Origin of the sequence: Pseudomonas sp. PD9R (assembly GCF_019200975.1) — a bacterium.
Lineage (GTDB): Bacteria > Pseudomonadota > Gammaproteobacteria > Pseudomonadales > Pseudomonadaceae > Aquipseudomonas.
In genome coordinates this window covers 1-55655 of sequence record NZ_JAHTMR010000006.1, presented here as the reverse complement: position 1 = coordinate 55655, position 55655 = coordinate 1, and the positions used below count along the sequence as shown (strand labels likewise).

General features: G+C 56.1%; 64 protein-coding genes, 4 tRNA genes, 1 rRNA gene and 1 pseudogene (1 of these 70 running past the window's edge). 14 read left to right on the top strand and 56 right to left on the bottom strand.

The genetic code is table 11. The annotated features are described in order from the left end of the window. A protein-coding gene (locus tag KUF73_RS14035; RefSeq protein WP_218438593.1) for a mechanosensitive ion channel family protein crosses the window boundary here: on the bottom strand, positions 1–2 show a 2-nt sliver of it. 2128 nt of this gene lie to the left of the window's left edge; a 2-nt sliver of its 2130-nt coding sequence is all that appears in the window; the start codon is cut by the window's left edge — 2 of its three bases fall inside, at positions 1–2; the stop codon falls past the left edge of the window. Positions 3–194: 192 nt separating this feature from the next. Here KUF73_RS14035 and KUF73_RS14030 point away from each other — a divergent pair, with 192 nt between their 5' ends. The 5 genes and pseudogenes from KUF73_RS14030 to KUF73_RS14010 all read left to right on the top strand — a co-directional run bounded on the left by KUF73_RS14030 (position 195) and on the right by KUF73_RS14010 (position 5571). Beyond that, positions 195–1397 (top strand): MFS transporter, encoded by a 1203-nt coding sequence (locus tag KUF73_RS14030; RefSeq protein WP_218438592.1) that lies wholly within the window; start codon positions 195–197, stop codon positions 1395–1397. 187 nt (positions 1398–1584) lie between these two features. After that, on the top strand, positions 1585–2511 hold the full coding sequence (locus KUF73_RS14025; RefSeq protein ID WP_218438591.1) for a DUF72 domain-containing protein: 927 nt from the start codon (positions 1585–1587) through the stop codon (positions 2509–2511). Beyond that, entirely contained in the window at positions 2508–3305 is a 798-nt protein-coding gene (locus tag KUF73_RS14020; RefSeq protein WP_218438590.1) for an endonuclease/exonuclease/phosphatase family protein, read from the top strand. Before KUF73_RS14025 ends, KUF73_RS14020 begins: the two co-directional genes overlap by 4 nt. Continuing rightward, positions 3302–4595 (top strand): annotated as a pseudogene (gene clsB / locus KUF73_RS14015) (cardiolipin synthase ClsB). Before KUF73_RS14020 ends, clsB begins: the two are co-directional and overlap by 4 nt. Then, a complete protein-coding gene (locus KUF73_RS14010; RefSeq protein WP_218438588.1) occupies positions 4582–5571 on the top strand; it encodes a lysylphosphatidylglycerol synthase domain-containing protein in 990 nt (329 codons plus the stop codon). The pseudogene clsB and the gene KUF73_RS14010 overlap by 14 nt, the downstream one beginning before the upstream one ends. 77 nt (positions 5572–5648) lie before the next feature. Here the strand turns inward: KUF73_RS14010 and KUF73_RS14005 are convergent, their stop codons facing one another. The 3 genes from KUF73_RS14005 to KUF73_RS13995 form a co-directional block, all read right to left on the bottom strand. After that, on the bottom strand, positions 5649–6407 hold the full coding sequence (locus tag KUF73_RS14005; RefSeq protein WP_218438587.1) for a S9 family peptidase: 759 nt from the start codon (positions 6405–6407) through the stop codon (positions 5649–5651). Next, positions 6397–7506, bottom strand: a complete 1110-nt coding sequence (locus KUF73_RS14000) for a DUF3182 family protein (RefSeq protein ID WP_218438586.1) — start codon at positions 7504–7506, stop codon at positions 6397–6399. Before KUF73_RS14000 ends, KUF73_RS14005 begins: the two co-directional genes overlap by 11 nt. A gap of 298 nt (positions 7507–7804) precedes the next feature. Continuing rightward, positions 7805–8797, bottom strand: coding sequence for a GlxA family transcriptional regulator (locus KUF73_RS13995; protein ID WP_218438585.1), 993 nt, complete (start codon positions 8795–8797; stop codon positions 7805–7807). 101 nt (positions 8798–8898) lie between these two features. On the opposite strand from KUF73_RS13995, the gene KUF73_RS13990 reads away from it, so the two are divergent. The 8 genes from KUF73_RS13990 (at position 8899) to KUF73_RS13955 (ending at position 14846) form a co-directional block, all read left to right on the top strand. Next, positions 8899–9453 (top strand): cysteine hydrolase family protein, encoded by a 555-nt coding sequence (locus tag KUF73_RS13990; protein ID WP_218438584.1) that lies wholly within the window; start codon positions 8899–8901, stop codon positions 9451–9453. A gap of 284 nt (positions 9454–9737) precedes the next feature. Then, positions 9738–10319 (top strand): YjfI family protein, encoded by a 582-nt coding sequence (locus KUF73_RS13985; RefSeq protein ID WP_218438583.1) that lies wholly within the window; start codon positions 9738–9740, stop codon positions 10317–10319. A gap of 37 nt (positions 10320–10356) precedes the next feature. After that, positions 10357–11055: a PspA/IM30 family protein gene (locus tag KUF73_RS13980; protein ID WP_218438582.1), complete on the top strand. Its 699-nt coding sequence runs from the start codon at positions 10357–10359 to the stop codon at positions 11053–11055. Positions 11056–11207: 152 nt separating this feature from the next. Next, positions 11208–11771 carry a rhomboid family intramembrane serine protease gene (locus KUF73_RS13975; RefSeq protein ID WP_218438581.1) on the top strand — a complete coding sequence of 188 codons (564 nt, stop codon included), beginning with the start codon at positions 11208–11210 and terminating at the stop codon, positions 11769–11771. Positions 11772–11822: 51 nt separating this feature from the next. Next, positions 11823–12506, top strand: a complete 684-nt coding sequence (locus tag KUF73_RS13970) for a DUF2491 family protein (RefSeq protein WP_218438580.1) — start codon at positions 11823–11825, stop codon at positions 12504–12506. A gap of 14 nt (positions 12507–12520) precedes the next feature. Further along, positions 12521–12949 (top strand): DUF350 domain-containing protein, encoded by a 429-nt coding sequence (locus KUF73_RS13965; protein WP_218438579.1) that lies wholly within the window; start codon positions 12521–12523, stop codon positions 12947–12949. A 16-nt stretch (positions 12950–12965) separates the two neighbouring features. Continuing rightward, positions 12966–13676, top strand: coding sequence for a DUF1190 domain-containing protein (locus KUF73_RS13960; RefSeq protein WP_218438578.1), 711 nt, complete (start codon positions 12966–12968; stop codon positions 13674–13676). 12 nt (positions 13677–13688) lie between these two features. Further along, the gene (locus tag KUF73_RS13955) at positions 13689–14846 is read left to right on the top strand and encodes a glutathionylspermidine synthase family protein (RefSeq protein WP_218438577.1); all 1158 of its coding nucleotides are present in this window, start codon (positions 13689–13691) and stop codon (positions 14844–14846) included. 75 nt (positions 14847–14921) lie between these two features. Here the strand turns inward: KUF73_RS13955 and KUF73_RS13950 are convergent, their stop codons facing one another. Both KUF73_RS13950 and KUF73_RS13945 read right to left on the bottom strand, forming a co-directional pair. Further along, positions 14922–15443: a single-stranded DNA-binding protein gene (locus KUF73_RS13950; protein WP_218438576.1), complete on the bottom strand. Its 522-nt coding sequence runs from the start codon at positions 15441–15443 to the stop codon at positions 14922–14924. A 9-nt stretch (positions 15444–15452) separates the two neighbouring features. Continuing rightward, positions 15453–16850, bottom strand: a complete 1398-nt coding sequence (locus KUF73_RS13945; RefSeq protein ID WP_218438575.1) for an MFS transporter — start codon at positions 16848–16850, stop codon at positions 15453–15455. A 191-nt stretch (positions 16851–17041) separates the two neighbouring features. Between KUF73_RS13945 and uvrA the strand changes: the two genes are divergently transcribed. Further along, positions 17042–19876 carry an excinuclease ABC subunit UvrA gene (gene uvrA, locus KUF73_RS13940; protein WP_218438574.1) on the top strand — a complete coding sequence of 945 codons (2835 nt, stop codon included), beginning with the start codon at positions 17042–17044 and terminating at the stop codon, positions 19874–19876. Positions 19877–19938: 62 nt separating this feature from the next. Here uvrA and bfr read toward each other — a convergent pair whose 3' ends face one another. The 50 genes from bfr to rrf all read right to left on the bottom strand — a co-directional run bounded on the left by bfr (position 19939) and on the right by rrf (position 55556). Continuing rightward, positions 19939–20403, bottom strand: coding sequence for a bacterioferritin (bfr, locus tag KUF73_RS13935; RefSeq protein WP_218438573.1), 465 nt, complete (start codon positions 20401–20403; stop codon positions 19939–19941). A 149-nt stretch (positions 20404–20552) separates the two neighbouring features. After that, positions 20553–22007, bottom strand: coding sequence for a catalase (locus KUF73_RS13930; RefSeq protein WP_218438572.1), 1455 nt, complete (start codon positions 22005–22007; stop codon positions 20553–20555). A 191-nt stretch (positions 22008–22198) separates the two neighbouring features. Then, positions 22199–22585, bottom strand: coding sequence for a 50S ribosomal protein L17 (gene rplQ / locus KUF73_RS13925; protein ID WP_007918448.1), 387 nt, complete (start codon positions 22583–22585; stop codon positions 22199–22201). Positions 22586–22627: 42 nt separating this feature from the next. After that, positions 22628–23629 carry a DNA-directed RNA polymerase subunit alpha gene (rpoA, locus tag KUF73_RS13920; RefSeq protein WP_007924176.1) on the bottom strand — a complete coding sequence of 334 codons (1002 nt, stop codon included), beginning with the start codon at positions 23627–23629 and terminating at the stop codon, positions 22628–22630. Between the two features lie 22 nt (positions 23630–23651). Continuing rightward, complete coding sequence (gene rpsD / locus KUF73_RS13915) at positions 23652–24272, bottom strand: 30S ribosomal protein S4 (RefSeq protein ID WP_003176404.1); 621 nt, start codon at positions 24270–24272, stop codon at positions 23652–23654. 18 nt (positions 24273–24290) lie between these two features. After that, complete coding sequence (gene rpsK, locus KUF73_RS13910) at positions 24291–24680, bottom strand: 30S ribosomal protein S11 (protein ID WP_002555466.1); 390 nt, start codon at positions 24678–24680, stop codon at positions 24291–24293. A 30-nt stretch (positions 24681–24710) separates the two neighbouring features. After that, entirely contained in the window at positions 24711–25067 is a 357-nt protein-coding gene (rpsM, locus tag KUF73_RS13905; protein WP_009045849.1) for a 30S ribosomal protein S13, read from the bottom strand. Between the two features lie 130 nt (positions 25068–25197). Continuing rightward, the gene (gene rpmJ, locus KUF73_RS13900) at positions 25198–25314 is read right to left on the bottom strand and encodes a 50S ribosomal protein L36 (RefSeq protein ID WP_002555468.1); all 117 of its coding nucleotides are present in this window, start codon (positions 25312–25314) and stop codon (positions 25198–25200) included. A gap of 27 nt (positions 25315–25341) precedes the next feature. Further along, positions 25342–26670 (bottom strand): preprotein translocase subunit SecY, encoded by a 1329-nt coding sequence (gene secY, locus KUF73_RS13895; protein ID WP_003228718.1) that lies wholly within the window; start codon positions 26668–26670, stop codon positions 25342–25344. After that, entirely contained in the window at positions 26671–27108 is a 438-nt protein-coding gene (gene rplO, locus KUF73_RS13890; RefSeq protein ID WP_003228720.1) for a 50S ribosomal protein L15, read from the bottom strand. It abuts the gene before it with no gap. Between the two features lie 3 nt (positions 27109–27111). Further along, on the bottom strand, positions 27112–27288 hold the full coding sequence (rpmD, locus tag KUF73_RS13885) for a 50S ribosomal protein L30 (RefSeq protein ID WP_003186033.1): 177 nt from the start codon (positions 27286–27288) through the stop codon (positions 27112–27114). Between the two features lie 2 nt (positions 27289–27290). Then, positions 27291–27791, bottom strand: a complete 501-nt coding sequence (rpsE, locus tag KUF73_RS13880; RefSeq protein ID WP_007943782.1) for a 30S ribosomal protein S5 — start codon at positions 27789–27791, stop codon at positions 27291–27293. Between the two features lie 3 nt (positions 27792–27794). Continuing rightward, positions 27795–28145 carry a 50S ribosomal protein L18 gene (rplR, locus tag KUF73_RS13875; protein WP_003186037.1) on the bottom strand — a complete coding sequence of 117 codons (351 nt, stop codon included), beginning with the start codon at positions 28143–28145 and terminating at the stop codon, positions 27795–27797. A gap of 10 nt (positions 28146–28155) precedes the next feature. Then, the gene (rplF, locus tag KUF73_RS13870) at positions 28156–28689 is read right to left on the bottom strand and encodes a 50S ribosomal protein L6 (RefSeq protein ID WP_003176412.1); all 534 of its coding nucleotides are present in this window, start codon (positions 28687–28689) and stop codon (positions 28156–28158) included. A 12-nt stretch (positions 28690–28701) separates the two neighbouring features. Next, positions 28702–29094 carry a 30S ribosomal protein S8 gene (gene rpsH / locus KUF73_RS13865; RefSeq protein WP_017848802.1) on the bottom strand — a complete coding sequence of 131 codons (393 nt, stop codon included), beginning with the start codon at positions 29092–29094 and terminating at the stop codon, positions 28702–28704. Positions 29095–29303: 209 nt separating this feature from the next. Then, positions 29304–29609 (bottom strand): 30S ribosomal protein S14, encoded by a 306-nt coding sequence (gene rpsN, locus KUF73_RS13860; protein WP_003176414.1) that lies wholly within the window; start codon positions 29607–29609, stop codon positions 29304–29306. 13 nt (positions 29610–29622) lie between these two features. Further along, positions 29623–30162: a 50S ribosomal protein L5 gene (gene rplE / locus KUF73_RS13855; RefSeq protein ID WP_003176415.1), complete on the bottom strand. Its 540-nt coding sequence runs from the start codon at positions 30160–30162 to the stop codon at positions 29623–29625. Positions 30163–30182: 20 nt separating this feature from the next. After that, the gene (gene rplX / locus KUF73_RS13850) at positions 30183–30497 is read right to left on the bottom strand and encodes a 50S ribosomal protein L24 (protein ID WP_003176416.1); all 315 of its coding nucleotides are present in this window, start codon (positions 30495–30497) and stop codon (positions 30183–30185) included. 11 nt (positions 30498–30508) lie between these two features. Beyond that, positions 30509–30877, bottom strand: coding sequence for a 50S ribosomal protein L14 (rplN, locus tag KUF73_RS13845; RefSeq protein WP_002555479.1), 369 nt, complete (start codon positions 30875–30877; stop codon positions 30509–30511). Positions 30878–30900: 23 nt separating this feature from the next. Beyond that, positions 30901–31167: a 30S ribosomal protein S17 gene (gene rpsQ, locus KUF73_RS13840; RefSeq protein WP_003176419.1), complete on the bottom strand. Its 267-nt coding sequence runs from the start codon at positions 31165–31167 to the stop codon at positions 30901–30903. Between the two features lie 2 nt (positions 31168–31169). Continuing rightward, entirely contained in the window at positions 31170–31361 is a 192-nt protein-coding gene (gene rpmC / locus KUF73_RS13835) for a 50S ribosomal protein L29 (protein ID WP_008030901.1), read from the bottom strand. After that, positions 31361–31774, bottom strand: coding sequence for a 50S ribosomal protein L16 (rplP, locus tag KUF73_RS13830; protein ID WP_007896757.1), 414 nt, complete (start codon positions 31772–31774; stop codon positions 31361–31363). Before rplP ends, rpmC begins: the two co-directional genes overlap by 1 nt. A gap of 12 nt (positions 31775–31786) precedes the next feature. Further along, the gene (gene rpsC / locus KUF73_RS13825) at positions 31787–32473 is read right to left on the bottom strand and encodes a 30S ribosomal protein S3 (protein WP_003176422.1); all 687 of its coding nucleotides are present in this window, start codon (positions 32471–32473) and stop codon (positions 31787–31789) included. 13 nt (positions 32474–32486) lie between these two features. Next, a complete protein-coding gene (rplV, locus tag KUF73_RS13820; RefSeq protein WP_003103908.1) occupies positions 32487–32819 on the bottom strand; it encodes a 50S ribosomal protein L22 in 333 nt (110 codons plus the stop codon). 11 nt (positions 32820–32830) lie between these two features. Continuing rightward, positions 32831–33106, bottom strand: coding sequence for a 30S ribosomal protein S19 (rpsS, locus tag KUF73_RS13815; RefSeq protein WP_002555486.1), 276 nt, complete (start codon positions 33104–33106; stop codon positions 32831–32833). 16 nt (positions 33107–33122) lie between these two features. Next, positions 33123–33947, bottom strand: coding sequence for a 50S ribosomal protein L2 (rplB, locus tag KUF73_RS13810; protein WP_161756628.1), 825 nt, complete (start codon positions 33945–33947; stop codon positions 33123–33125). Between the two features lie 14 nt (positions 33948–33961). Then, positions 33962–34261 (bottom strand): 50S ribosomal protein L23, encoded by a 300-nt coding sequence (rplW, locus tag KUF73_RS13805; RefSeq protein ID WP_002555488.1) that lies wholly within the window; start codon positions 34259–34261, stop codon positions 33962–33964. After that, positions 34258–34860 carry a 50S ribosomal protein L4 gene (rplD, locus tag KUF73_RS13800; RefSeq protein ID WP_003228735.1) on the bottom strand — a complete coding sequence of 201 codons (603 nt, stop codon included), beginning with the start codon at positions 34858–34860 and terminating at the stop codon, positions 34258–34260. The genes rplW and rplD overlap by 4 nt, the downstream gene beginning before the upstream one ends. Before the next feature lie 12 nt (positions 34861–34872). Continuing rightward, positions 34873–35508, bottom strand: coding sequence for a 50S ribosomal protein L3 (gene rplC, locus KUF73_RS13795; protein ID WP_003186059.1), 636 nt, complete (start codon positions 35506–35508; stop codon positions 34873–34875). A gap of 80 nt (positions 35509–35588) precedes the next feature. Continuing rightward, positions 35589–35900 (bottom strand): 30S ribosomal protein S10, encoded by a 312-nt coding sequence (rpsJ, locus tag KUF73_RS13790; protein ID WP_003186070.1) that lies wholly within the window; start codon positions 35898–35900, stop codon positions 35589–35591. 157 nt (positions 35901–36057) lie between these two features. Then, positions 36058–37251, bottom strand: coding sequence for an elongation factor Tu (gene tuf, locus KUF73_RS13785; RefSeq protein WP_218438571.1), 1194 nt, complete (start codon positions 37249–37251; stop codon positions 36058–36060). Positions 37252–37281: 30 nt separating this feature from the next. Next, positions 37282–39387 carry an elongation factor G gene (fusA, locus tag KUF73_RS13780; RefSeq protein ID WP_218438570.1) on the bottom strand — a complete coding sequence of 702 codons (2106 nt, stop codon included), beginning with the start codon at positions 39385–39387 and terminating at the stop codon, positions 37282–37284. Between the two features lie 30 nt (positions 39388–39417). After that, entirely contained in the window at positions 39418–39888 is a 471-nt protein-coding gene (gene rpsG / locus KUF73_RS13775) for a 30S ribosomal protein S7 (protein ID WP_002555493.1), read from the bottom strand. Between the two features lie 119 nt (positions 39889–40007). Beyond that, positions 40008–40379, bottom strand: coding sequence for a 30S ribosomal protein S12 (gene rpsL, locus KUF73_RS13770; RefSeq protein WP_002555494.1), 372 nt, complete (start codon positions 40377–40379; stop codon positions 40008–40010). A 216-nt stretch (positions 40380–40595) separates the two neighbouring features. After that, positions 40596–44795, bottom strand: coding sequence for a DNA-directed RNA polymerase subunit beta' (gene rpoC / locus KUF73_RS13765; protein WP_218438569.1), 4200 nt, complete (start codon positions 44793–44795; stop codon positions 40596–40598). A 64-nt stretch (positions 44796–44859) separates the two neighbouring features. Then, entirely contained in the window at positions 44860–48933 is a 4074-nt protein-coding gene (gene rpoB, locus KUF73_RS13760) for a DNA-directed RNA polymerase subunit beta (protein ID WP_218438568.1), read from the bottom strand. Positions 48934–49153: 220 nt separating this feature from the next. Continuing rightward, the gene (rplL, locus tag KUF73_RS13755) at positions 49154–49519 is read right to left on the bottom strand and encodes a 50S ribosomal protein L7/L12 (RefSeq protein WP_218438567.1); all 366 of its coding nucleotides are present in this window, start codon (positions 49517–49519) and stop codon (positions 49154–49156) included. A gap of 74 nt (positions 49520–49593) precedes the next feature. Further along, complete coding sequence (rplJ, locus tag KUF73_RS13750; RefSeq protein WP_218438566.1) at positions 49594–50094, bottom strand: 50S ribosomal protein L10; 501 nt, start codon at positions 50092–50094, stop codon at positions 49594–49596. A 198-nt stretch (positions 50095–50292) separates the two neighbouring features. Continuing rightward, positions 50293–50988 carry a 50S ribosomal protein L1 gene (rplA, locus tag KUF73_RS13745; protein ID WP_003186095.1) on the bottom strand — a complete coding sequence of 232 codons (696 nt, stop codon included), beginning with the start codon at positions 50986–50988 and terminating at the stop codon, positions 50293–50295. After that, entirely contained in the window at positions 50988–51419 is a 432-nt protein-coding gene (gene rplK, locus KUF73_RS13740; RefSeq protein WP_003176435.1) for a 50S ribosomal protein L11, read from the bottom strand. Before rplK ends, rplA begins: the two co-directional genes overlap by 1 nt. A gap of 117 nt (positions 51420–51536) precedes the next feature. Further along, on the bottom strand, positions 51537–52070 hold the full coding sequence (gene nusG, locus KUF73_RS13735) for a transcription termination/antitermination protein NusG (protein ID WP_007896622.1): 534 nt from the start codon (positions 52068–52070) through the stop codon (positions 51537–51539). A 9-nt stretch (positions 52071–52079) separates the two neighbouring features. Then, positions 52080–52448, bottom strand: coding sequence for a preprotein translocase subunit SecE (secE, locus tag KUF73_RS13730; protein ID WP_007896620.1), 369 nt, complete (start codon positions 52446–52448; stop codon positions 52080–52082). 45 nt (positions 52449–52493) lie between these two features. Further along, a tRNA-Trp gene (locus tag KUF73_RS13725) sits at positions 52494–52569 on the bottom strand. Positions 52570–52733: 164 nt separating this feature from the next. After that, a tRNA-Thr gene (locus tag KUF73_RS13720) sits at positions 52734–52809 on the bottom strand. Positions 52810–52835: 26 nt separating this feature from the next. After that, positions 52836–52909 (bottom strand) — tRNA-Gly (locus tag KUF73_RS13715). 23 nt (positions 52910–52932) lie between these two features. Continuing rightward, positions 52933–53017 (bottom strand) — tRNA-Tyr (locus tag KUF73_RS13710). 142 nt (positions 53018–53159) lie between these two features. Then, entirely contained in the window at positions 53160–53600 is a 441-nt protein-coding gene (locus KUF73_RS13705) for a hypothetical protein (RefSeq protein ID WP_218438565.1), read from the bottom strand. 7 nt (positions 53601–53607) lie between these two features. Further along, entirely contained in the window at positions 53608–54357 is a 750-nt protein-coding gene (locus tag KUF73_RS13700) for a pantothenate kinase (RefSeq protein WP_218438564.1), read from the bottom strand. Further along, a complete protein-coding gene (gene birA, locus KUF73_RS13695) occupies positions 54347–55306 on the bottom strand; it encodes a bifunctional biotin--[acetyl-CoA-carboxylase] ligase/biotin operon repressor BirA (RefSeq protein ID WP_218438563.1) in 960 nt (319 codons plus the stop codon). The genes KUF73_RS13700 and birA overlap by 11 nt, the downstream gene beginning before the upstream one ends. A 134-nt stretch (positions 55307–55440) precedes the next feature. Beyond that, positions 55441–55556: ribosomal RNA gene (rrf, locus tag KUF73_RS13690) — 5S ribosomal RNA — on the bottom strand. Positions 55557–55655: the final 99 nt, after the last annotated feature.

Sequence of the window (55655 nt, the reverse complement as noted above, 5' to 3'; positions counted from 1 at the left end):
AAAGTACCCGCTCCTTTGAATAAGACTGTAAGGAACTGATCGAGAAATGCCGGGCAAGTTCGCTGTTGACCACAGAAGCCCGTCGAACGATCTTTGCGCTCAAAACAAATATCAAATGCTCATCCCTGTATTTTTCCGCACAACCCAAACCCCGACACTGCGCTCCATCAAATCAATTCACCGGAGTTGCAGCCATGCCCATTGCCTTACTCGCGCTGACCCTCAGCGCCTTTGCCATCGGGACGACCGAGTTCGTCATCGTTGGCTTGTTACCCACCATCGGCGCCGACCTCGGTGTCAGTCTGCCGTCCGCCGGCCTTCTGGTCAGTTTGTATGCGCTGGGTGTGGCCGTTGGCGCCCCGGTGCTGACTGCCCTGACCGGAAAAGTACCGCGCAAATTACTGCTGCTGTCGCTGATGGTGCTGTTCACTCTCGGCAACCTGCTGGCCTGGAAAGCGCCGAGCTACGAGTCGCTGATCATTGCACGGATCGTCACCGGCTTGGCGCACGGGGTATTTTTCTCGATTGGTTCGACCATCGCCACCAGTCTAGTGCCCAAGGAAAAAGCCGCCAGCGCGATCGCCATCATGTTCACCGGCCTGACCGTAGCGCTGGTTACCGGCGTACCGCTGGGGACTTTCATCGGTCAGCATTTCGGCTGGCGTGAAACCTTCCTCGCCGTGTCGGCACTGGGTGTAATCGCCTTTATCGGCAGCCTGCTCTATGTGCCGAAAAACATCGCCCACAGCAAACCCGCTTCGCTGTTGCAGCAATTGCAGGTGCTCAAACAACCTCGCCTGTTGCTGGTGTACGCCATGACAGCGGTCGGTTACGGCGGTTCGTTCATCGCCTTCACCTTCCTGGCGCCAATCCTTCAGGACATTTCCGGTTTCAGCGCCAGCACCGTCAGCCTGGTGCTGCTGGTGTACGGCATCTCGGTCGCCGTCGGCAACATTTGGGGCGGCAAACTGGCGGACAAACGCGGCCCGATCAGCGCCCTGAAAATCATCTTTGCCTTGCTCGCCGCTGTGCTGTTTGTACTGACCTTTACCGCTGGAAATCCATGGCTGGCGCTGGCAACCGTGCTGGTCTGGGGTGCCGTGGCGTTCGGTAATGTGCCGGGGTTGCAGGTGTATGTGGTGCGTCAGGCCGAGCATTACACCCCGAATGCCGTGGACGTGGCTTCCGGTCTGAACATCGCCGCGTTCAACCTCGGCATCGCCGGTGGCGCGTGGGGTGGCGGCTTGATCGTTGCGCACATGGGCTTGATCCATACCGCGTGGATCGGTGGCCTGGTGGTGTTGGTGGCGCTGGCGTTGACTGCGTGGAGCGGTCGCCTTGACCGGTTAGGCCCGGTGTATGCCGAGAGCTCAACCCGAACCGTCGCCAGCCACTAACCCTCCTGTAGGAGCTGTCGAGTGAAACGAGGCTGCGATCTTTTGATCTTGCTTTTTAAAGACAAGATCAAAAGATCGCAGCCTTCGGCAGCTCCTACATGGCGAATACCATCCGTAGTCCCGCCGAAACTTTCGTCGCCACCCGACAGTCATCAAAAGATCAGGGGCACTCAGACGGGAGGGCGACATGGCGGCGATTCATATCGGTATTTCAGGTTGGCGCTATACGCCGTGGCGGGGGGACTTCTACCCAAAGGGTTTGCCCCAGAAACGCGAGTTGCAGTTCGCGTCACGGGCCGTCAACAGCATCGAAATCAATGGATCGTTTTACGCCCTGCAGCGGCCTGAGCGTTATGCCCAGTGGTACAGCGAAACTCCGCCGCACTTTATATTCAGCGTCAAAGCCCCACGGTTCATCACCCACATCAAGCGTCTGCGCGATATCCATAAACCTCTGGCAAATTTCTTTGCTTCCGGAGTTCTGGAGCTGAAGGAAAAACTCGGTCCGATCCTCTGGCAGTTTCCACCCAACTTCAAATTCGATGCCAGCCTGTTCGAAACCTTCCTCGAACAATTGCCTCGCAATACCGAACAGGCTGCCGCCCTCGCCCGCCAGCACGACTCGCACGTGAACGGCCACACCAGCCTCAAGGCGCAGAAGAAACAGGCCTTGCGCCATGCCGTGGAAATTCGCCACGACAGCTTTGTTGATCCCGCCTTTGTCCGCCTGCTCAAACGCTACAACACCGCTCTGGTCATCGCCGACACCGCCGGCAAATGGCCGTACCGCGAAGACATCACCAGCGACTTCGTTTACCTGCGCCTGCACGGCGACGAAGAACTCTACGCCAGCGGCTACACCGCCCAGGCATTGAAGCGCTGGGGCGAGCGGATCGAGGCCTGGCATGGCGGGCACCAACCGACGGATCCACACCTGATCGCACCTCGGCAAAAACCCAGGGCGCGCAAGTCCCGCGAAGTCTTCTGCTATTTCGACAACGACGTTAAAGTCCGTGCGCCCTTCGATGCGCGTCGTCTGCTCGAACGCTTCGACCTGGACAAAGACCTGGCCACTGCCCCCGGCGAACCGGCGGCCGAAGGAGTGCTGTCATGAGCATTCCCGAGCCGGTCGGCGTCACCGATGAACAGACGCCAATCATCAATGCGGTGCACCGTTTTACGGTACTGACGGTCAACACCCACAAGGGTTTCACCGCGTTGAACCGGCGTTTCATCCTGCCGGAGTTGCGCGAGGCGGTGCGCAGTGTGTCCGCCGATGTGGTGTTTTTACAGGAGGTTCATGGCACCCACGAACAGCATCCGCAGCGCTACAGCAATTGGCCCGCGATTCCACAATACGAATTTCTCGCCGACACCCTGTGGCCGCAGTTCGCCTACGGACGCAACGCGGTTTATCCGGCGGGAGATCACGGAAATGCGCTGCTGTCGAAATTCCAGATCGTGCGCCACGACAACCTCGACGTGTCCATCAGCGGCCACGAGAATCGCGGCGTCCTGCATTGCGTGTTGCGACTGCCCGGCGAAGGTCCGGAGGTCCATGCGATATGCGTTCATCTGGGCTTGCGCGAAACCCACCGCAGCGAACAACTGAAGCTGCTGGCCCGACGCCTGGAAGAATTGCCAGACGATGCGCCGGTGATTGTCGCGGGCGATTTCAACGACTGGCGCCAGCGCGCCGATGCCTTGCTCAAACCCTGTGGTCTGCGTGAAGTGTTCGCCGAACATCATGGCAAACCGGCACGCAGTTTCCCCGCGAGACTGCCGGCCCTGCGCCTGGACCGTATCTATGTGCGCAACCTCAAGGCCAGCCAGCCGCAAGTGCTGACAACCCGCCCCTGGTCGCACCTTTCGGATCACGTACCGCTGTCGGTGGAGATTGAGCTATGAGCGCCTCGCTGATGGATGAAACCACCGTGGAACCGATTGCCGCGCCACCGATGAACGAGCCCGCAGCGGTCGACGTCGAGTATCGCTGGCAAGGCAACAACCGCGTGGAATTGCTGGAGAACGGTGAAGCCTATTTCCCTCGGGTGTTCGAGGCCATGCGTCAGGCCAAAGACGAAATTCTCCTGGAAACCTTCATTGTGTTTGAGGACAAGGTCGGCGAAGAACTGAAGGCCGTGCTGATCGACGCGGCACAGCGCGGCGTGCGCGTCACCGCCAGTTTCGACGGGTTTGGTTGCGGAGAACTCAGCACCGGTTATCTCAGCGCCCTCAGCGCCGCCGGTGTGCATTTGCAGATGTTCGACCCGGCGCCCAAGCACTTGGGTATCCGCACCAACTGGTTTCGCCGACTGCACCGCAAGATCGTGGTGGTGGACGGGACGATTGCGTTCCTTGGCGGGATCAACTTTTCCGCCGACCACCTGGCCGACTACGGCCCCGAAGCCAAACAGGATTACTCGGTTGAAGTACAAGGCCCGGCGGTGGCCGATATTCATCACTTTGCCCTGCTGCAATGCGGTCGCCCGAACCGAGCCAAATATTGGTGGCAACGACGCCGGCAGCGACGCTCGGAAATGGCCTTCAGCGATCACGATGGTCAGGTGCGGTTGGTCTATCGCGACAACGGTGAGCACACCACCGATATCGAAGAGGTTTACCGGCAAGTCCTGCGCAGCGCAAAACGGCGCGTGGTAATCGCCAATGCCTACTTCTTTCCCGGTTATCGACTGCTGCGTGAGATTCGCAACGCCGCCCGCCGAGGCGTGGAAGTGAGGCTGATTTTGCAAGGTCAGCCCGACATGCTGGTGGCTAAACTGGCGGCGCGCATGACCTACGATTACCTGCTCAAGTCGGGCGTGCAGATTCACGAATATTGCCAGCGCCCATTGCACGGCAAGGTTGCGCTGGTGGACGAAGACTGGAGCACCGTCGGCTCCAGCAATCTCGACCCGTTGAGCCTGTCGATGAACCTGGAGGCCAACGTGCTGATCCGCGACCGCGCCTTCAATCGCCAACTGTTTGATCGCCTCGAAGATCTCAGCAACAACCACTGCAAGGCGATGTCTGCCGACAAGGCGCCGCGCGGTCGGGTCTGGCACATGACCGTAGGCTTTCTGGTGTTTCACTTCCTGCGGCATTTTCCGGCGTGGGCCGGTTGGTTGCCAGCCCACAAGCCACGCCTGAAAGCCGTCCCCCCATCCGACCGGGAGCGATCACCATGAGCCGCGCTGACACTCACTCCGCGTCCCATGCCGAGCACCCGCCCAAGTCACGCCTGGGCCGCTGGAAACGACCGCTGACGATGCTGTTTTTTCTGGCGCTGATCGCGCTGTTGACGATGTTCGCCGAGCGCATCGAATGGAACGAAGTGTTCGATACCCTGGCCGATTTCAAAGTGCGCACCTTGATCATCGCCTCCGCGCTGACCCTGGTGAGTTTTCTGGTGTACGCCTGCTTCGACCTGATCGGCCGCACCTACATTCGCCAGGACCTGACATGGAAGCAGATCCTGCCGGTGGGCATCATCAGCTACGCCTTCAACCTCAACCTGAGCGCCTGGGTCGGCGGCATTGCCATGCGTTATCGGTTGTATTCGCGACTCGGCGTGAGCAAAGCCAACATCGCGAAAATCCTCGGCCTGAGCCTGGCGACCAACTGGTTTGGCTACATGGTTATCGCCGGGGCGATATTCAGCAGTGGCCTGGTGCGCATGCCGCCCGGCTGGAAGCTGAGCAGCGACGCGCTACAGGGCATCGGCGTGTTGCTGCTGTTGGTGAGTGCGGGGTATCTGGCGGCTTGCCGGTTCTCCAAGCGCCGGGAGTGGGCGATTCGCGGGGTTGAAATCAACCTGCCGTCGCTGCGCATGGCGGTCCTGCAGCTGGCCCTCGGCGCGCTGAACTGGTCGCTGATGGCAGCGGTGATATTCACGCTGTTGCCGAGCAAACTGGACTATCCGCTGGTGCTTGGCGTTTTGCTGATCAGCGCCATCGCCGGGGTCATCACCCATATTCCGGCGGGGCTTGGGGTGCTGGAAGCAGTGTTCGTGGCGCTGCTGCAACATGAGGTGTCGCGAGGCAGCCTGGTGGCAGGCTTGCTGGCGTATCGGGCGATTTATTTTCTGTTGCCGTTGTTGATCACGCTGGTGATGTATCTGCTGGTGGAGGCCAAAGCGAAGGCGTTACGGATCTCGAAAAAGCCCAAGGATTAGAAGCAAAAATCAAAAGTTCGCAGCCTTCGGCAGCTCCTACAGGATCGGTGTGGGAGTTGCCGAAGGCTGCGATCTTTTTACGATGATTGAATAATGCTCAACCGCTCGCCCACCACCATTTCCGTGATCCAGTCCACGAGGATCGAGGTGTACGCCTGCTGTGAAACCGGATCACTCAAGGCATGGTCAGCACCGTCGATAATGCGGTGTGTCAACGAGTGAGTCTGCTGACACGCCGCGCGATAACTCATGATGGTCGCGTGGGGCACATAGTCATCGGTTTCGGACTGAACCAGCAGTACATCCCCGGTAAATTGCGAACAGGCATGCAGCGCCCGATTACTGTCGGCTCGTACCAAGGTGCTGCGGTAATCGCGCAGGTCGAGTTTGTCCAGATCACGCTTGGGCGTGTGCCATTTATCATCGCGATACAGCGCCGGCACTCGCAGCGCCAGCCAGCGCACGGGACGCAAAGACGTGAGGATCGAGGCCAGGTAACCGCCGTAACTGGTGCCGACCACGGCAATCGCCGACGTGTCGAGCGCCGGATGGGAGAGCAATCGGTCATAGGCTGCCAACAGGTCGCGCAGGTTGTCCTCACGGGTCACCCGCGACAGCGCAATGCCGGTGCCGCCAGTGTGCCCGCGCAGGTCGAAGGTCAGGCAAACACAACCCAACCCGGCAATCCCTTTGGCCCGCTCCAGGTCCCGCTCCTGACTACCGCCCCAACCGTGCACGAACAACACGCCGGGGACCTTTGATTTAGGACTCAGAAAAGTCCCGCTCATTTGTTCATCGTCGATGTCGATTTGAATGCTTTCGCTTCTAGCCGTCATAGGATTTGACCGTTACGTACTTGAGTAGAAAATCGCTGTTTTGCGCCGGCCCGCGGTACACCTCGATAGCGTCCACCGGCAGCGGTTGATCGATGTAGGTTTCTACCGAAGACACGCGAATCGCGCGCATCCCCGGATCATTGATGAAGCTCTGCAACGCAGCCACTTCGGCACTGCTGGCGCCGCCCATGCGCCAGGATTGTTCGAGCACGCCGCTGCGTTGCTGGCCGTCACTGCCCACGCCTTGGGCGATGTCGTAATTGCGTCGTGACGCGTAAAAACCGGGATAGGCTTCATCGGCGGCACTGTCGAACACCTGCGCCTGCTGGATCGCCAGTCGCACATCGTCGGGTAGATCCAGCGCCAGCAGATCGTCATAGCCACCTTGCACCACCAGCAGGTTTGAGCCGCCATACACTTGCTCGCCGTGAGCATCCTCGGTCAAGTATTGATCACCGCAGTAACTCAGCACCGTGTCGCCGATGAAACTCTGACCGACGCTGTGGGTGATCACTTGATCGAGATCCTGCTCCAGCACCACGCCTTCAGTGAACAGGTTTTGTGCCTCGGGCCGAGCGAGGATTTCATCGAACTGGTCGAGGCTTTTGATTACTTCCTGGCCACGTCCGGCGCAAGCATGAATCGGTTTGAGGCGGATCGGACCGCTATAGAGCAAATGCTCCGCCGCAGGTCGCGCATCGTCGAGGGAAAACACACTCAAGCCATCGAGCACCACATTGCGCACCCGCTCGGAAAACAGCGGCGCCCAGCCTTGCGGGGCATGCGCAAGGTGATTGCGTAAACCATGGCTGATGGCTTTGGTGCAGATGAAGTCATGCTCGACGTAACCGCCCCACAAATCTTCCGGACCTTTCACACCCAACTGTCGGGCGGCAGCAGCACCCACCAGCGTCTGGGTCGGCAATAGATAAAGATCGCGACCGCGATGCTGCTGCGGATCATAACTGCCGCCATATTTGAACCCGAGAATGTGCGCCAGCCAACGGGCCAGCGCGCGATTGGTTTCGATTTCATGCTGCGGCGCATCGGCGTTCACCGAATGGGCGACCACCAGTTTTTTGCGGCTTGTTGGGGTCATGCGTCCCCCTTCAATCGGCGCTAGATGAATGTAGCTCTAAGGGTGCAGAGATCAGGCCAACGGTGGATGTCGAAGAACGCTTTTCATATCAGTGAGTTGCAAAAACGGTGATGGCACAATCCCGTTTTATTCTGCACGACGGCTTTCAGGATTCCGGCAATTTGCACGATTCACGGTCCACTGCTGAACCTGTGGGAGTGAGCCTGCTCGCGATAGCGAACTATCAGGCAGCACTGATTTTGAATGTGACGGCCCCATCGCGAGCAGGCTCGCTCCCACAGGATCTGAGGTGTTGGGACTAGCGGGTCGCAGCACTCGGCATCACCCCAAACCGCGTCCGGTAATCACTCGGTGCCAACCCGGTAATCTTCTTGAACGTTGAACGAAACGCCCCTGGGTCCTGATAGCCCACCGTCCAGGCAATGTGATCAATGGTGCCGTTGGTAAATTCGAGCATTTCCCGGGCCTTGCCGACTCGCAGGTGCTGGCAGTATTCGGTCGGTTTGAGCCCGGTCGCCGCGCGGAATCGGCGCAGGAACGTGCGTTCTTCCAGCCCTGCCCGCTCGGCCATCACCGTCAGCGAAACGTCGGTAGCGCCGGTGCTTTGCAGCCAGTGCTGCACCTTGAGAATCGAGGCATCGCCATGGCTGAGAATCGGCGCGAAATTGCTGCCACACTCGCTGGCGCTGTCACTGTGTTCCACCACCAGAAAACGCGCGGTGCCGGTAGCAATGCTCGGCCCCAGCAGGCGGTCTACCAACCGTAGCCCCAGTTCAGCCCAGGCCATCAATCCGGCGGTGGTAATCAGGTCGCCGTCATCGACGATCGGCGTATCAGCCTTGAGCTTGATCGTCGGGTAACGCTCGGCGAAGGTCTTGGCGGACGTCCAATGGGTGGTAGCGCTACGACCATCGAGCAGGCCGGTTTCGGCCAACAAAATGGAACCCACACAAACACCGCCGAGGGTCGCACCGTTGGCGTGTTGCTGGCGCATCCAGCGAATCAACGCCTGCGGTGCCTGGCCTTCGGAAAACCCGGCAATCGACGGCGGAATCAATACCGCGACCAATGCGCCGTCCACGCCAGGATAGCTGTCGAACACCCGCGTCGGCGCTTGCTCGCCGTCAACCAGCCAATGGCTGACCCGCAGTAACGGCAACTGTGCAGCCTGATGTTCGGCGGCGATCCGGTTGGCGACCCCGAACAGGTCCGTCAATCCATGCACCGCCGCCATCTGCGCGCCGGGATAGATCAACACGCCCAGTTCGGCGATTGCCCGTTGTGCGTCCATTGTCAGTTTTCCCCCTTCTATTGTCGGTGCGGCCAATCCTCGAATGGCCTGCCACAGCCAATACTTGATTCCACACCAACAAGCACTTCGAGGAAACAGTCATGGCCAAGCAAGCACTCATCGTAGTCGATATCCAGAACGACTACTTCCCCCAAGGCAAGTGGCCGCTGGTCGGCACCGACGCCGCTGCGGACAACGCGGTACGCCTGCTCAAAGCCTTCCGCGACGCCGGTGATTCGGTGGTGCACATCCGCCACGAGTTTACTTCCGAGGAAGCACCTTTCTTCACCCCAGGCTCCGACGGCGCGAAGCTGCACCCTAAAGTCCTCAATCGCGCCGACGAGCCGGTGGTGCTCAAGCACTTCGTCAACGCCTTCCGCGAAACCGAGCTGAAATCGATCCTCGATGAGCAAGACATCAAAGAACTGGTGGTCGTCGGCAGCATGAGCCACATGTGCGTCGACGGTATCACCCGCGCAGGCAACGACCTCGGCTACAGCGTCACGGTGATCCACGATGCCTGTGCCTCCCGCGACCTGGACTTCAACGGCCTCACCGTGCCAGCGGCCCATGTTCACGCTGCCTTCATGTCGGCCCTGGGTTTTGCCTATGCCAGCGTGGTGTCCACCGACGAATTCCTGGCCGCCAGCCATTAAACAATTGGCGTTGCCGCAAGTCGGGCAACACCCGGAAACACAAAAGGCCAGTAGCGCTTGCACGCTACTGGCCTTTTCTTTCATACGTTCAAAAATCTCACGCGTGAGCCATTGTGAGCCGCAAAAATTGACTGTAGTGTTTTCACGCGTGAGATGTTCACAACGGAGTTGGCACCATGAAAAGCAGCTCTCCACCAGGTTCGACCGTCGGGCCTGCAAGCGATACAGCGAGCAAAAAGGGAGAGCGCTCGAAACCGGCCGCGAAAAAACCATCGAGCTTTTATATGAAGCAGATGCGTGCGGGCCTGAGTGCCGCCGGTTATGTGAAACACGAGACTTGGGTGCTTCCCGAAAACCGAAGCCTGCTCAAGCAGATGGAGAAACAGCTACGCCAACCGATTCTGGCTGGCTCATTCATGTCGGAGAATTACATGAGCGCAGGTAACAACTGGACCATCGATCGCCTGTTCAGCGCCCTTCAGGCCCTGGATGAAGTGGTATCTCAAGAAATCACCCTTTCCCTCGTTCAAGGCTCCGAGTCCAGCATCAAGCTGGAAATGAACGAGTTCGGCGGCCTGCCGATTTACATCGCCGTGGTGGGCGAGCAGATCATTGTCGACACCGTGCTGATCGACATTGAATCGATCAGCGACGTAAGCGGTTTCAACGATGCCGTGCTGCGCAGCCGTGAACTGTTCCCGCTGTCCTCGATCGGCATCGAGACCATGCCGAACGGGCAAACCGTCTACAACATGTTCGGCTCCCTGAGCTCCGATTCCAGCCTGACCAACGTAGTCACCGAGGTCAAAACCCTGGTCGACAACGTGCATCGCGCCAGCGAAGCCTTCGAACATTTCTTCAAGTAATCATTTCTTCCAAGCTATCAGGAACAGGGAATATCCAATGACTCAGTCCATCTGGAGCAAGTTGTTCACCGCATTGCGTGGCGGCGCCAGCGAAGTCGGTGAATCGATCGTCGACCAACAGGCCCTGCGCATCCTCGACCAGGAAATCCGCGACGCCGACGCCGCTTTGGCCAACGCTCGCCGCGAGCTGGTCACGATCATGGCCAAGCACAAACTGTCGGCCGATCGCGTGAGCGAGTACAACGCCAAAATCAAGGACCTGGAATCCAAGGCACTGGCTGCGATCCAGGCCAACCGCGAAGACCTGGCGCTGGAAGTGGCCGAAGCCATTTCGACCATCACCAATGAACTTGATGTCGAGCAAAAGCAGTGCACCGAATTCGGCACCTACGTCGACAACATGCGCAAAGACATCAACAAGGCTGAATCGCGCATCAAAAGCCTGCGCCAGCAAGTGGACATGGCCAAGGCCCGCGAAAGCGTGCAAAAGGCCCAGGTCAGTGCCTCGATCGCCAGTGGCGGCGCCAACGGCAAGCTGGAAACTGCCGTCGGCACCTTGAACCGCCTGCAAGCCAAGCAGCAACAACGCGCGGCTGAACTGAACGCCCAGGACGAACTGGCCGATGCGTCGACCGGCACGGACCTGGAACGTAAACTGCGCGAAGCCGGCATCACCCCGGATCAGGGCAGCGCCAACGCGATTCTGGAACGCCTGAAGAAACAATCGGCCGAGTAACTGGCCCACGTTGCCGGATGCATAACCTGTGGGAGCGAGCCTGCTCGCGATGAGGGTGGATCAGTCGACATCAATGTTGCCTGACAACACGCTTTCGCGAGCAGGCTCCCACAATCGATTGCGTTTCAGTTTTCGTTGAGCCGAGGTCAAGGATGGACGCCCTGAAGGGTTTCAAGACAGTCGCCGCTCTGGCGATTTTCATGGTCGCGCTGCAAGTATTCAATGCGGCGACCGGCTACAGCCTTTTGGCCTTCGGCCTTGTGCCACGGACCCTGCATGGCCTGACCGGCATCATCGCCTCGCCTTTTTTGCACGCCTCCTTTGCGCACCTTGGCGCCAACCTGATTGCTTTTTTAATCCTGGGTAGCCTGGTGATTGTCGAAGGGCTCCACCGGTTCATCGTCGTCAGCGCAATCGTCATTTTGCTGGGTGGCGGCCTGGTCTGGCTGTTCGGTTTTTCCGGTGCGCACATCGGGGCCAGCGGCTGGGTATTCGGGCTGTGGGCATATATTCTGTCGCGCGCCTGGTTCCAGAGGAGCTGGGGCAACCTGATCACGGCCAGTGTTGTGGCCCTGCTCTATGGCGGTCTTATTTTTGGTTTTCTACCCCGTCAGGGCATTTCCTTCGAAGGACATATCTTTGGTGCGCTCGCCGGGTTTATTGCAGCCAAGGTACTTTTCTCTGCGCCGCGCAGTAGGTTAAATGCCGCCCGGTGACAACACTTGAACATGTCTGCATCGCCTCTATTCCCCTCAAGGAAGTCTGTAATGGGATGGTTTAAAAAGTTGATGGGGCTTGAAGCCCCGAACGCGAATACACACTCGCAGTGGACAGAAAACCCGACAGGCAACCTCAACCTGCCCACCGGCCCCTTGGGCCTGGCGTTTGGCAAGAGTCTGATGTTCGACTCAACCCTGAAATTGCTGATCGATGGCAAAACCACCGTCGCCATCCCCGACTCCCAGCAGATCTGGAGCGCCGGCACCATTGAGCTCGGTCAGTCGACCTGGCTGTCGCGCTACTACATGAACGACGAAGACCACTGGTTGCAAGTGCACACCACCGGTGACATCGCCGGGCAGGTCGAGTCGGTCATCCTGTTCAACTATCTCAGTTATGTCACCGTCAGCAGCGAAGGGGAGCTGCGTCGCCTGGCCGGCCCAGACAGCCTGATCGGTTTGCCGACGTACACCCACGACGGCATCGAGTACACCCGCGAATGGGGGACCGAGGCCGGCCAGACAGAACTGGTGGCACTGAGCGAACACCTGAGCAATCCGGATGACAGCTACCGCATCGAGCATCATTCGATGCTGTACGCCCGCGAAACCGGCCTGACCAATCGCCGGGAGTTCCTGCTGTTTTCCGTAGAAGAAGATGCCGAGGGCACCATCAGCCTCAGCACTTCGCTGGGTATCTCGCTGTACACAACCGACATCACCATTTTTTAAGACGGAAGACGTCCATGCTCGAAGCACTCTCCATCTCCTTGAACAAAGCCGCGGTACTCGGGTTCGTTTCGTACATTGTCGGTGCGGCCGTACTGTTCGCATTGTTCCAGTTCATCTACACCCGAATTACTCCGCACAAGGAGTTCGAACTGATCCGTGAAGGCAATGTTGCGGCAGCGATTGCCCTGGGCGGCGCGATGATCGGCTTCGCTATTCCGGCCAGCAATGTCATCGCTTACTCGATCAGCATTCTGGATTTCGTCGTTTGGGCGGTGATCGCCGCGTTCGTCCAGCTGTTGGCGTTCCTGACGACCAGCCTGGTACTCAAAGGCGCCTCTGAGCGCATTCAAAAAGGTGAAATCGCCGCGGGTATCTACGTCGCGGCAGTGGCCATCAGCGTCGGCATGTTGAACGCCGCGTGCATGACCCCTTCCCAGAACTGATTGCGCGGAGATCCCGATGAAACGAAGCAAGTACGTTCAGCTGTCGCTGGCGGCGTCGGTTGCCATGGCAATATCAGGCTGCGGGCCGACGGAAAAAACCTACGCCGTGCAGAAAAAGTACAACTTTCAGTCCGTTCAACAGTGCGCCGATGAAAAGCTCCCGGTCGACGTTTGCTCTGACGCCTACATGACCGCCATGGCCGAGCATCGCCGTATTGCACCGGTGTACGACAATCAGGCTGATTGCGAAGCCGACTTCGTCGCCGACTGGTGCCAGCAGGACTCCGCCGGCAAATTCATTCCCCGGCTGGGCGGTTTCGAACTGACGGCGGATGGCCAAGTCACGCAATCCCAAGTCGACGCGGCCACGGCACAGGTGTCTGCTGCGCAGGCCAGCAACGGCGGCTCGGGTTTCTCCACCGGCAGCCTGCTGACCGGATTGCTGATCGGCAACATGCTGAGCAATAACCGAAACAGCTACTACTCCGAACCGGTGTACCGCTATCGCGATGATCGCGGCAGCTATGCATCCTCTACGCTCGGCCAGCGGATTGCCAAAGGCACCACCTTCACTCGGTCCGACCAGGCGAAGTACGGCGGCGGTTACAGCGCCTCGACCAGCCGCACGACCAGCAAGCCGATTTCAGTGGCCTCCTCCACGTCTCGTGGTGGCTTCGGCAGCAAGGCCAGCGCACGCAGTGGCTGGGGCGGCGGGTCGAGCAGTTAAGGAAACAAGGCGATGAAAAAAATCCTCTGCGCAGAACGGCATGACTGGAAACAGACCGCCGAAAGTCTCGGCTTTCTGTTCCACACCATCGACGACGAACCCTATTGGGACGAGCGCGCGTATTACCAGTTCACGCTCAAGCAGATCGAGAACGATCTCGAAGACCCGACCACCGAGATCCATGAGATGTGCATGGACCTGGTGGCCCGTGCGGTGCAGAGCGAGGAGTTGCTGGAACGCCTGAGCATCCCCCCGGCGTACTACGACCTGATTCGAACGTCATGGCTCGAAGGCCACCCGCATCTGTACGGGCGCATGGACTTCTCCTACAACGGCAGCGGCCCGGCCAAACTCCTGGAACTCAATTACGACACGCCCACCAGCCTGTATGAAGCTGCGGCATTTCAGTGGGGCTGGCTGGAGCAATGCATCGAGCGCGGTTTGCTGCCCACGCACGCCGACCAGTTCAACAGCATCGACACCAAGCTGCATCAGGCCTTTGCACAACTGCAACTCAAGCAGCCCTTCTATTTCGCCTCGATGAAAGACTCGGTCGAGGACAAGGGCACGACCGACTACTTGCGCCTGATCGCGGAAAAGGTCGGAATCGAATCAAGGCACATTGATCTTGAAGACATTGGCCTCACCAGCAACGGACGTTTCGTCGACCTGGAGGATCGATGGATTCCTCACCTGTTCAAGCTGCATGCCTGGGAGTTCATCTTCCACGAACCCTTTGGTGCAGCGATTGCCCAAAGCGATACGCAGTTTTTCGAACCGGCCTGGAAATCGATCATTTCCAATAAAGGCATCCTGCCGCTGCTGTGGGAATTCAACAAAGGTCACCCGAACCTGCTGGCGGCCCATGTGGATATCGATCCCGGCAAAGATGTGCCCAAGGGTTGGGTGCGCAAGCCATTCTTTTCCCGGGAAGGTGCCAACATCGAGTTGCAAACCGCCGAAGGCCTGATCGTAAAGGAAGACGGTCCCTACAACGACGCGCCATTTATCCTTCAAGAGTTCGCGCCACTTCCGAAGTTTGGCGAGAGCTATACCTTGATCGGTTCCTGGGTGATTGGCGATCAGGCTGCCGGCATCGGCGTGCGCGAAGACAACAGTCTGATCACCAAGGATTCGAGCCGGTTCCTGCCGCACCTGATACTCGGCTGATCGATTTATCGCCCACAAAAAAGGCCCGGGCTATTAGCGTGGGGCCTTTTTGTTTAGAGCGGGTGCAGCGGCTTGTCAGAACGGAATATCGTCATCAAAGCTGTCGAAATCCGGAGCCGGTTGCGGTGCGGCCTGCGGTGGAGCCGGGCGCGACTGTTGCGGTGCCGACTGCTGCGGACGCGGAGCTTGCTGACGTGGAGCCGACTGCTGGTAGTTGTTACCACCCCCGCCCTGTCCCTGTTGGTCGCCCTGAGGACGGCCGCCCAGCAGTTGCATGGTGCCTTGCATGTCGACCACGATTTCAGTGGTGTAACGCTTGATGCCGTCTTTTTCCCACTCGCGGGTCTGCAGTTTGCCTTCGATGTAGACCTGCGAACCTTTACGCAGGTACTCGCCAGCGATTTCTGCAACTTTGCCGAACATCGACACGCGGTGCCATTCGGTCTTTTCGACTTTCTGACCCGTTTGCTTGTCAGTCCACTGCTCGCTGGTCGCCAGACTCAGGTTGGTCACGGCGTTGCCATTCGGCAGGTAACGAACTTCAGGATCCTGGCCGCAAGTGCCGACCAATATGACTTTGTTAACCCCACGGGCCATTACGTTCTCCTAGGCTACGCACGCTGCCTCGGCCGGGTTGTTCACCAGGCGCTCAAGGGTGGTGCGATCCAATAATTCGGTGTCCAGTTTGATGTAAATCGCGGCTTCATCGGCGACGATTACTGCATCTGTTACCCCTACGACCGCCTTAAGGCGCTCAACCAGACCCGCTTCGCGGATCGCCTCAGGCGACAACGGCAAGCGCAGGCTTGTAACGTAGGGAGGTTCGCGCATGGTAACAGCAAAGGCCAGCCAGAGGGCAGCCAGACCAGCGCATCCGAGGAACACAACCGACAAACCGCCGTGCTGGAACAACCAGCCGCCGAGAATGCCCCCCAGTGCCGACCCAAGGAACTGACTGGTAGAATAAACCCCCATCGCCGTGCCCTTGCCGCCTGCCGGTGAAACCTTGCTGATCAGCGACGGCAGCGAGGCTTCCAGCAAATTGAACGCAGTGAAAAACACCACCGTTCCGATCACCAGAGCGCGCAAGCTATCGCCGAACTGCCAGAAGAATAGCTCAGTGAGCATCAGCGTCACGACGGCACCGAGCAAAACTCGTTTCATTTTGCGTCGTTTCTCACCGTAGATAATGAACGGGATCATGGCGAAGAAGGAAATCAGCAGCGCGGTCAGGTACACCCACCAATGCTGCTCCTTGGGCAGCCCGGCTTTTTCGACCAGCGCCAGCGGCAAGGCAACGAAACTCGACATCAACATCGCGTGCAGCACAAAAATACCCAAGTCCAGGCGCAGCAGGTCCGGGTGCCTGAGCGTCGGAATCAGCGCCTGGCGCGCAACACCGGATTCACGGTGCTGCAACGGGCCAGTGGAGCGCGGCACCATGAACATCACGATCACAATGCCGAACAGCGCCATGCCACCGGTGGCCAGGAACAGCCCCGACAGGCCGAAGGCACGGGTCAGCAACGGCCCGACCACCATGGCGACCGCGAACGACAGACCAATCGTCATGCCGATCATGGCCATGGCCTTCGTCCGATGCTGCTCACGGGTCAGGTCTGACAACAACGCCATGACCGCCGCGGAAATCGCACCGGCACCTTGCAGGATTCGACCGGCAATCACGCCCCATATCGAATCCGCGTTGGCGGCCAGCACGCTGCCGAGGGCGAACACGATCAAGCCGAGGTAAATTACCGGACGACGGCCGATGCGATCGGAAATGAAGCCGAAAGGAATCTGGAAGATCGCCTGGGTCAGGCCGTAAGCGCCAATCGCCAGCCCAATCAGGGCCGGGGTCGCTCCCGCCAGATCCATGCCATAGGTCGCCAGGACCGGCAACACCATGAACATGCCAAGCATACGGAAGGCGAACACCAGGGCCAGACCGCTCGCCGCGCGGGTCTCGCTGCCACTCATGCGTTCGCTGTGGGGATCGTGCATGGAAAAACCTCATGTGAACCGGCGGCGATTCTACCAGTCCCATCGATTGCCGGGGTATATCGCGACGCTTTGACGCGTGTAGATGACAGAGCTTTCATGTAAGCCAACTATCTCATCGCTCGATAGTGTGCATCCATCCAGTATTTCGCCGTATACTCCTACGTTTTCGACGCCCGCCAAGCGAGGCCACTTTGGACAAGATCCTGATTCGTGGGGCTCGAACCCACAACCTGAAGAACATCGACCTTACCCTGCCACGGGACAAGCTGATCGTCATTACCGGTCTGTCCGGTTCGGGCAAGTCGTCACTGGCATTCGACACGCTGTATGCCGAAGGCCAGCGCCGTTACGTCGAATCGCTGTCGGCCTATGCCCGTCAGTTCCTGTCGATGATGGAAAAGCCTGACGTCGACACCATCGAAGGCTTGTCACCAGCCATCTCGATCGAACAGAAATCGACCTCGCACAACCCGCGCTCGACGGTCGGCACCATCACCGAAATCTACGACTACCTGCGCCTGCTTTATGCGCGCGTCGGGATTCCACGCTGCCCGGATCACGACATTCCGCTGGAAGCGCAGACTGTCAGCCAGATGGTCGACCTGGTCCTCGCCCAACCGGAAGGCAGCAAACTGATGCTGCTGGCCCCGGTGATTCGCGAGCGCAAGGGCGAACACCTGTCAGTTTTCGAAGAGCTGCGTGCCCAGGGTTTCGTGCGAGCCCGGATCAACGGCAAGCTCTGCGAGCTGGACGAACTGCCGAAGCTGGATAAACAGAAGAAGCATTCGATCGACGTCGTGGTTGACCGTTTCAAGGTTCGCGCAGACCTGCAACAACGCCTGGCCGAATCCTTCGAGACCGCGCTAAAACTGGCGGACGGCATCGCCCTGGTGGCACCGATGGACGACGAACCGGGTGAAGAGATGATCTTCTCCGCACGCTTCGCCTGCCCGATTTGCGGCCACGCCATCAGCGAACTCGAGCCGAAGCTGTTTTCCTTTAACAACCCGGCCGGCGCCTGCCCGACTTGCGATGGCCTGGGTGTTAAGCAGTTCTTCGACATCAAGCGACTGGTCAACGGCGAGTTGACCCTGGCTGAAGGCGCGATTCGTGGCTGGGACCGGCGCAACGTTTATTATTTCCAGATGCTCGGCTCGCTGGCCGCGCACTACAAGTTCAGCCTGGAAGTGCCGTTCAACGAACTGCCAGCCGATCAGCAGAAACAAATTCTGCACGGCAGCGGCTCGCAAAACGTCGACTTCAAATACCTGAATGACCGTGGCGACATCGTCAAACGTTCGCATCCGTTCGAAGGCATTGTGCCGAACCTTGAACGTCGCTATCGCGAAACCGAGTCGGCTTCCGTACGTGAAGAGCTGGCCAAGTTCCTCAGCACCCAGTCTTGCCCTGACTGCCGCGGCACCCGTCTGCGCCGTGAAGCGCGACACGTGTGGGTCGGCGAGAAAACCCTGCCGGCAGTGACCAACCTGCCTATCGGTGACGCTTGCGATTACTTCGGTGAGCTGAAGTTGACCGGCCGCCGTGGCGAAATTGCTGACAAGATCCTCAAAGAAATTCGCGAGCGCCTGCAGTTCCTGGTCAACGTCGGCCTCGACTATTTGTCGCTGGATCGCAGCGCAGACACATTGTCCGGTGGTGAGGCCCAGCGTATCCGTCTGGCCAGCCAGATCGGCGCCGGTTTGGTCGGCGTTCTGTACATCCTCGACGAACCGTCGATCGGCCTGCACCAGCGCGATAACGACCGCTTGCTCGGCACGCTCAAGCACCTGCGGGACATCGGCAACACGGTAATCGTCGTCGAACACGATGAAGACGCGATTCGACTGGCCGACTACGTGGTGGATATCGGCCCGGGCGCCGGGGTTCACGGCGGGCATATCGTCGCCGAGGGCACGCCAGCAGAAGTCATGGCTCACCCTGATTCATTGACCGGCAAGTACTTGTCGGGCCGGGTGAAGATTGCAGTCCCGGCCAAACGCACGCAGCGCAACAAAAAACTGTCGCTGTCGCTCAAGGGCGCTCGCGGCAACAATCTGCGCAATGTCGATCTTGAGATTCCAATCGGCCTGCTGACTTGCGTAACCGGTGTGTCCGGCTCAGGCAAGTCGACGCTGATCAACAACACGCTCTTTCCACTCAGCGCCACGGCGCTTAACGGCGCGACGACGCTTGAAGCTGCCGCTCATGACAACATCAAGGGCCTTGAGCATCTGGATAAGGTCGTTGATATCGACCAGAGCCCGATCGGGCGCACGCCGCGCTCCAACCCGGCGACCTACACCGGGTTGTTCACTCCGATTCGCGAGCTGTTCGCCGGCGTGCCAGAGTCGCGTTCTCGCGGTTACGGTCCAGGGCGTTTCTCCTTTAACGTCAAAGGTGGACGCTGCGAAGCCTGCCAGGGCGATGGGCTGATCAAGGTGGAAATGCACTTCCTGCCAGACATCTATGTGCCGTGCGACGTGTGCAAGAGCAAGCGCTACAACCGCGAGACTTTGGAGATCAAGTACAAGGGCAAGAACATTCACGAAACCCTCGAAATGACTATCGAGGAAGCCCGGGACTTCTTCGACGCCGTACCGGCTCTGGCGCGCAAGCTGCAGACGCTGATGGATGTCGGCCTGTCGTACATCAAGCTAGGGCAGTCGGCGACTACGTTGTCCGGTGGCGAAGCTCAGCGGGTGAAACTGTCCCGCGAGTTGTCCAAGCGCGATACCGGCAAGACCCTGTACATCCTCGATGAACCGACCACGGGCTTGCACTTCGCGGATATTCAGCAATTGCTCGACGTACTGCATCGTCTGCGTGACCACGGCAACACAGTCGTGGTGATCGAGCACAATCTGGACGTGATCAAGACCGCTGACTGGCTGGTGGACCTGGGGCCGGAAGGCGGTTCCAAGGGCGGGCAAATTATTGCCGTCGGCACACCGGAAGAAGTTTCGGAGATGAAGCAGTCTCACACCGGCTACTACCTCAAGCCGCTGCTGGCTCGCGACAGGGACTAAGTCCGACTCACGAAAAAGCCCCTGTCACTTTGCCGGTGACAGGGGCTTTTTTGTATCTGCTATCAGGTGTGGGACTGCAGGTAGTTCTCGAGACCGATCAACTTGATCAGACCCAACTGCTTTTCGAGCCAGTAAGTGTGATCTTCTTCGGTGTCATGCAGCTGAACCCGCAACATTTCGCGGCTTACATAGTCCTTGTGCTGCTCGCATAGCTTGATGCCTTTGCACAGTGCAGCACGGACTTTGTATTCCAGGCGCAAATCGGCTTCTAGCATCTCGGTAACTGTGGTACCGACATCCAGATCATCCGGACGCATGCGCGGCGAGCCCTCGAGCATCAGGATTCGGCGCATCAGCGCATCGGCGTGCCCTGCTTCCTCTTCCATCTCGTGGTTGATACGTTCGTAGAGCTTGGTGAAACCCCAGTCCTCATACATCCGCGAATGGACGAAATATTGATCACGCGCGGCCAGTTCGCCGGTCAGCAACGTGTTGAGGTAATCGATAACGTCTGGGTGGCCTTGCATCGCCCTACATCTCCCTGCTTGAAAGTCTGTAGTTTGAACCACGACGACTGTTTGGTCACTCCGTTTACGCGATAAAAGCGAAGATATTCTGAGAAAAGTGGTTTAAATAACGCAAAAACCGCCAAAACAAGGGCGATTCTGCTTCTCATTTAGACTTCGCTCACCTGTACGTTGAGTAGCGTTGCGATTGCTTCTCCATACGCCGGATCAGCCTTGAAAAAATGCTGCAATTGGCGATCAACGACATCGCTCGACACCCCAGCCATCGCCCCCGCAATGTTACTGACCAACAACGCCTTCTGCTCATCGCTCATCAGACGGAACAGCGCACCGGCATGGCTGTAGTAGTTGGTATCTTCGCGATGGTCGTACCGATCGGCAGAACCGCTTAAAGCTAATGCAGGCTCAGCGTAACGAGGTGCTTGTTTCGGCGAGTCCACATAGCTGTTTGGCTCGTAATTCGGAGCCGAACCGCCATTACTTCCGAACGCCATCGAACCATCGCGCTGGTAGCTGTTTACCGGGTTGCGTGGGGCGTTTACCGGCAATTGCTGGTGGTTGGTGCCCACACGGTAACGATGAGCATCTGCGTAAGCGAACACTCGACCTTGCAGCATGCGGTCTGGTGACAGACCGACACCAGGCACCATGTTGCTTGGGCCAAAGGCTGCTTGCTCGACCTCAGCGAAATAGTTGAGCGGATTGCGGTTCAGTTCCAGTACACCGACCTCAATCAGCGGGAATTCTTTCTGCGACCACGTCTTGGTTACATCAAACGGGTTCTCGTAGTGCGCCGCAGCCTGCGCCTCAGTCATGACCTGGATGCAAACACTCCATTTTGGGAAATCACCGCGCTCAATAGCCCAGAACAGGTCACGCTGGGCATAATCCGGGTCAGTACCGGCCAGGCGTGCAGCTTCTGCCGGCGCAAGGTTCTTGATCCCTTGCTGGGTTTTGTAGTGCCACTTTACCCAACGACGTTCGCCGCTGGCATTGATCAGGCTGTAGGTATGACTGCCGAAGCCGTGCATGTGACGGTAGCCATCAGGAATGCCGCGATCGGAAAACAGGATGGTGACCTGGTGCAGCGCCTCAGGAGAGTGCGACCAGAAGTCCCACATCGCCTGCGCGCTTTTCAGGTTGCTTTGCGGCAGACGCTTTTGAGTGTGGATAAAGTCCGGGAATTTCAGCGGATCACGGATGAAAAATACTGGCGTGTTGTTGCCGACAATGTCCCAGTTGCCTTCCTCGGTGTAGAACTTCAATGCAAAACCACGCGGATCGCGCTCTGTATCCGCCGAACCGCGCTCACCGCCAACGGTGGAAAAGCGCAGGAAGGTTGGCGTTTGCTTGCCAACAGCTTCGAACAGTTTGGCGCTGGTGTATTGGGTGATGTCGCGAGTAACGGTAAACGTTCCGTAAGCACCCGAGCCTTTGGCATGTACACGGCGCTCAGGGATGTTTTCACGGTTGAAGTGGGCGAGCTTCTCGATCAGGTGAAAGTCGTCGAGTAGCAACGGGCCACGAGGTCCGGCGGAACGGGAATTCTGGTTATCGGCGACAGGAGCGCCACTGGCGGTGGTAAGCGTTTTATTTTGGCTCATGCGATCTCTTCCTTTGTCTGTCTCAAACTGCCGGCTATCGGCTGAGAGGAAGTATTAATGAACCACATGACACCTTCTAATTCATTGATTCACAGCAGTCGATAGAAAATAACTAACTTTAGGTTGGGCACTTTTCGTACGCGCACAAAAAACCGGGCACTAGGCCCGGTTCTTCGTTTCAGACTGACGTTTTACTCGGCGGATACAGCTTCGCCTGCAGTAGCACGATCAACCAACTCGACGTACGCCATAGGCGCGTTGTCGCCAGTGCGGAAACCGCACTTGAGGATGCGCAGGTAGCCACCCTCACGGGTAGCGTAACGCTTGCCCAGGTCGTTGAAGAGCTTACCAACGATAGCTTTCGAACGAGTACGGTCGAAAGCCAGACGGCGGTTAGCCAGGCTGTCTGTCTTGGCCAAAGTGATCAGCGGCTCAGCAACGCGACGCAGTTCTTTAGCTTTCGGCAGTGTAGTTTTGATCAGCTCGTGCTCGAACAGCGACACCGCCATGTTTTGGAACATGGCCTTGCGGTGCGAGCTGGTGCGGCTCAGGTGACGACCACTTTTACGATGACGCATGGTTCATTCCTTACCAAACACTACGTTCGGTGATTACGACGATCAGGCAGTCGCCTTGTCGTCCTTCTTAAGACTTGCAGGCGGCCAGTTGTCGAGGCGCATGCCGAGGGACAGACCGCGGGAGGCCAGAACGTCCTTGATTTCAGTCAAGGATTTCTTGCCAAGGTTCGGAGTCTTCAACAGCTCTACTTCGGTACGCTGAATCAGGTCGCCGATGTAGTAGATGTTTTCCGCCTTAAGGCAGTTAGCCGAACGTACAGTCAGTTCCAGATCGTCAACCGGGCGAAGCAGGATCGGATCGATCTCGTCTTCTTGCTCGATTACCACTGGTTCGCTGTCACCTTTGAGGTCGACGAACGCAGCCAACTGCTGTTGCAGAATGGTTGCAGCGCGGCGGATAGCCTCTTCAGGATCCAGAGTACCGTTGGTTTCCAGATCAATAACCAGCTTGTCCAGGTTAGTACGCTGCTCGACACGGGCGTTTTCCACCACGTATGCGATACGGCGAACCGGGCTGAACGAAGAGTCAAGCTGCAAGCGACCGATGCTGCGGCTTTCGTCTTCATCGCTCTGACGCGAGTCTGCCGGTTCATAACCACGACCACGAGCTACTACGAGCTTCATGTTCAGGGCGCCGTTAGACGCCAGGTTAGCGATTACGTGATCGGGGTTAACGATCTCGACATCATGATCCAGCTGAATATCGGCAGCGGTAACCACCCCCGAACCCTTCTTCGACAAGGTCAGCGTAACTTCGTCACGACCGTGCAGCTTGATAGCGAGACCTTTAAGGTTCAACAGGATTTCAATTACGTCTTCCTGTACACCTTCGATGGCGCTGTACTCGTGGAGCACACCGTCAATCTCGGCCTCGACTACTGCACAGCCGGGCATTGAGGACAACAGGATGCGGCGCAGCGCGTTGCCCAGGGTGTGGCCAAAGCCACGCTCGAGAGGCTCGAGAGTGATCTTGGCGCGGGTTGGACTGACAACCTGCACATCAATGTGGCGGGGTGTCAGGAACTCATTTACCGAAATCTGCATGGATGCACCTATTTTCTAGCCCTTACTTGGAGTAGAGCTCGACAATCAGGCTTTCGTTGATGTCGGCGGACAGATCACTGCGAGCTGGAACGTTCTTGAAAACGCCCGACTTCTTCTCAGTGTCTACTTCTACCCATTCTACGCGGCCACGTTGGGCACACAGATCGAGAGCTTGGACAATGCGAAGTTGGTTTTTTGCTTTCTCGCGAACAGCAACCACGTCACCAGCACGAACCTGGTAGGACGGAACGTTAACGGTTTGACCGTTTACGCTGATCGACTTGTGCGATACCAGCTGACGGGATTCGGCACGAGTAGAACCAAAGCCCATACGGTATACAACGTTGTCCAGACGGCATTCGAGCAGTTGCAGCAGGTTTTCACCGGTTGCACCTTTTTTGCCAGCAGCTTCTTTGTAGTAGCCGCTGAATTGACGCTCGAGAACGCCGTAGATACGACGGACCTTCTGCTTTTCACGCAGTTGGGTGCCGTAATCGGACTGGCGACCGCGGCGTTGGCCGTGGATACCAGGTGCTGCTTCAATGTTGCACTTCGATTCGATCGCGCGCACGCCGCTCTTCAGAAAGAGATCGGTGCCTTCGCGACGAGCGAGTTTGCATTTTGGACCAATGTAACGAGCCATTCTTTACAATCTCCTGGATTACACGCGGCGCTTCTTCGGCGGACGGCACCCGTTGTGCGGGATTGGCGTCACGTCGGTGATGCTGGCGATCTTGTAGCCACAGCCATTCAAAGCGCGGACTGCGGATTCACGACCTGGACCTGGACCTTTGACGTTTACGTCGAGGTTTTTCAGGCCGTATTCCAGCGCAGCTTGACCAGCACGTTCAGCAGCTACTTGAGCAGCAAACGGGGTGGACTTGCGGGAACCGCGGAAACCCGAACCACCGGAGGTAGCCCAGGAAAGAGCGTTACCTTGACGGTCGGTAATGGTCACGATTGTGTTGTTAAAAGATGCATGGATGTGGGCGATGCCATCAACCACTGTCTTTTTAACTTTTTTACGAGGACGAGCAGCAGGTTTTGCCATGATTAAATTCCTGTCGATTCGCTGGGGCGATTACTTGCGGATCGGCTTACGCGGACCTTTACGGGTACGCGCGTTGGTCTTGGTACGCTGACCGCGTACTGGAAGACCACGACGATGACGCAGACCGCGATAGCAACCGAGGTCCATCAAGCGCTTGATTTTCATGTTGATTTCGCGACGCAGGTCACCTTCAGTGGTGAACTTCGCCACTTCGCCACGCAGCTGTTCAATTTGCTCGTCGCTCAGATCTTTGATCTTTGCTGCTGGGTTTACCCCAGTCTCTGCACAAATTTTCTGTGCAGTAGTGCGACCAACACCATAGATGTAGGTCAGCGAGATAACAGTATGCTTGTTATCTGGAATGTTAACGCCTGCAATACGGGCCATTCAGTGGGACTCCAATTGACAGCTACCTACGCCCCGGAAGCCAAGAAATAGGGCGCGAGATAATATCGCTGTAATAACAAATAATCAACCCGGCAGCGCACTAGCTGCCGGGCTTGAAGCACAATCACACTCAGCCTTGGCGCTGTTTGTGACGCGGTTCCGCGCTGCAAATTACTCGAACAACACCTTCGCGGCGAATAATCTTGCAGTTACGGCACAGCTTTTTCACCGATGCACGAACTTTCATCACCAACTCCTCGAACCTTATGGGTACTCAGCGCAACATGCCGCTGCCGTAGCCCTTCAGGTTGGCTTTCTTCATCAGGGATTCGTACTGGTGCGAAACGAGGTGCGATTGTACTTGGGACATGAAGTCCATCACAACCACGACGACGATCAGCAACGAGGTCCCGCCAAGGTAGAACGGTACGTTGGCTGCAACCACCAGGAACTGGGGCAACAGGCAGACGGCCGTCATGTAAAGAGCACCGAACATGGTCAAGCGAGTCAGAACGCCATCAATGTAGCGCGCAGACTGCTCACCTGGACGGATGCCCGGAATAAAGGCACCGGACTTCTTCAGGTTTTCCGCTACGTCTTTCGGATTGAACATCAACGCCGTATAGAAGAAGCAGAAGAAAATAATCCCTGCACTAAACAGCAGAATATTCAACGGCTGACCAGGAGCGATCGACTGCGAGATGTCCTGCAACCAGCCCATACCTTCAGACTGGCCAAACCAGGCACCCAACGAAGCCGGGAACAGCAAGATGCTGCTCGCGAAAATAGCCGGAATAACACCGGCCATGTTCACCTTCAGCGGCAAGTGGCTAGTCTGTGCAGCAAAAACCTTGCGGCCTTGCTGACGCTTGGCGTAGTGAACAGCAATACGACGCTGACCACGCTCAATGAACACCACGAAACCGATAATCGCTACTGCCAGCAAACCGATGGCAACCAGAGCGAAGATGTTGATATCGCCCTGACGTGCAGACTCGAAAGACTGCCCGATCGCTCTCGGAAGACCGGCGACGATACCCGAAAAAATCAACATCGAGATACCGTTGCCAACACCACGCTCAGTAATCTGCTCACCCAGCCACATCATAAACATCGCACCAGCCACAAAAGTGGATACCGCGACGAAATGGAAGCCAAAGTCACCAGTGAACGCTACACCCTGCCCCGCCAGACCAATGGACATGCCAATAGCCTGAACTAGAGCGAGGACGACAGTGCCGTAGCGGGTGTACTGGCTGATCTTGCGACGGCCAGCTTCACCTTCCTTCTTCAACTGCTCCAGCTGCGGGCTGACGGCTGTCATCAGTTGCATGATGATCGATGCCGAAATGTACGGCATGATCCCCAGCGCAAAGATGCTCATCCGCTCCAGCGCGCCGCCGGAAAACATGTTGAACAAGCTAAGAATGGTCCCCTCATTCTGTCGAAACAGGTCCGCGAGTCGGTCCGGGTTGATACCTGGAACCGGGATGTGTGCGCCTATTCGGTAGACGATAATCGCCAGGAACAGAAAACGCAGACGAGCCCAGAGTTCAGACATACCGCCTTTGCCGAGCGCAGAGAGAGCACCTTGCTTAGCCATTTATTCCTCGAACTTGCCGCCAGCTGCTTCGATAGCCGCACGCGCACCTTTGGTGGCGCCGATTCCCTTGCCGATAGTGACAGCGCGAGTCACTTCACCGGACAGCATGATTTTCACACGCTGTACGTTGACGTTGATCACGTTGGCATCTTTCAGGGACTGCACAGTGACGATGTCGCCTTCCACTTTAGCCAGCTCGGACAGACGCACTTCTGCGCGGTCCATGGCTTTCAGGGAAACGAAACCGAACTTCGGCAGACGACGATGCAGCGGCTGTTGACCGCCTTCAAAGCCTGGAGCAATGGTACCACCGGAGCGGGAAGTCTGACCTTTATGGCCACGGCCACCAGTCTTACCCAAACCACTACCGATACCACGGCCCGGACGATGCTTTTCGCGACGGGAACCCGGCGCTGGACTCAGATCATTGAGTTTCATCGATTAACCCTCGACACGCAGCATGTAGTAAGCCTTGTTGATCATCCCGCGATTCTCGGGAGTATCCAGGACTTCTACAGTGTGACCGATGCGACGCAGACCCAGACCCTTAACGCACAGTTTGTGGTTAGGGATGCGGCCGGTCATGCTTTTGATCAGCGTAACTTTAACGGTAGCCATGATCAGAAGATCTCCTTGACGCTTTTGCCACGCTTGGCGGCAATGGATTCAGGAGATTGCATAGCTTTCAAACCTTTGAAAGTGGCGTGAACCACGTTTACCGGGTTAGTCGAGCCGTAGCACTTGGCCAGAACGTTCTGAACGCCAGCAACTTCGAGAACGGCACGCATTGCGCCGCCAGCGATGATACCGGTACCTTCAGAAGCAGGCTGCATGTACACCTTCGAAGCGCCGTGACCGGACTTCATTGCGTACTGCAGAGTGGTGCCGTTCAGATCAACCTGGATCATGTTGCGACGAGCAGCTTCCATTGCCTTCTGGATCGCAGCAGGCACTTCACGTGACTTGCCACGGCCGAAGCCAACACGCCCTTTACCATCACCAACCACGGTCAACGCGGTAAAAGTGAAGATACGGCCGCCTTTAACGGTTTTGGCTACGCGGTTAACTTGAACCAGCTTCTCAATGTAGCCTTCGTCGCGCTTTTGGTCGTTATTTGACATAACTTAGAACTCCAGCCCAGCTTCACGAGCAGCATCAGCCAGCGCTTTAACGCGGCCGTGGTACTTGAAGCCAGAGCGGTCGAAAGCCACTTGCGAGACGCCAGCGGCTTTAGCACGCGTAGCGACCAGCTGGCCAACCTTAGTGGCCGCGTCGATGTTGCCAGTGGCGCCATCACGCAGTTCTTTATCCAAAGTCGAGGCACTTGCCAGGACTTTGTTGCCGTCGGCCGAAATGACCTGGGCGTAGATGTGCTGCGAAGAGCGGAACACGCAGAGACGCACGACTTCGAGTTCGTGCATTTTCAGGCGTGCTTTGCGAGCGCGACGCAGTCGAGTAACTTTTTTGTCGGTCATTTGCTATGCCCTACTTCTTCTTGGCTTCTTTACGACGGACGACTTCGTCCGCGTAGCGCACACCTTTGCCTTTGTACGGCTCTGGTGGACGGAAGTCGCGGATCTCGGCGGCCACTTGACCTACCAGCTGCTTATCGATGCCCTTGATCAGGATATCGGTCTGGCTAGGAGTCTCAGCGGTGATGCCTTCCGGCAGTTCGTAATCCACTGGATGCGAGAAGCCAAGAGCCAGGTTCAACACTGTGCCTTTTGCTTGCGCTTTGTAACCAACACCGACCAGCTGGAGCTTGCGCTCGAAGCCTTGGCTTACGCCTTGGACCATGTTGTTAACCAACGCACGAGTGGTACCAGCCATTGCGCGAGTTTGTTGATCGCCATTGCGAGCAGCGAAACGCAGCTCACCAGCTTCTTCAACGATCTCAACGGACGAATGGATGTTCAGTTCGAGAGTGCCCTTGGCACCCTTCACCGAAAGCTGTTGGCCTGCGAATTTTACTTCGACACCGGCTGGCAGCTTAACGGGGTTCTTAGCGACGCGAGACATGCTTATCCCCCCTTAGAACACAGTGCAAAGAACTTCGCCGCCGACACCGGCAGCGCGCGCAGCACGATCCGTCATCACACCTTTGTTGGTGGAGACGATAGACACACCGAGACCGCCACGAACTTTCGGCAGATCTTCGACGGACTTGTACTGACGCAGGCCTGGACGGCTGACGCGCTTCACTTCTTCGATAACCGGACGGCCTTCGAAGTATTTCAGCTCGATAGACAGCAGTGGTTTGATTTCGCTGCTGATCTGATAACCCGCGATGTAACCCTCGTCCTTCAGGACTTTGGCAACAGCTACCTTCAACGTAGAAGATGGCATGCTTACGACGGACTTTTCAGCCATCTGGGCATTACGGATTCGAGTTAGCATGTCCGCTAACGGGTCCTGCATACTCATGGGCTAGACGCTCCTAATACAGAAAAATTAGCCTTGCGGCTACTACTTGTCGCCGAGAATCTCCGAGCATAGAAAACACGGGCTCAGGCGAGCCGCATATTCTAGACACACCCCGGAAATGAATCAAGCCCCAAAAGGGGCTTGATTCAGATTCAAGGCCACCGGCGGTCAGGATCTTGCGAACCCGAGCGCCGAGACTTCGAAAGTACTTACCAGCTGGCTTTAACCAGACCTGGTACGTCACCACGCATTGCCGCTTCACGCAGTTTGTTACGGCCGAGGCCGAACTTGCGGTAAACGCCGTGTGGACGACCGGTCAGGCGGCAGCGGTTACGCATGCGCGAAGCGCTTGCGTCACGTGGCTGCTTCTGCAGAGCTACTGTAGCTTCCCAACGCGCTTCTGGACTTGCGTTCAGATCAACGATGATTGCTTTCAGTGCTGCACGCTTTTTCGCGTACTTGGCAACCGTGAGCTGACGCTTCAGCTCGCGGTTTTTCATGCTCATCTTGGCCATTTTCCTACTCCAATCAGTTGCGGAACGGGAATTTGAAAGCGCGCAGCAGAGCGCGACCTTCATCATCGTTCTTGGCAGTGGTGGTCAGGGTAATGTCCAGACCGCGGAGAGCATCGATCTTGTCGTAGTCGATTTCCGGGAAGATGATCTGCTCTTTAACGCCCATGCTGTAGTTACCACGACCATCAAAGGACTTGGCATTCAGGCCGCGGAAGTCGCGAACCCGAGGCAGGGAGATCGACAGCAGACGATCCAGGAACTCATACATACGCTCACGGCGCAGGGTCACTTTGACGCCGATCGGCCAACCTTCACGGACTTTAAAGCCAGCGATGGATTTGCGAGCGTAGGTCACAACGACTTTCTGGCCGGTGATCTTTTCCAGGTCAGCAACAGCGTGCTCGATGACTTTTTTGTCACCGACCGCTTCGCCCAGACCCATGTTCAGGGTGATTTTGGTAACGCGTGGAACTTCCATCACGTTCGAGAGCTTAAGTTCTTCCTTAAGCTTCGGTGCGATTTCCTTCCAGTAAATCTCTTTTAGTCGTGCCATGGTCTTCTACCTAGCAGTGTTCAAGCATCAACCGCTTTTTGGGTCGACTTGAAGACACGAATTTTCTTGCCGTCTTCTACTTTGAAACCAACGCGATCAGCCTTGTTGGTTTCGCCGTTGAAAATGGCGACGTTAGAAGCGTCCAGTGGAGCTTCTTTTTCGACGATACCGCCTTGTACGCCCGACATCGGGTTAGGCTTGGTATGACGCTTGACCAGGTTCAGACCGCCAATAACCAGACGGTTATTAGCGAGGACCTTAAGCACCTTACCGCGCTTACCTTTGTCTTTGCCGGCGATCACGATGATCTCGTCGTCACGACGAATCTTTTGCATGTCGGATCTCCTTACAGCACTTCTGGGGCGAGCGAGACGATCTTCATGAACTTCTCAGTACGAAGTTCACGGGTCACTGGCCCAAAGATACGGGTGCCGATCGGCTCTTGCTTGTTGTTCAGAAGAACAGCAGCGTTGCCATCAAAGCGGATAATGGAGCCATCAGCACGACGTACGCCGTGACGAGTGCGGACTACAACAGCAGTCATCACTTGGCCTTTTTTCACTTTCCCGCGAGGAATCGCTTCCTTCACGGTAACTTTGATGATGTCACCGATACCAGCGTAACGACGATGGGAGCCACCCAGCACCTTGATGCACATAACGCGGCGTGCGCCGCTGTTATCGGCCACATCGAGCATGGATTGAGTCTGAATCATATAATTTCTCCGACCCCTAGTCCTTAGACTTCCACAGCGCGTTCGAGAACATCAACCAGCGCCCAAGACTTGGTCTTGGCCAAAGGACGAGTTTCACGAATAGTGACTTTGTCGCCGATGTGGCACTGATTGGTTTCGTCGTGCGCGTGCAGCTTAGTCGAACGCTTAACGTATTTACCGTAGATCGGGTGCTTTACGCGACGCTCGATCAGAACGGTGATGGTCTTGTCCATTTTGTCGCTGACAACACGGCCAGTCAGCGTACGGACGGTTTTTTCGGCTTCAGCCATGATTACTTACCTGCCTGCTGTTTGAGCACAGTCTTCACGCGAGCGATGTCACGCTTAACTTGCCGGAGCAGGTGAGACTGCCCCAACTGGCCAGTTGCTTTCTGCATGCGCAGATTGAACTGGTCGCGCAGCAGGCCGAGCAGTTGCTCGTTAAGCTGCGGCGCGTCTTTTTCACGAAGTTCGTTCGCTTTCATCACATCACCGTCCGTTTAACAAAGGCGGTGGCGAGCGGCAGCTTTGCAGCAGCCAGGGCAAAAGCCTCACGCGCCAGCTCTTCAGAAACGCCCTCGATTTCATACAGGACTTTGCCTGGCTGAATCTGGGCAACCCAGTACTCCACACTACCCTTACCTTTACCCATCCGAACTTCGAGTGGCTTTTTGGAAATAGGCTTGTCCGGGAATACACGGATCCAGATCTTGCCGCCACGTTTAACGTGACGGGTCAGTGCACGACGCGCTGACTCGATCTGACGAGCGGTGAGACGACCACGAGCTACAGACTTCAGCGCGAACTCGCCGAAGCTGACTTTGCTACCGCGCTGAGCCAGACCACGGTTGTGGCCTGTCATCTGCTTGCGGAACTTCGTACGCTTTGGTTGCAACATTTGGCGTACCCCTTACTTAGCAGCTTTTTTACGAGGCGCTGGTGCTTGTGGTTTCAGTTCTTCTTGGCGACCACCAATTACTTCGCCTTTGAAGATCCAAACCTTTACACCGATCACACCGTAAGTGGTGTGAGCTTCGTAGTTGGCATAGTCGATGTCGGCACGCAGGGTGTGCAATGGCACACGACCTTCGCGATACCATTCAGTACGTGCGATTTCAGCACCGCCGAGACGACCGCTCACTTGGATTTTGATGCCTTTGGCACCAATGCGCATGGCGTTTTGTACAGCGCGCTTCATAGCGCGACGGAACATTACGCGACGCTCCAGCTGCTGAGCTACGCTCTGCGCAACCAACATACCGTCGAGTTCCGGCTTGCGGATTTCTTCGATATTGATGTGCACAGGCACACCCATTTGTTTGGTCAGGTCCTGACGCAGTTTCTCAACATCTTCACCTTTCTTCCCGATAACGATACCTGGACGAGCGGTGTGGATGGTGATACGTGCAGTTTGGGCCGGACGATGGATATCGATACGGCTTACGGACGCGCTTTTTAGTTTGTCTTGGAGATACTCACGCACCTTCAGATCAGCGAACAAGTAGTCCGCATAAGTCCGACCGTCTGCGTACCAGACGGAGGTGTGCTCCTTGACGATTCCCAGGCGAATGCCAATGGGATGTACTTTCTGACCCATCTCTTCGACTCCGTTACTTGTCAGCAACCTTGACAGTGATATGGCAAGACCGCTTGACGATGCGATCAGCACGGCCTTTGGCACGTGGCATGATGCGCTTCAGCGAACGCCCTTCGTTGACGAAAACGGTGCTGACTTTAAGGTCATCAACGTCTGCGCCTTCGTTATGCTCGGCGTTGGCTACGGCCGACTCCAGCACTTTCTTCATGATCTCGGCGGCTTTCTTACTGCTGAAAGCCAACAAGTTGAGCGCTTCGCCCACCTTCTTCCCGCGGATCTGGTCGGCGACCAAGCGGGCTTTCTGGGCGGAGATTCGAGCGCCCGACAACTTAGCGGCTACTTCCATTTCCTAACCCCTTAACGCTTGGCTTTCTTGTCAGCCACGTGCCCACGATAAGTGCGGGTACCGGCGAACTCGCCCAGTTTGTGGCCGACCATGTCTTCGTTAACGAGAACTGGGACGTGTTGACGACCGTTGTGTACTGCGATGGTCAGACCGACCATTTGTGGCAGGATCATCGAACGACGCGACCAGGTTTTAACTGGTTTGCGATCGTTCTTTTCCGCCGCCACTTCGATCTTCTTCAGTAGGTGAAGATCGATAAAAGGACCTTTTTTCAGAGAACGTGGCACTGTCGTATCCCTCTATTTACTTGCGACGACGGACGATCATTTTGTCGGTACGCTTATTACCACGAGTCTTCGCGCCCTTAGTCGGGAAGCCCCATGGCGATACCGGATGACGACCACCAGAGGTACGACCTTCACCACCACCATGTGGGTGGTCAACCGGGTTCATGGCAACACCACGAACGGTTGGGCGAACGCCACGCCAGCGTTTGGCACCAGCTTTACCCAGCGAACGCAGGCTGTGCTCGGAGTTCGAGACCTCACCCAGGGTCGCACGGCATTCAGCCAGCACTTTACGCATCTCACCAGAACGCAGACGCAGGGTCACGTAGACACCTTCACGAGCGACCAACTGAGCCGAAGCACCAGCGGAACGAGCGATCTGAGCGCCTTTACCTGGCTTCAATTCGATGCCGTGTACGGTGCTACCAACTGGAATGTTGCGCAGTTGAAGAGCGTTGCCCGGCTTGATCGGCGCCAAAGCACCTGCGATCAGCTGGTCGCCAGCACTCACGCCTTTAGGGGCGATGATGTAGCGACGCTCGCCATCTGCGTACAGCAGCAGAGCGATGTGAGCAGTACGGTTTGGATCGTATTCGATACGCTCGACAGTGGCAGAGATGCCATCTTTGTCGTTACGACGGAAGTCGACCAGACGATAATGCTGCTTATGACCACCACCGATGTGACGAGTGGTAATACGGCCATTGTTGTTACGACCACCAGACTTCGATTTTTTCTCGAGCAGCGGTGCGTGAGGAGCGCCTTTATGCAGCTCCTGGTTGACCACCTTGACCACAAAACGGCGGCCAGGGGAAGTCGGTTTGCATTTAACGATTGCCATGATGCACCCCTTCCTTACTCAGCACTGCTGCTGAAATCGAGATCTTGGCCTGGCTGAAGGGAGATAACTGCCTTCTTCCAGTCATTACGCTTGCCCAGACCGCGAGCTGTGCGCTTGCTTTTACCCAGAACGTTCAGGGTAGTAACACGCTCAACTTTCACGCTGAACAGGCTTTCGACGGCCTTCTTGATTTCCAGCTTGGTTGCGTCAGTAGCAACCTTGAAAACGAACTGGCCTTTCTTGTCTGCCAGAACCGTAGCCTTCTCGGAAACGTGCGGGCCAAGCAGAACTTTAAATACGCGTTCCTGGTTCATCCCAGCAGCTCCTCGAATTTCTTCACGGCCGACACGGTGATCAACACCTTGTCGTATGCGATCAGACTAACTGGATCGGAACCTTGCACGTCACGCACATCAACGTGTGGCAGGTTACGAGCAGCCAGGTACAGGTTCTGATCAACAGCGTCCGACACGATCAAAACATCGGTCAGGCTCATGTTGTTCAGCTTGCCCAGCAGGTCTTTGGTTTTCGGCGTTTCAACAGCGAAATCCTGAACTACTACCAGACGGTCAGTACGCACCAGCTCAGCAAGGATGGAACGCATTGCTGCGCGATACATCTTCTTGTTCAGCTTCTGAGAGTGATCCTGAGGACGAGCCGCGAAAGTGGTACCGCCGCCACGCCAGATTGGGCTACGGATAGTACCGGCACGAGCACGGCCAGTACCTTTCTGACGCCATGGGCGCTTACCGCCACCACGAACGTCGGAACGGGTCTTTTGCTGCTTGCTACCTTGACGGCCGCCGGCCATGTAGGCCACGACTGCTTGGTGAACCAGCGTCTCGTTGAATTCGCCGCCAAATGTCAGTTCGGAAACTTCGATCGCTTGAGCGTCATTTACATTTAATTGCATGTCAGCTTCCCCTTAACCGCGAGCCTTGGCTGCTGGACGTACAACCAAGTTGCCGCCAGTAGCGCCAGGAACAGCGCCCTTGACCAACAACAGATTGCGTTCAGCGTCCACGCGCACTACTTCGAGGGACTGCACGGTCACGCGCTCAGCGCCCATATGACCGGACATTTTTTTGCCCTTGAATACACGACCAGGAGTCTGGCACTGGCCGATAGAGCCTGGAACGCGGTGGGATACGGAGTTACCGTGGGTGTTATCTTGCCCGCGGAAATTCCAACGCTTGATCGTACCCTGGAAGCCTTTACCCTTGGACTGACCGGTCACATCAACCAGTTGACCAGCGGCGAAGATTTCAGCGTTGATCAGATCGCCGGCCTGGTACTCGCCTTCTTCAAGGCGGAATTCCATTACGGTACGACCAGCGGCAACGTTCGCTTTAGCGAAGTGGCCAGCCTGAGCTGCTGTTACACGCGAAGCACGACGCTCGCCGACAGTGACTTGCACTGCACGATAGCCATCGGTCTCTTCAGTTTTGAACTGGGTGACGCGATTCGGCTCGATCTCAATGACCGTGACCGGAATGGAGACACCTTCTTCGGTGAAAATACGGGTCATACCGCATTTACGACCGACTACACCAATAGTCATGTTGTAAACCTCATGAGTGTACGGGGCTTTCACCCGCTATGGCCGCCCATTTCAGAGCGTTACACGACTAAGACCGAGTCTTAGCCGAGGCTGATCTGCACTTCCACACCGGCCGCAAGATCAAGCTTCATAAGTGCGTCAACGGTTTTATCCGTTGGCTGGACGATGTCCAGAACGCGCTTATGAGTACGGATCTCGTACTGGTCACGCGCGTCTTTGTTGACGTGCGGGGAGACCAGAACGGTGAACCGCTCTTTACGGGTAGGCAGTGGAATTGGACCACGCACTTGAGCACCAGTACGTTTCGCGGTTTCCACGATTTCCTGGGTGGATTGGTCGATCAGGCGATGGTCGAAAGCCTTCAACCTGATACGGATTTGCTGATTTTGCATTGGATTTCAGACTCCGGCTGCTATTCCCACCGAGCGCAATACGCCCGTTAAAAGGAGGCGCAATTCTATAGACGCCCCAGAAAGGTGTCAACCCAATAAAAAAGCCCCCGCTGAGCGGGGGCTTTTTCAAAACATCAAAGCCAACTCAAAAAAGAGCTTACTCGATGATTTTGGCTACGACGCCAGCGCCGACGGTACGACCGCCTTCACGGATAGCGAAACGCAGACCATCTTCCATTGCGATGGTTTTGATCAGGGTAACAGTCATTTGAATGTTATCACCTGGCATTACCATTTCAACGCCTTCTGGCAGCTCGCAGTTACCGGTCACGTCAGTAGTACGGAAGTAGAACTGTGGACGATAGCCTTTGAAGAACGGAGTGTGGCGACCGCCTTCTTCCTTGCTCAGAACGTAAACTTCTGCGGTGAACTTGGTGTGCGGCTTAACCGAACCCGGCTTAACCAGCACCTGGCCACGCTCAACGTCGTCACGCTTGGTGCCACGCAGCAGAACGCCGCAGTTCTCACCAGCACGACCTTCGTCGAGCAGTTTACGGAACATTTCAACACCGGTGCAGGTGGTGACAGTAGTGTCACGCAGACCAACGATTTCCAGTGGATCCTGAACGCGCACGATACCGCGCTCGATACGACCAGTCACAACAGTACCGCGACCGGAGATCGAGAATACGTCTTCGATTGGCATCAGGAATGGCTTGTCGATCATACGAACTGGCTCTGGGATGTAGCTGTCCAGAGTTTCAACCAGTTTACGAACGGACGTGGTGCCCATTTCGTTATCGTCTTTACCTTCCAGAGCCATACGAGCAGAACCGATGATGATCGGAGTGTCGTCGCCTGGGAAGTCGTAAGTGCTCAGCAGATCGCGCACTTCCATCTCAACCAGTTCCAGCAGCTCAGCGTCGTCTACGAGGTCAGCCTTGTTCAGGTAAACCACGATGTACGGAACGCCAACCTGACGGGACAGCAGGATGTGCTCACGGGTTTGTGGCATCGGACCATCAGCAGCCGAACAAACCAGGATTGCGCCGTCCATCTGGGCAGCACCGGTGATCATGTTCTTCACATAGTCAGCGTGACCTGGGCAGTCAACGTGAGCGTAGTGACGGATCTTCGAGTTGTACTCAACGTGCGCGGTGTTAATGGTGATACCGCGAGCTTTTTCTTCTGGCGCGCTATCGATCTTGTCGAAGTCAACGACAGCCGAACCGAAAATTTCGGAGCAAACACGAGTCAGAGCAGCAGTCAGCGTAGTTTTACCATGGTCAACGTGACCGATAGTGCCAACGTTGACGTGCGGTAGGGAACGATCAAATTTTTCTTTAGCCACGACAATTAACTCCTTGCCTAAAGGACTGAATCAGCCTTGTTTTTTGGTTACAGTTTCGACGATGTGCGACGGAGCTGTATTGTATTTTTTGAATTCCATAGAGTAGCTTGCGCGACCCTGGGACATGGAACGAACGTCGGTCGCATAACCGAACATCTCGCCCAGCGGAACTTCGGCGCGAATTACCTTGCCGGAGACCGTGTCTTCCATACCCAAAATCATGCCGCGACGACGGTTAAGGTCGCCCATCACGTCACCCATATAGTCTTCAGGCGTAACAACCTCTACCGCCATGATCGGCTCAAGCAACTCACCGCCGCCCTTTTGGGCCAGTTGCTTGGTCGCCATGGAAGCAGCCACCTTAAACGCCATCTCGTTAGAGTCGACGTCGTGGTAAGAACCATCAAACACGGTAGCCTTCAGGCCGATCAGCGGATAGCCGGCAACAACGCCGTTCTTCATCTGCTCTTCGATACCCTTCTGGATAGCCGGGATGTATTCCTTAGGAACCACACCACCCACTACTTCGTTCACGAATTGCAGACCTTCCTGACCTTCATCAGCCGGTGCAAAACGGATCCAGCAATGGCCAAACTGACCACGACCGCCGGATTGACGAACGAACTTGCCTTCGATCTCACAGTTCTTCGTGATGCGCTCACGATAGGAAACCTGAGGCTTACCGATGTTGGCTTCGACGTTGAACTCACGGCGCATCCGGTCAACCAGGATGTCCAGGTGCAACTCGCCCATGCCAGAGATGATCGTTTGACCAGTCTCTTCATCAGTCTTGACGCGGAAAGACGGGTCTTCCTGAGCAAGTTTGCCCAGTGCGATACCCATTTTTTCCTGGTCATCCTTGGTCTTAGGCTCTACGGCAACCGAAATAACCGGCTCCGGGAAGTCCATGCGAACCAGGATGATTGGCTTGTCAGCGTTGCACAAAGTTTCACCAGTGGTGACGTCCTTCATGCCGATCAAGGCCGCGATGTCGCCAGCGCGTACTTCCTTGATTTCTTCACGGGCGTTTGCGTGCATTTGCACCATACGACCCACACGCTCTTTCTTGCCTTTAACCGAGTTGATCACGCCGTCGCCGGAGTTCAACACGCCCGAGTAAACACGGACGAAGGTCAAGGTACCCACGAATGGGTCGGTAGCGATCTTGAACGCCAGAGCCGAGAACGGCTCGCTGTCGTCCGCATGACGCTCCATCTGCTTTTCCTCATCATCCGGGTCAGTACCCTTGATGGCAGGAATGTCGACAGGAGCAGGCAGGTAGTCGATAACGGCGTCGAGAACCAGGGGAACACCCTTGTTCTTGAAGGAAGAACCGCAAACAGCCAGAACGATCTCACCAGCGATAGTACGCTGACGCAGAGCGGCCTTGATTTCCTCGATGGAGAGCTCTTCGCCTTCGAGGTACTTGTTCATCAGCTCTTCGCTGGCTTCAGCCGCAGCCTCGACCATGTTGCTGCGCCACTCTTCAGCCAACTCCTGCAGTTCAGCAGGGATAGCTTCACGACGTGGAGTCATGCCTTTGTCAGCATCGTTCCAGTAAACCGCTTCCATGGTCATCAAATCGATCTGACCCTGGAAGTTGTCTTCGGAACCGATAGCCAACTGGATCGGCACCGGAGTGTGACCCAGACGCTGCTTGATCTGAGCGATCACGCGCAGGAAGTTAGCGCCAGCACGGTCCATCTTGTTCACGTAAACGATACGTGGAACACCGTATTTGTTGGCTTGACGCCATACGGTTTCGGACTGAGGCTCAACGCCCGAGGTGCCGCAGAACACAACGACCGCGCCGTCGAGAACACGCAGGGAACGCTCAACTTCAATAGTAAAGTCTACGTGGCCCGGGGTATCAATGACGTTGAAGCGGTATTGGTCTTTGTGCTGCTTCTCGGAACCCTGCCAGAAGGCGGTAATAGCAGCAGAAGTAATGGTAATACCACGCTCCTGCTCCTGCACCATCCAGTCTGTGGTCGCGGCGCCGTCATGCACCTCGCCCATCTTGTGGCTTTTGCCGGTGTAAAAAAGGACGCGCTCGGTGGTGGTGGTTTTACCAGCATCCACGTGAGCTACGATACCAATGTTACGGTAGCGGTTAATCGGTGTAGTACGAGCCATAAAGCCCTCGCAAAATTAGTGACGCTAAAATTAGAAGCGGTAGTGCGAGAAAGCTTTGTTAGCTTCAGCCATACGGTGCACGTCTTCACGCTTCTTAACTGCAGCACCTTTACCTTCGGCAGCGTCCAACAGTTCGCCAGCCAAACGCAGAGCCATAGACTTCTCGCCACGCTTACGTGCGAAGTCTACCAACCAGCGCATTGCCAGAGCGTTACGACGGGACGGACGAACTTCAACCGGAACCTGGTAAGTTGCACCGCCTACACGGCGCGACTTTACTTCGACCAGCGGAGCGATGGCGTCGAGAGCTTTCTCGAAGATTTCCAGGGGGTCGCTGTTCTTGCGTTCTTTAACCTTTTCCAGCGCGCCATAAACGATACGCTCGGCAACGGCTTTTTTGCCGCTTTCCATAACGTGGTTCATGAACTTGGCCAGAATTTGGCTTCCGTATTTTGGATCGTCAAGCACTTCGCGCTTGGCTGCTACGCGTCTTCTTGGCATGGATAAGCCCTCAAACGGTCTTCAGGTTCGCTCGGAATCGGTGCCCTTGCGGGACGCCTCCGACCTTACTCTTATCGACTCAGAAAAATAGATAATTCAGTTTTTACAAAAAGCCACTACTACTTAGGCTTCTTGGTACCGTACTTCGAACGACCCTGGTTACGACCTTTAACGCCGGAAGTATCCAAAGAACCGCGTACGGTGTGGTAACGAACACCTGGCAAGTCTTTTACACGACCGCCGCGGATCAGTACCACGCTGTGCTCTTGCAGGTTGTGGCCTTCACCGCCGATGTACGAGGAAACCTCGAAACCGTTGGTCAGACGCACACGGCATACTTTACGCAGTGCCGAGTTAGGTTTTTTCGGCGTGGTGGTGTACACACGGGTGCACACGCCACGACGTTGCGGGCAGTTCTGCAGCGCAGGCACGTCGGATTTCTCGACGATACGCTTACGCGGCTGACGTACCAGCTGGTTGATAGTTGCCATCTACTAGCTCCACTGTTGTCTTGCGACGCTATTGTCTTGCAAGAAAAGCAAAATGGCAGGAACGAATTCCCGCCAAATTTAGGGGTACAAGAGTCTAAAGAGGATCTTGCCCCCAGTCAAGGCAAGGCCCCGACCTCCCCGCTCATCCAACCTCGACAAATCGTCTCGATTCGATGAACGGAGTTACCAGGGCCTCACGCTCATTTACCGCAGAACTCAGTTACCGCTCGAGTTCAGCGCTTCGGTCAGTGCAGCTTCCACTTCACTGGCGCTTACGCGTAACGGCTTGTCTGCATCACGGCGACGCTTACGCTCGCTGTGATAAGCCAGACCGGTACCAGCCGGGATCAGACGACCCACGACCACGTTTTCTTTCAGGCCACGCAGGTAATCGCGCTTGCCGGTTACCGCCGCCTCGGTCAATACGCGAGTGGTCTCCTGGAAGGAGGCCGCCGAGATGAACGATTCGGTGGACAACGACGCCTTGGTGATACCCAGCAGAACGCGAGTGAATTTGGAGACAAATTTGTCGTCCGCGCCCAAACGCTCGTTCTCTACCAGTACGTGAGTCAGTTCCATCTGGTCGCCCTTGATGAAACTGGAATCGCCGGATTCAGCGATCTCAACTTTACGCAGCATCTGACGCAGGATCGTCTCGATGTGCTTATCGTTGATCTTCACGCCTTGCAGACGGTAAACGTCCTGGATCTCGTTAACGATGTACTTGGCCAGCGCGCTTACACCCAGCAGACGCAGGATGTCATGTGGATCGCTCGGGCCATCGGAGATAACTTCGCCGCGGTTTACCTGTTCGCCTTCGAAGACGTTCAGGTGACGCCACTTCGGAATCAGCTCCTCATACGGATCGCTACCGTCATTCGGGGTGATAACCAGACGGCGCTTGCCCTTGGTCTCTTTACCGAATGCGATGGTGCCGCTGACTTCAGCCAGAATCGACGCTTCTTTCGGACGACGAGCTTCGAACAAGTCGGCAACACGCGGCAGACCACCGGTGATGTCTCGGGTTTTCGAAGTCTCTTGCGGGATACGAGCGATAACGTCACCGATCGCGATCTTCGCACCATCCGCAACACCGACCAGGGCGTTGGCTGGCAGGAAGTACTGAGCGATTACGTCAGTGCCTGGCAGCAACAGATCCTTGCCGTTGTCATCAACCATCTTCACAGCAGGACGAATATCTTTACCTGCAGCCGGACGGTCTTTGGCGTCGAGTACTTCAATGTTCGTCATACCGGTCAATTCGTCTGTTTGACGTTTGATCGTGATGCCTTCTTCCATGCCCACGTAGGTCACGGTACCTTTCATTTCGGTAACGATTGGGTGAGTGTGAGGATCCCACTTGGCCACGATTGCGCCAGCGTCGACCTTGTCACCTTCTTTAACCGAAATCACAGCACCGTATGGCAGCTTGTAACGCTCGCGCTCACGACCGAAGTCGTCAGCGATGGCCAGCTCACCGGAACGGGACACAGCTACCAGGCAACCATCCACTCGCTCAACGTGCTTCAGGTTGTGCAGACGGACGGTACCGCCATTCTTCACCTGAACGCTGTCAGCTGCGGAGGTCCGACTTGCCGCACCACCGATGTGGAACGTACGCATCGTCAGCTGGGTACCCGGCTCACCGATAGACTGGGCAGCGATAACGCCGACCGCTTCACCGATGTTCACCTGGTGACCACGAGCCAAGTCACGGCCGTAGCACTTGGCGCAAATGCCGTAGCGGGTTTCGCAACTGATCGGCGAACGCACGATCACTTCGTCGATGCTGTTCAGCTCGATGAACTCGACCCACTTCTCGTCTACCAGAGTGCCGGCAGGAACGATAACGTCCTCGGTACCTGGCTTGAATACGTCACGGGCGATAACACGACCCAATACGCGCTCACCCAACGGCTCTACAACGTCACCGCCTTCAATGTGCGGAGTCATCAGCAGACCGTGCTCGGTGCCGCAATCGATCTCGGTTACAACCAGATCTTGTGCTACGTCTACCAGACGACGAGTCAGGTAACCGGAGTTAGCGGTTTTCAACGCGGTATCCGCCAGACCTTTACGAGCACCGTGAGTGGAGATGAAGTACTGAAGTACGCTCAAACCTTCACGGAAGTTCGCTGTAATCGGCGTTTCGATGATGGAACCGTCAGGCTTGGCCATCAGGCCACGCATACCGGCGAGCTGACGGATCTGCGCAGCAGAACCCCGTGCGCCCGAGTCGGCCATCATGTACATCGAGTTGAAGGATTCCTGGTCGACTTCGACGCCATGACGGTCGATGACTTTCTCTTTCGAGAGGTTGGCCATCATCGCCTTGGAAACTTCGTCGTTCGCCTTGGACCAAAGGTCGATCACTTTGTTGTACTTCTCGCCCTGAGTTACCAGGCCCGAGGCGTACTGACTTTCGATCTCTTTCACTTCATCAGTAGCAGCATTGATGATGCGGGCTTTTTCATCCGGGATAACGAAGTCGTTAACACCGATGGAAACGCCGGAAATGGTCGAATAGGCAAAACCGGTGTACATCAACTGGTCAGCGAAGATCACGGTCTCTTTCAGACCAACCACGCGGTAGCACTGGTTGATCAGCTTGGAGATCGCCTTTTTCTTCATCGGCAGGTTGACGACGTCGTATGACAGACCTTTTGGCACAACCTGGAACAACAGCGCACGACCAACAGTGGTGTCGACGATACGGGTGTTGCTTACGCTGCCGCCATCACGGTCGTTGACGGTTTCGTTGATCCGCACTTTGACTTTCGCGTGCAGTGCCGCTTCGCCAGCACGGAACACACGGTCAACTTCCTGCAGATCCGCGAACACACGACCTTCGCCCTTGGCGTTGATCGCTTCACGAGTCATGTAGTACAGACCCAATACAACGTCCTGCGAAGGAACGATGATTGGCTCACCGTTGGCTGGCGACAGAATGTTGTTGGTCGACATCATCAACGCACGCGCTTCCAGCTGGGCTTCCAGCGTCAGCGGTACGTGCACGGCCATTTGGTCGCCGTCGAAGTCGGCGTTGTACGCGGCGCAGACCAGCGGGTGCAGCTGAATAGCCTTACCTTCGATCAGTACCGGTTCAAACGCCTGGATACCCAGACGGTGAAGGGTCGGTGCACGGTTGAGGAGCACTGGGTGTTCGCGAATTACTTCAGCGAGAACATCCCAAACTTCCGGCAGCTCGCGCTCGACCATCTTCTTGGCAGCTTTGATGGTGGTCGCGAGACCACGCATTTCCAGCTTGCCGAAAATGAACGGCTTGAACAGCTCGAGAGCCATTTTCTTCGGCAGACCGCACTGGTGCAGACGCAAGGTCGGACCTACGGTAATTACCGAACGACCGGAGTAGTCAACACGCTTACCGAGCAAGTTCTGACGGAAACGACCTTGCTTACCCTTGATCATGTCAGCCAGGGATTTCAGAGGACGTTTGTTGGAACCAGTGATAGCGCGGCCACGACGACCGTTGTCGAGCAGTGCGTCGACGGCTTCCTGCAACATACGCTTTTCGTTGCGCACGATGATGTCCGGAGCGGACAGATCCAGCAGGCGCTTCAAACGGTTGTTACGGTTGATCACTCGACGATACAAATCGTTGAGGTCGGAAGTCGCGAAACGACCGCCATCCAGCGGGACCAGTGGACGCAGATCTGGCGGCAGAACCGGCAGAACGGTCAGCACCATCCACTCTGGCAGGTTGCCGGAACCCTGGAAGGCTTCCATCAACTTCAGACGCTTGGACAGCTTCTTGATTTTGGTTTCGGAGTTGGTTTGCGGAATTTCTTCACGCAGACGGCCAATCTCGTGCTCCAGATCGATAGCGTGCAACAGTTCGCGGACAGCTTCGGCACCCATGCGGGCATCGAAATCGTCGCCGAACTCTTCCAGCGCTTCGAAGTACTGCTCGTCGTTCAGCAGCTGACCTTTTTCAAGGGTGGTCATGCCTGGATCGATAACGACATAGCTCTCGAAATAGAGAACGCGTTCGATATCACGCAGGGTCATGTCCATCAGCAAGCCGATACGGGACGGCAGAGATTTCAGGAACCAGATATGAGCAACCGGCGAGGCCAGTTCGATGTGCGCCATGCGCTCACGACGAACTTTTGCCAGCGCAACTTCAACGCCGCACTTCTCGCAGATCACACCACGGTGCTTCAAGCGCTTGTACTTACCGCACAGGCACTCGTAATCCTTTACCGGGCCAAAGATCTTGGCGCAGAACAGACCGTCACGCTCAGGTTTGAACGTACGGTAGTTAATGGTTTCCGGCTTTTTAACTTCACCGAACGACCACGAACGGATCATCTCAGGCGATGCCAGTCCGATACGGATGGCGTCGAACTCTTCGACTTGACCCTGGTTTTTCAGCAAATTCAGTAGGTCTTTCAAGGCCTTTCCTCCTGGCGGAGCAGAGAGCGGGCAATCCTGCCCCGCTCTCGATTCGCGTCACGTGTTATTCGGTTTCCAGATCGATATCGATGCCGAGGGAACGAATTTCCTTGATCAACACGTTGAAGGACTCGGGCATGCCCGGCTCCATACGGTGATCGCCATCCACGATGTTTTTGTACATCTTGGTCCGGCCGTTCACATCGTCCGACTTCACTGTGAGCATTTCTTGCAGAGTGTATGCAGCACCGTATGCTTCCAGTGCCCAGACCTCCATCTCCCCGAAACGTTGACCACCGAACTGCGCCTTACCACCCAGCGGCTGCTGGGTAACCAGGCTGTACGAACCGGTAGAACGAGCGTGCATCTTGTCGTCTACCAAGTGGTTCAGCTTCAGCATGTACATGTAGCCAACGGTAACCGGACGCTCGAACTTGTTGCCGGTACGGCCGTCGGTCAGCTGCATCTGGCCGCTTTCTGGCAGGTCTGCCAGTTTCAGCATGGCCTTGATTTCGCTTTCCTTGGCACCGTCGAACACCGGAGTGGCCATCGGTACGCCGCCGCGCAGGTTTTGAGCCAGATCCAGGATTTCCTGGTCCGAAAAGTCATCGAGGCTTTCCTGACGACCGCCGATCTCGTTGTAGATCTCGTGCAGGAACTTACGCAGCTCGGCAACTTTACGCTGCTCTTCAATCATGCGATTGATCTTCTCGCCCAGACCTTTGGCCGCGAGGCCCAGGTGGGTTTCGAGGATCTGACCAACGTTCATACGCGAAGGTACGCCCAGCGGGTTGAGAACGACGTCGACCGGGGTGCCATTGGCATCGTGCGGCATGTCTTCAACCGGCATGATCACGGAGACCACACCTTTGTTACCGTGACGACCGGCCATCTTGTCGCCCGGCTGGATGCGGCGACGGATTGCCAGGTAAACCTTGACGATTTTCAGCACGCCTGGAGCCAGGTCATCGCCCTGCTGCAGCTTGCGCTTCTTGTCTTCGAACTTGTCGTCCAGCAGACGGCGACGATCAACGATGTAGGCCTGAGCCTTCTCGAGCTGCTCGTTCAGAGCATCTTCAGCCATGCGCAGTTTGAACCACTGGCCGTGCTCAAGACCGTCGAGTACTTCGTCGGTGATGTCCTGGCCTTTCTTCAGACCGGCGCCGCCTTCGGCTTTATGGCCGACCAGAGCGGAACGCAGACGTTCGAAAGTAGCACCTTCAACGATACGGAACTCTTCGTTCAGATCCTTGCGGATCTCGTCGAGCTGGGACTTCTCGATCGACAGGGCACGTGCATCACGCTCAACGCCGTCGCGGGTGAAGACCTGTACGTCAATGACTGTACCTTTGGTACCGGTAGGTACGCGCAGGGAAGTGTCTTTAACGTCGCTGGCTTTTTCACCGAAGATCGCACGCAACAGCTTCTCTTCCGGAGTCAGCTGGGTCTCGCCTTTCGGAGTGACCTTACCAACCAGGATGTCGCCTGCGCCAACTTCAGCACCTACGTAAACGATACCGGCTTCGTCCAGTTTGTTCAGTGCCGCTTCACCCACGTTCGGGATGTCGGCAGTGATTTCCTCTGGCCCAAGCTTGGTGTCACGCGCCACACAGGTCAGTTCCTGAATGTGGATCGTGGTGAAACGGTCTTCCTGAACCACACGCTCGGACAGGCAGATGGAGTCTTCGAAGTTGTAACCGTTCCAGGCCATGAACGCGATGCGCATGTTCTGACCCAAAGCCAGCTCACCCATATCGGTGGACGGGCCGTCAGCCATGATGTCACTGCGCTGAACCCGATCACCTTTACGCACCAGCGGACGCTGGTTGATGCAGGTGTTCTGGTTGGAGCGGGTGTATTTGGTCAGGTTGTAGATGTCGACACCAGCTTCACCGGTTTCAACTTCATCATCAGCAACACGAACCACGATACGACTGGCATCAACGGAGTCGATCACGCCGCCACGACGAGCCACGACGCAAACGCCGGAGTCACGAGCTACGTTACGCTCCATGCCGGTACCGACCAGCGGCTTATCTGCGCGCAGGGTTGGTACAGCTTGACGCTGCATGTTCGAACCCATCAACGCACGGTTGGCGTCGTCGTGCTCGAGGAACGGGATCAGAGACGCTGCAACCGAAACTACCTGCTTCGGCGATACGTCCATCAAGGTGACATCTTCCGGCGCCTTGACGGTGAACTCGTTCAAGTGACGAACAGCCACCAACTCATCGATCAGCATTTTTTTGTCGTTCATCGTGGCCGAAGCCTGAGCGATCACGTGATCAGCTTCTTCGATGGCGGACAGGAACACGATCTCGTCGGTTACCAGTGCGTCTTTCACTACACGGTACGGGCTCTCGAGGAAGCCGTACTGGTTAGTGCGCGCATAGGCCGCCAGGGAGTTGATCAGACCGATGTTCGGACCTTCCGGCGTTTCGATCGGGCAAACACGACCGTAGTGCGTCGGGTGTACGTCACGAACTTCAAAGCCAGCACGCTCACGAGTCAAACCACCAGGGCCGAGTGCAGAGACACGACGCTTGTGGGTGATTTCGGACAGCGGGTTGTTCTGGTCCATGAACTGGGAAAGCTGACTGGAACCGAAGAACTCTTTCACCGCCGCAGCCACTGGCTTGGCGTTGATCAAGTCTTGCGGCATCAGGCCTTCACTTTCAGCCATCGACAGACGCTCTTTGACCGCACGTTCAACACGTACAAGGCCAACGCGGAACTGGTTCTCGGCCATTTCGCCTACGCAGCGAACACGACGGTTACCCAGGTGGTCGATGTCATCGACGATGCCTTTACCGTTACGGATGTCGACCAGAGTCTTCAGTACCGCGACAATGTCTTCCTTGCACAGCACGCCCGAACCTTCGATTTCGGTACGACCGATACGACGGTTGAACTTCATCCGGCCGACCGCAGACAGGTCATAGCGCTCAGGGCTGAAGAACAGGTTGTTGAACAGGGTTTCGGCAGCGTCTTTGGTTGGCGGCTCGCCAGGACGCATCATGCGATAGATCTCGACCAGCGCTTCCAATTGGTTGCTGGTGGAGTCGATCTTCAGCGTGTCGGAGACGAACGGACCGCAGTCGATATCGTTTGTGTACAGAGTCTCGATGCGAACAACCTGAGCCTTGGCGATTTTCGCCAGGATTTCGGTGTTCAGCTCAGTGTTGCACTCTGCCAGGATTTCGCCGGTTGCCGGATGCACGATGACCTTGGCGGTGGTGCGACCCAGGACATAGTCCAGAGGCACTTCCAGCTCTTTGATCCCTGCTTTTTCCAACTGGTTGATGTGGCGAGCGGTGATACGACGACCCTGCTCGACAATAACCTTGCCCTTGTCATCCAGGATATCCAGGACTGCGATTTCACCACGCAGGCGCTGAGGCACCAGTTCCAGGCTCAGGTTTTCGCCTTTCACATGGAATACGTTGGTGGTGTAAAACGCGTCCAGCACTTCTTCGGTGGTATAGCCGAGCGCGCGCAGCAGTACCGATGCAGGAAGCTTGCGACGACGGTCGATACGCACGAATACGCAGTCTTTCGGGTCGAACTCGAAGTCCAGCCACGAACCGCGGTAAGGAATGATACGCGCGGAGTACAGCAGTTTACCGGAGCTGTGCGTCTTGCCACGGTCGTGGTCGAAGAACACGCCAGGGGAACGGTGCAGCTGGGAAACGATTACACGCTCGGTACCGTTGATTACGAAGGTACCGTTCTCAGTCATCAGGGGGATTTCACCCATGTAGACTTCTTGCTCTTTGATGTCCTTGATCGCTTTGTTCGACGATTCTTTGTCGAAAATGATCAGGCGCACTTTTACCCGCAAAGGTACGGCGTAAGTTACACCGCGCAATACGCATTCTTTGACATCAAATGCCGGTTCGCCCAGGCGATAACCGACGTACTCCAGCGCAGCATTGCCGGAGTAGCTGATGATCGGGAAAACGGATTTGAAGGCCGCATGCAGGCCCACGTCGCGGAACTGATCTTTAGTCGCTCCCGCTTGCAAGAATTCACGATACGAATCCAGCTGGATGGCCAGGAGGTAAGGCACATCCATGACGTCCGGCAACTTGCTAAAGTCCTTGCGGATACGTTTTTTCTCAGTATATGAGTAAGCCATCAGCGTTCCCCAGCTTGGTCACCTGCTTGTTTGGCCCCTCCCGACGGGAGCAGCCAGAAAATCGTGCAAACCCCATGGTTTGCGCCACCGCATCGGGTGGTTACAGCTCGTTATCGGCACCGACCCAGTCGGCTGACAATAACGGAAAAAGGCCGGTGGCAAGAGCCACCAGCCATCAGCCTTTCGCTTAACGCTCGGGCTGGAGACGCAAAGTCGATGCTTATTTCAGCTCGACTTTAGCGCCTGCTTCTTCCAGAGTTGCTTTGGCTTTGTCAGCTGCGTCTTTGGCAACAGCTTCCAGAACCATGGCAGGAGCGCCATCAACTACAGCCTTGGCTTCTTTCAGGCCCAGACCGGTCAGTTCACGTACTGCCTTGATCACGTTAACTTTCTTCTCGCCAGCTTCGGTCAGCATGACGTTGAATTCAGTTTGCTCTTCAACAACAGCGGCAGCAGCAGCTGGACCAGCCGATGCAGCAGCAGCGGTAACACCGAATTTTTCTTCGAAAGCTTTGATCAGCTCAACAACCTGGATAACCGACATTTCAGCTACGGCGTTGAGGATATCGTCTTGAGAGATAGACATGAATCTAATTCCTGATTTGGGGACGGCCTACGCGACCATCGAAAAAAACAAAAAACGCGAGAAGTTGACGAGCCTTAGGCTGCAACAGCTTCTTTCTGGTCGCGAATTGCCGCCAGAGTACGAGCCAATTTGCTGGTAGCGCCTTGAATCACGCTCATCAGCTGAGAAATTGCTTCGTCACGGGTCGGCAGGGTTGCCAGTACGTCGATTTGGTTAGCTGCGAGGAACTTGCCCTCGAACGCAGCTGCCTTGATCTCGAACTTGTCCTGACCTTTAGCGAACTCTTTGAACAAACGGGCAGCAGCGCCAGGATGTTGGGTGGAGAACGCAATCAAGGTCGGGCCGGTGAACACGTCATTGAGAACACTGTATTCAGTGTCAGCAACAGCGCGCTTGAGCAGAGTGTTACGTACAACACGTACGTAAACGCCAGCTTCACGAGCCTCTTTACGGAGTCCGGTCATAGCGCCTACTGTCACACCACGGGCATCAGCCACGACAGCGGACAGGGCAGCTTTGGCAGCCTCGTTGACTTCAGCGACGATGGCCTTCTTGTCTTCGAGATTAATTGCCACGGGTTTAACTCCTGCTTGTTACCGTTTCATCTGGCCGGAGCCGGATGTCGTTTTGGTGTCTGATTCGGTAAGGAACCGGGAGCACCATCTGCGTAGGCTTGAGGTTTAAGACTTTCGTCGCCTACGGTCTTGGATAGCCCCCGCCAGGCAGGGACCCCAATTTTTCAATTGGCGCAATCGCTTGCGCCAATTTGTGTCTTACGCGTCGAGCGAGCTCTGATCGATAACCAGACCTGGGCCCATAGTGGTGCTCAGGGTAACGCGCTTGACGTAAATGCCTTTCGAAGAAGCTGGCTTGATACGCTTAAGATCGGCGATCAGGGCTTCAACGTTTTCCTTCAGCTTGACGGCGTCGAAGCCAATCTTGCCAACGGAAGTGTGAATGATGCCGTTTTTGTCGGTGCGATAACGGACCTGACCAGCCTTGGCGTTTTTAACCGCGGTAGCTACGTCTGGAGTTACGGTGCCGACTTTAGGGTTAGGCATCAGACCGCGTGGACCGAGGATCTGACCCAGTTGACCTACAACGCGCATGGCATCCGGGGATGCGATCACTACGTCGTAGTTCAGGTCGCCGCCTTTCATTTCGGCAGCCAGGTCATCCATACCTACGCGATCAGCGCCGGCAGCCAGCGCAGCTTCAGCAGCTGGACCCTGGGTGAACACAGCAACGCGAACGGTCTTGCCAGTGCCGTGTGGCAGCACAGTAGCGCTACGAACAACCTGGTCGGATTTACGCGGGTCAACACCCAGGTTTACAGCAACGTCGAACGACTCGCTGAACTTGACAGTCGACAGCTCGGCCAGCAATGCTGCGGCGTCTACAAAGTTGTAGGCCTTGCCTGCTTCGATTTTGCCGGCGATAGCCTTTTGACGCTTGGTCAGCTTAGCCATTACACACCCTCCACGTTAAGGCCCATGCTACGAGCAGAACCGGCGATAGTACGCACGGCTGCATCCATATCAGCTGCAGTCAGATCCGCGTTTTTGGTTTTCGCGATCTCTTCCAGCTGAGCACGGGTAACGGTGCCAACCTTAACGGTGTTCGGACGAGCGGAACCGCTAGTCAGACCGGCCGCCTTCTTCAGCAGAACCGAAGCAGGGGTCGATTTGGTTTCGAACGTGAAGCTACGGTCGCTGTAGACAGTGATGATCACTGGAGTCGGCAGACCTGGCTCAAGACCCTGAGTACGGGCGTTGAAAGCCTTGCAGAATTCCATGATGTTCACGCCGTGCTGACCCAGTGCAGGACCAACAGGTGGGCTTGGGTTAGCCTGAGCGGCCTTCACTTGCAGCTTGATGTAAGCGGTAATTTTCTTGGCCATGAGGCACTCCAATTACGGGTTCAAACGCCTCGAAAGGCTCCCCGGTTACTTGCGCGTTTATCCCAGTGACGACAAAACCCCACAGCCTAGGGCTGCGGGGTTGGGATGCTTTCTCAGCTAGACCTTCTCGACCTGACTGAACTCCAACTCTACCGGAGTAGAGCGACCGAAAATGAGCACCGCGACCTGGATCCGGCTCTTTTCGTAGTTAACTTCTTCGACCGTCCCAGTGAAATCGGCAAACGGACCGTCATTGACACGCACCGACTCACCTGGCTCGAACAACGTCTTCGGCTTTGGCTTGTCGCTACCATCAGCGACGCGACGCAGAATTGCTTCCGCCTCTTTATCAGTAATCGGCGCAGGCTTATCGGCAGTACCGCCAATGAAGCCCATCACCCGAGGAGTATCCTTGACCAAGTGCCAAGTACCCTCGTTCATATCCATCTGTACCAGCACGTAACCTGGGAAGAACTTGCGCTCGCTTTTGCGTTTCTGGCCATTACGCATTTCAACCACTTCTTCAGTGGGAACCAGAATTTCGCCGAAGCCATCTTCCATGCCAGCCAGCTTTACGCGCTCGACGAGCGAGCGCATTACATGCTTCTCGTAACCGGAGTAAGCATGCACAACATACCAACGCTTAGCCACGGGACACCCTTAGCCGACAATCAAGGAAACAAGCCAGCCTAGCAGGGAATCAAGCCCCCACAACAGCAACGCCATAACCAAAACAACAGCCACAACGATCAACGTGGTCTGCGTAGTTTCTTGGCGAGTTGGCCATACGACTTTACGAATTTCGGTGCGTGCTTCCTTTACCAGTACGAAGAAAGACTTGCCCTTAACTGTCTGCAGGCCTACAAAGGCAGCTACAGCAGCAATGACCAGCAATGCGAGTACGCGGTACAGGATCGGCGAAGCAGAATAATACTGATTGCCAACAACGCCAACAACCACCAAAGCGACTACTACTAGCCACTTGAGCAGATCGAAGCGAGAGCCTTGAGCTTCAGCTTTAGGAGTCATCTATGAAGATCCTGTGAAAAGAAAGCCAGATACACCGCGTGAATCTGGCAGGTCAGGAGGGAATCGAACCCCCAACCTACGGTTTTGGAGACCGTCGCTCTGCCAATTGAGCTACTGACCTAGAACAAAATCAGGCCGACCATTATGCCGACCCGAAAAAGACTTTACAACAACTGACTTGGGCTACGACATCAGCGCCGGCGACACGACCGCCCTCACCGACTACAGAACGCAACCACAACCCCTTAAAACAAAGGCAGATATTTTCATATCTGCCTTGTTATATGGAGCTCTTGAGCGGATTTGAACCGCTGACCTCACCCTTACCAAGGGTGTGCTCTACCAACTGAGCTACAAGAGCGCAACACGGTGCAAGACCCGTAAACTTGGAGCGGGTAGCGGGAATCGAACCCGCATCATCAGCTTGGAAGGCTGAGGTTCTACCACTAAACTATACCCGCGAGCTTACAGCTCTCGCTTAAAATGGTGGAGGGGGAAGGATTCGAACCTTCGAAGTCGTAGACGTCAGATTTACAGTCTGATCCCTTTGGCCGCTCGGGAACCCCTCCTAAGCGAGCCGGCATTCTATATCATGCCGGCCTTCTGTCAAGCATTTTCTCATTAAAAACCTGAGGTTAGCTGCGTTGACCTCGCTTCACACTGCCGACCGTTTTAGGTCTTCACTGTGGAGCGGGCGCCATTCTATGCAAACTATTCAGCGGGTGCAACCCCCTCGCAAGGCATTATTTTATGTTTTAACTCATTGAATTCTTTAGAAAGGTTTTGCAACTGCAAATCATCCAGCCAGCGCCGGCTTTCCGGGGCGACACGCACCCAGTATCCGGCTGACTCGCCCCCTCCCTTTGGGAGCTCCTGAAATTTGACATCCATGCCGCTCAACCTACGCCCCAACCCCTGAGCGATCTCTTGACGATTAAAACCGCCTAAATATAGACATCCCACATCCGCCTGGGCTGGCCTCCCCTTATCCTTGGCTGCATCCGTTGCTTCACTCAGAAGGCGTATGTCCTGCTGGGATCCTCGATACAAACTCAAGGGCGTTACATCCTTCGCACGCAGAGGAGCCTCTTGTTGGTGCCAGATGTAATAAAACACATTGAGAACAAGCAGCAGCAAAAACAACCAACGCATAAGTACCTCAGGACAAAGGACACGCCATAGCCAAGCCTACAAATACCAGATCCGGAACCACTCGGGCCCCAGGTACGATTTCGGAGACCAGAGCTGCGTCCCCACCAGTGAGGAACACCGCAAAATCTTCCCCCCAGTAGCTACGCGCCAATTCCAGCTGAGTCAGCACAAACCCTCGAAGCATCAGCAGGCAGCCACGCTCGACTGCCTCAACAGTCGTACGACCCGGCATGAGACTCTCCAGCGCTCGCTCAGCCGCAAGATCGCCGTAACGGATTTTACGGGTATGAGTACGAAGCTGGTTACGCATCAACGACATTCCAGGGCATATGAAGCCACCGAGATGATCACCATTCCTGGCGACGAAGTCCGCAGTAACGGCCGTACCAAAATCCAGCACAAGACATGCGCCCGCAGCAAGATGGAACCCTCCGAGTAGCGCAAGCCAGCGATCAAGACCTAGCCGCTCGAACTCCTCATAACCATTGCGAACACCGGACATTTCCCGCGTCGGCGATGCACACATTACCGACACATCAAATGACTCCTTCAGGAGGGAAATCAGCACACTGGTTTCTTCGGCAGTCCTAACACTAACCAATCGACAGAATTTGAGAGAGAGCCCCTCGAAACTCTTCAAGCCCACCATCAATGCATTGTCCGAATCTACAATGCCCTCCCCCACAACCTGCCGGACATTCGCATCGAGCACGCGCCATTTGATAAAGCTATTTCCGCAGTCGAGCTCAAGAATCATTGCGCAACCTCAGGCTCAGCTCACCGCCGCTGAAGACTTTCTCCACACCATCTACCCTCAAGCGCAGGGCGCCCTGACTATCGATCCCCAGCACTTCGCCATCTATCCGGTTAACACCGGCGATTAACGACACGGCGCGCCCCTGCCACAGATGGTTCTGTTCCCACTCAGACTGGACAGCTGAGAACCCGCCGACTTGGTGACGAGCCAAATACTTCTGCAACATCACTCCAAGCTCTGCAACCAGTTGATTGCGATCAAACATCTTGCCCGACTCAAGCCGCATCGAAGTCCACTGCTGATCGACCTCTTCAGTCATCTGCATGTTTACATTAATTCCGACACCCAGCACCACGTGACACACATCGGCAGGATCTCCCACCAATTCCAGCAGTATCCCAGCGATTTTCTTCTGTCCCACCAGGACGTCGTTGGGCCATTTCAATCCAACCTCTGGAACACCTTGCTCGCGCAAGGCCTGCATGACAGCGAGCCCAACAACAAGACTCAAACCTTCAAGCTGACGCATCCCACCATCAATGCGCAGTACCAGGCTGTAATATATGTTCTCCGCAAATGGACTTACCCACTTCCGCCCGCGTCGCCCACGACCCGCGGTCTGTCGCTCTGCAAGCACCAGAAAGGGCGCAGCATGTTGCCGCTCTATGAGACGCAGTGCTTCAGCATTCGTAGAGTCAATCGAGTCGGAAACCAGTGCAGGCCAGGCACAAGATGGTGCCAGGTGTTCTATCTCCGCAGGGTCTAGCAGCTTCAACGGCGAAGCCAGCTGATAACCGCGACCTCGAACTTTATGAATGGACAGCCCCAGCTCAGCCTCCAAATGCTTAAGCTGCTTCCACACCGCACTGCGACTAACACCCAAGGCAGCACCCAGCGCCTGGCCCGAATGGAATCGGCCATCCTTAAGAAGCTTTAACAACGTCAGCATGCAAGTCTCGCCTCACCATGAGGCCCGCATGATAGCCACGCCCGGGGCAGTTGCATAGAAACCCGAGGAGACAGATTTTCCTGCGGACAAAACAAAACCCCAACTGCTTTCGCAATTGGGGTTTCGGAATTTAATCTTGACGATGACCTACTCTCACATGGGGAAACCCCACACTACCATCGGCGATGCATCGTTTCACTACTGAGTTCGGGATGGGATCAGGTGGTTCCAAGGCTCTATGGTCGTCAAGAAATTCGGGTACTGAAGCGTCTTTCAACGTTTCAGCAAATTGGGTATGTAATAGATTTGTGTGTTGCTCTTGAACTTTCGGTTCATTGCGTCTTCACAC

Excerpts from the sequence above, each read along its gene's own strand:
- KUF73_RS14030 (WP_218438592.1), top strand. The coding sequence starts at position 195 with ATGCCCATTGCCTTACTCGCGCTGACCCTCAGCGCCTTTGCCATCGGG.
- KUF73_RS14025 (WP_218438591.1), top strand. The coding sequence starts at position 1,585 with ATGGCGGCGATTCATATCGGTATTTCAGGTTGGCGCTATACGCCGTGG.
- KUF73_RS14020 (WP_218438590.1), top strand. The coding sequence starts at position 2,508 with ATGAGCATTCCCGAGCCGGTCGGCGTCACCGATGAACAGACGCCAATC.
- KUF73_RS14010 (WP_218438588.1), top strand. The coding sequence starts at position 4,582 with ATGAGCCGCGCTGACACTCACTCCGCGTCCCATGCCGAGCACCCGCCC.
- KUF73_RS14005 (WP_218438587.1), bottom strand. The coding sequence starts at position 6,407 with ATGACGGCTAGAAGCGAAAGCATTCAAATCGACATCGACGATGAACAA.
- KUF73_RS14000 (WP_218438586.1), bottom strand. The coding sequence starts at position 7,506 with ATGACCCCAACAAGCCGCAAAAAACTGGTGGTCGCCCATTCGGTGAAC.
- KUF73_RS13995 (WP_218438585.1), bottom strand. The coding sequence starts at position 8,797 with ATGGACGCACAACGGGCAATCGCCGAACTGGGCGTGTTGATCTATCCC.
- KUF73_RS13990 (WP_218438584.1), top strand. The coding sequence starts at position 8,899 with ATGGCCAAGCAAGCACTCATCGTAGTCGATATCCAGAACGACTACTTC.
- KUF73_RS13985 (WP_218438583.1), top strand. The coding sequence starts at position 9,738 with ATGAAGCAGATGCGTGCGGGCCTGAGTGCCGCCGGTTATGTGAAACAC.
- KUF73_RS13980 (WP_218438582.1), top strand. The coding sequence starts at position 10,357 with ATGACTCAGTCCATCTGGAGCAAGTTGTTCACCGCATTGCGTGGCGGC.
- KUF73_RS13975 (WP_218438581.1), top strand. The coding sequence starts at position 11,208 with ATGGACGCCCTGAAGGGTTTCAAGACAGTCGCCGCTCTGGCGATTTTC.
- KUF73_RS13970 (WP_218438580.1), top strand. The coding sequence starts at position 11,823 with ATGGGATGGTTTAAAAAGTTGATGGGGCTTGAAGCCCCGAACGCGAAT.
- KUF73_RS13965 (WP_218438579.1), top strand. The coding sequence starts at position 12,521 with ATGCTCGAAGCACTCTCCATCTCCTTGAACAAAGCCGCGGTACTCGGG.
- KUF73_RS13960 (WP_218438578.1), top strand. The coding sequence starts at position 12,966 with ATGAAACGAAGCAAGTACGTTCAGCTGTCGCTGGCGGCGTCGGTTGCC.
- KUF73_RS13955 (WP_218438577.1), top strand. The coding sequence starts at position 13,689 with ATGAAAAAAATCCTCTGCGCAGAACGGCATGACTGGAAACAGACCGCC.
- KUF73_RS13950 (WP_218438576.1), bottom strand. The coding sequence starts at position 15,443 with ATGGCCCGTGGGGTTAACAAAGTCATATTGGTCGGCACTTGCGGCCAG.
- KUF73_RS13945 (WP_218438575.1), bottom strand. The coding sequence starts at position 16,850 with ATGCACGATCCCCACAGCGAACGCATGAGTGGCAGCGAGACCCGCGCG.
- bfr (WP_218438573.1), bottom strand. The coding sequence starts at position 20,403 with ATGCAAGGCCACCCAGACGTTATCGATTACCTCAACACGTTGCTGACC.
- KUF73_RS13930 (WP_218438572.1), bottom strand. The coding sequence starts at position 22,007 with ATGAGCCAAAATAAAACGCTTACCACCGCCAGTGGCGCTCCTGTCGCC.
- rplQ (WP_007918448.1), bottom strand. The coding sequence starts at position 22,585 with ATGCGTCATCGTAAAAGTGGTCGTCACCTGAGCCGCACCAGCTCGCAC.
- rpoA (WP_007924176.1), bottom strand. The coding sequence starts at position 23,629 with ATGCAGATTTCGGTAAATGAGTTCCTGACACCCCGCCACATTGATGTG.
- rpsD (WP_003176404.1), bottom strand. The coding sequence starts at position 24,272 with ATGGCTCGTTACATTGGTCCAAAATGCAAACTCGCTCGTCGCGAAGGC.
- rpsK (WP_002555466.1), bottom strand. The coding sequence starts at position 24,680 with ATGGCAAAACCTGCTGCTCGTCCTCGTAAAAAAGTTAAAAAGACAGTG.
- rpsM (WP_009045849.1), bottom strand. The coding sequence starts at position 25,067 with ATGGCCCGTATTGCAGGCGTTAACATTCCAGATAACAAGCATACTGTT.
- rpmJ (WP_002555468.1), bottom strand. The coding sequence starts at position 25,314 with ATGAAAGTTCGTGCATCGGTGAAAAAGCTGTGCCGTAACTGCAAGATT.
- secY (WP_003228718.1), bottom strand. The coding sequence starts at position 26,670 with ATGGCTAAGCAAGGTGCTCTCTCTGCGCTCGGCAAAGGCGGTATGTCT.
- rplO (WP_003228720.1), bottom strand. The coding sequence starts at position 27,108 with ATGAAACTCAATGATCTGAGTCCAGCGCCGGGTTCCCGTCGCGAAAAG.
- rpmD (WP_003186033.1), bottom strand. The coding sequence starts at position 27,288 with ATGGCTACCGTTAAAGTTACGCTGATCAAAAGCATGACCGGCCGCATC.
- rpsE (WP_007943782.1), bottom strand. The coding sequence starts at position 27,791 with ATGTCAAATAACGACCAAAAGCGCGACGAAGGCTACATTGAGAAGCTG.
- rplR (WP_003186037.1), bottom strand. The coding sequence starts at position 28,145 with ATGACCGACAAAAAAGTTACTCGACTGCGTCGCGCTCGCAAAGCACGC.
- rplF (WP_003176412.1), bottom strand. The coding sequence starts at position 28,689 with ATGTCTCGCGTCGCTAAGAACCCCGTTAAGCTGCCAGCCGGTGTCGAA.
- rpsH (WP_017848802.1), bottom strand. The coding sequence starts at position 29,094 with ATGAGTATGCAGGACCCGTTAGCGGACATGCTAACTCGAATCCGTAAT.
- rpsN (WP_003176414.1), bottom strand. The coding sequence starts at position 29,609 with ATGGCCAAGATGAGCATGAAAAACCGCGAGCTGAAGCGTCAGCTCACG.
- rplE (WP_003176415.1), bottom strand. The coding sequence starts at position 30,162 with ATGGCACGACTAAAAGAGATTTACTGGAAGGAAATCGCACCGAAGCTT.
- rplX (WP_003176416.1), bottom strand. The coding sequence starts at position 30,497 with ATGCAAAAGATTCGTCGTGACGACGAGATCATCGTGATCGCCGGCAAA.
- rplN (WP_002555479.1), bottom strand. The coding sequence starts at position 30,877 with ATGATTCAGACTCAATCCATGCTCGATGTGGCCGATAACAGCGGCGCA.
- rpsQ (WP_003176419.1), bottom strand. The coding sequence starts at position 31,167 with ATGGCTGAAGCCGAAAAAACCGTCCGTACGCTGACTGGCCGTGTTGTC.
- rpmC (WP_008030901.1), bottom strand. The coding sequence starts at position 31,361 with ATGAAAGCGAACGAACTTCGTGAAAAAGACGCGCCGCAGCTTAACGAG.
- rplP (WP_007896757.1), bottom strand. The coding sequence starts at position 31,774 with ATGTTGCAACCAAAGCGTACGAAGTTCCGCAAGCAGATGACAGGCCAC.
- rpsC (WP_003176422.1), bottom strand. The coding sequence starts at position 32,473 with ATGGGTCAGAAAGTACATCCCATTGGCATTCGCCTGGGAATCGTCAAG.
- rplV (WP_003103908.1), bottom strand. The coding sequence starts at position 32,819 with ATGGAAGTAGCCGCTAAGTTGTCGGGCGCTCGAATCTCCGCCCAGAAA.
- rplB (WP_161756628.1), bottom strand. The coding sequence starts at position 33,947 with ATGGCAATCGTTAAATGCAAACCGACTTCCCCTGGCCGCCGTTTTGTG.
- rplW (WP_002555488.1), bottom strand. The coding sequence starts at position 34,261 with ATGAACCAGGAACGCGTATTTAAAGTTCTGCTTGGCCCGCACGTTTCC.
- rplD (WP_003228735.1), bottom strand. The coding sequence starts at position 34,860 with ATGCAATTAAATGTAAATGACGCTCAAGCGATCGAAGTTTCCGAACTG.
- rplC (WP_003186059.1), bottom strand. The coding sequence starts at position 35,508 with ATGACTATTGGTGTAGTCGGTCGTAAATGCGGTATGACCCGTATTTTC.
- rpsJ (WP_003186070.1), bottom strand. The coding sequence starts at position 35,900 with ATGCAAAATCAGCAAATCCGTATCAGGTTGAAGGCTTTCGACCATCGC.
- fusA (WP_218438570.1), bottom strand. The coding sequence starts at position 39,387 with ATGGCTCGTACTACACCGATTAACCGCTACCGTAACATTGGTATCGTA.
- rpsG (WP_002555493.1), bottom strand. The coding sequence starts at position 39,888 with ATGCCAAGAAGACGCGTAGCAGCCAAGCGCGAAGTGCTTGACGATCCA.
- rpsL (WP_002555494.1), bottom strand. The coding sequence starts at position 40,379 with ATGGCAACTATCAACCAGCTGGTACGTCAGCCGCGTAAGCGTATCGTC.
- rpoB (WP_218438568.1), bottom strand. The coding sequence starts at position 48,933 with ATGGCTTACTCATATACTGAGAAAAAACGTATCCGCAAGGACTTTAGC.
- rplL (WP_218438567.1), bottom strand. The coding sequence starts at position 49,519 with ATGTCTATCTCTCAAGACGATATCCTCAACGCCGTAGCTGAAATGTCG.
- rplA (WP_003186095.1), bottom strand. The coding sequence starts at position 50,988 with ATGGCTAAGCTGACCAAGCGTCAAAAGGCTATCGCCGGCAAAATCGAA.
- rplK (WP_003176435.1), bottom strand. The coding sequence starts at position 51,419 with ATGGCCAAGAAAATTACCGCTTACATCAAGCTGCAAGTGAAGGCCGCT.
- secE (WP_007896620.1), bottom strand. The coding sequence starts at position 52,448 with ATGACTCCTAAAGCTGAAGCTCAAGGCTCTCGCTTCGATCTGCTCAAG.
- KUF73_RS13705 (WP_218438565.1), bottom strand. The coding sequence starts at position 53,600 with ATGCGTTGGTTGTTTTTGCTGCTGCTTGTTCTCAATGTGTTTTATTAC.
- KUF73_RS13700 (WP_218438564.1), bottom strand. The coding sequence starts at position 54,357 with ATGATTCTTGAGCTCGACTGCGGAAATAGCTTTATCAAATGGCGCGTG.
- birA (WP_218438563.1), bottom strand. The coding sequence starts at position 55,306 with ATGCTGACGTTGTTAAAGCTTCTTAAGGATGGCCGATTCCATTCGGGC.